Annotated in this window: 43 protein-coding genes (2 of these 43 only partly in view); 26 read left to right on the top strand and 17 right to left on the bottom strand. The window is 68.2% G+C overall.

Annotation, left to right across the window (positions count from 1 at the left end; translation table 11 throughout):
* Positions 1–745, top strand: the 3' portion of a protein-coding gene (locus ACQPYM_RS04065) for an ROK family protein (RefSeq protein ID WP_433014972.1). The gene continues 407 nt to the left of window position 1, outside the view; only the last 745 of its 1152 coding nucleotides appear in the window; the start codon falls outside the window, past its left edge; the stop codon is at positions 743–745.
* A 32-nt stretch (positions 746–777) separates the two neighbouring features.
* Positions 778–1422: a GNAT family N-acetyltransferase gene (locus tag ACQPYM_RS04060; protein WP_433014969.1), complete on the top strand. Its 645-nt coding sequence runs from the start codon at positions 778–780 to the stop codon at positions 1420–1422.
* Here ACQPYM_RS04060 and ACQPYM_RS04055 read toward each other — a convergent pair.
* A complete protein-coding gene (locus ACQPYM_RS04055) occupies positions 1410–1883 on the bottom strand; it encodes a carboxymuconolactone decarboxylase family protein (protein WP_433014966.1) in 474 nt (157 codons plus the stop codon). The two genes, ACQPYM_RS04060 and ACQPYM_RS04055, sit on opposite strands and share 13 nt — an antisense overlap.
* Before the next feature lie 94 nt (positions 1884–1977).
* Positions 1978–2532, bottom strand: a complete 555-nt coding sequence (locus ACQPYM_RS04050) for a CGNR zinc finger domain-containing protein (RefSeq protein WP_433014963.1) — start codon at positions 2530–2532, stop codon at positions 1978–1980.
* Between the two features lie 64 nt (positions 2533–2596).
* Here ACQPYM_RS04050 and ACQPYM_RS04045 point away from each other — a divergent pair, with 64 nt between their 5' ends.
* From ACQPYM_RS04045 to fdhD, 7 genes are all read left to right on the top strand, one after another.
* Complete coding sequence (locus ACQPYM_RS04045; protein WP_433014960.1) at positions 2597–3352, top strand: class I SAM-dependent methyltransferase; 756 nt, start codon at positions 2597–2599, stop codon at positions 3350–3352.
* Positions 3353–4011: 659 nt separating this feature from the next.
* A complete protein-coding gene (locus ACQPYM_RS04040; protein WP_433014957.1) occupies positions 4012–4539 on the top strand; it encodes an NAD(P)H-dependent oxidoreductase subunit E in 528 nt (175 codons plus the stop codon).
* The gene (locus ACQPYM_RS04035; protein WP_433014954.1) at positions 4536–6086 is read left to right on the top strand and encodes a formate dehydrogenase beta subunit; all 1551 of its coding nucleotides are present in this window, start codon (positions 4536–4538) and stop codon (positions 6084–6086) included. Before ACQPYM_RS04040 ends, ACQPYM_RS04035 begins: the two co-directional genes overlap by 4 nt.
* Positions 6083–8896: a formate dehydrogenase subunit alpha gene (gene fdhF, locus ACQPYM_RS04030; protein WP_433014951.1), complete on the top strand. Its 2814-nt coding sequence runs from the start codon at positions 6083–6085 to the stop codon at positions 8894–8896. The genes ACQPYM_RS04035 and fdhF overlap by 4 nt, the downstream gene beginning before the upstream one ends.
* Positions 8893–9120, top strand: coding sequence for a formate dehydrogenase subunit delta (locus tag ACQPYM_RS04025; RefSeq protein ID WP_433014947.1), 228 nt, complete (start codon positions 8893–8895; stop codon positions 9118–9120). Before fdhF ends, ACQPYM_RS04025 begins: the two co-directional genes overlap by 4 nt.
* Positions 9117–10334 carry a molybdopterin molybdotransferase MoeA gene (locus ACQPYM_RS04020; RefSeq protein WP_433014944.1) on the top strand — a complete coding sequence of 406 codons (1218 nt, stop codon included), beginning with the start codon at positions 9117–9119 and terminating at the stop codon, positions 10332–10334. The genes ACQPYM_RS04025 and ACQPYM_RS04020 overlap by 4 nt, the downstream gene beginning before the upstream one ends.
* On the top strand, positions 10322–11203 hold the full coding sequence (gene fdhD / locus ACQPYM_RS04015) for a formate dehydrogenase accessory sulfurtransferase FdhD (RefSeq protein ID WP_433014941.1): 882 nt from the start codon (positions 10322–10324) through the stop codon (positions 11201–11203). Before ACQPYM_RS04020 ends, fdhD begins: the two co-directional genes overlap by 13 nt.
* On the opposite strand, the gene ACQPYM_RS04010 is transcribed toward fdhD, so the two are convergent.
* Positions 11148–12044 carry a tachylectin-related carbohydrate-binding protein gene (locus tag ACQPYM_RS04010; protein WP_433014938.1) on the bottom strand — a complete coding sequence of 299 codons (897 nt, stop codon included), beginning with the start codon at positions 12042–12044 and terminating at the stop codon, positions 11148–11150. The two genes, fdhD and ACQPYM_RS04010, sit on opposite strands and share 56 nt — an antisense overlap.
* A gap of 30 nt (positions 12045–12074) precedes the next feature.
* On the bottom strand, positions 12075–12839 hold the full coding sequence (locus ACQPYM_RS04005) for a hypothetical protein (protein ID WP_433014935.1): 765 nt from the start codon (positions 12837–12839) through the stop codon (positions 12075–12077).
* A 134-nt stretch (positions 12840–12973) separates the two neighbouring features.
* Between ACQPYM_RS04005 and ACQPYM_RS04000 the strand changes: the two genes are divergently transcribed.
* Positions 12974–16219, top strand: coding sequence for a BTAD domain-containing putative transcriptional regulator (locus ACQPYM_RS04000; RefSeq protein ID WP_433014932.1), 3246 nt, complete (start codon positions 12974–12976; stop codon positions 16217–16219).
* An 18-nt stretch (positions 16220–16237) separates the two neighbouring features.
* Here ACQPYM_RS04000 and ACQPYM_RS03995 read toward each other — a convergent pair whose 3' ends face one another.
* Positions 16238–16666, bottom strand: a complete 429-nt coding sequence (locus ACQPYM_RS03995; protein WP_433014929.1) for a MerR family transcriptional regulator — start codon at positions 16664–16666, stop codon at positions 16238–16240.
* A gap of 32 nt (positions 16667–16698) precedes the next feature.
* Positions 16699–17751 (bottom strand): aminotransferase class V-fold PLP-dependent enzyme, encoded by a 1053-nt coding sequence (locus ACQPYM_RS03990; RefSeq protein ID WP_433014926.1) that lies wholly within the window; start codon positions 17749–17751, stop codon positions 16699–16701.
* A gap of 119 nt (positions 17752–17870) precedes the next feature.
* Here ACQPYM_RS03990 and ACQPYM_RS03985 point away from each other — a divergent pair, with 119 nt between their 5' ends.
* From ACQPYM_RS03985 to ACQPYM_RS03955, 7 genes are all read left to right on the top strand, one after another.
* Positions 17871–18920: an aldo/keto reductase gene (locus ACQPYM_RS03985; protein WP_433014923.1), complete on the top strand. Its 1050-nt coding sequence runs from the start codon at positions 17871–17873 to the stop codon at positions 18918–18920.
* A gap of 228 nt (positions 18921–19148) precedes the next feature.
* The gene (locus ACQPYM_RS03980) at positions 19149–20147 is read left to right on the top strand and encodes a LacI family DNA-binding transcriptional regulator (RefSeq protein ID WP_433023181.1); all 999 of its coding nucleotides are present in this window, start codon (positions 19149–19151) and stop codon (positions 20145–20147) included.
* 193 nt (positions 20148–20340) lie between these two features.
* Positions 20341–21642, top strand: coding sequence for an extracellular solute-binding protein (locus ACQPYM_RS03975; protein ID WP_433014920.1), 1302 nt, complete (start codon positions 20341–20343; stop codon positions 21640–21642).
* Positions 21643–21659: 17 nt separating this feature from the next.
* Positions 21660–22610 (top strand): carbohydrate ABC transporter permease, encoded by a 951-nt coding sequence (locus ACQPYM_RS03970; protein WP_433014916.1) that lies wholly within the window; start codon positions 21660–21662, stop codon positions 22608–22610.
* Positions 22607–23500: a carbohydrate ABC transporter permease gene (locus ACQPYM_RS03965; protein ID WP_433014913.1), complete on the top strand. Its 894-nt coding sequence runs from the start codon at positions 22607–22609 to the stop codon at positions 23498–23500. The genes ACQPYM_RS03970 and ACQPYM_RS03965 overlap by 4 nt, the downstream gene beginning before the upstream one ends.
* Positions 23497–24504, top strand: a complete 1008-nt coding sequence (locus ACQPYM_RS03960) for an arabinan endo-1,5-alpha-L-arabinosidase (RefSeq protein WP_433014910.1) — start codon at positions 23497–23499, stop codon at positions 24502–24504. Before ACQPYM_RS03965 ends, ACQPYM_RS03960 begins: the two co-directional genes overlap by 4 nt.
* Before the next feature lie 45 nt (positions 24505–24549).
* A complete protein-coding gene (locus tag ACQPYM_RS03955; RefSeq protein WP_433014907.1) occupies positions 24550–26055 on the top strand; it encodes an alpha-N-arabinofuranosidase in 1506 nt (501 codons plus the stop codon).
* On the opposite strand, the gene ACQPYM_RS03950 is transcribed toward ACQPYM_RS03955, so the two are convergent.
* Positions 26036–26491: a GNAT family N-acetyltransferase gene (locus tag ACQPYM_RS03950; protein ID WP_433014904.1), complete on the bottom strand. Its 456-nt coding sequence runs from the start codon at positions 26489–26491 to the stop codon at positions 26036–26038. The two genes, ACQPYM_RS03955 and ACQPYM_RS03950, sit on opposite strands and share 20 nt — an antisense overlap.
* A 114-nt stretch (positions 26492–26605) precedes the next feature.
* Between ACQPYM_RS03950 and ACQPYM_RS03945 the strand changes: the two genes are divergently transcribed.
* Positions 26606–28639 carry a penicillin acylase family protein gene (locus ACQPYM_RS03945; protein ID WP_433014902.1) on the top strand — a complete coding sequence of 678 codons (2034 nt, stop codon included), beginning with the start codon at positions 26606–26608 and terminating at the stop codon, positions 28637–28639.
* A gap of 99 nt (positions 28640–28738) precedes the next feature.
* Here the strand turns inward: ACQPYM_RS03945 and ACQPYM_RS03940 are convergent, their stop codons facing one another.
* The 5 genes from ACQPYM_RS03940 to ACQPYM_RS03920 form a co-directional block, all read right to left on the bottom strand.
* Positions 28739–29188 (bottom strand): Hsp20/alpha crystallin family protein, encoded by a 450-nt coding sequence (locus ACQPYM_RS03940; RefSeq protein ID WP_433014899.1) that lies wholly within the window; start codon positions 29186–29188, stop codon positions 28739–28741.
* Between the two features lie 614 nt (positions 29189–29802).
* The gene (gene treZ, locus ACQPYM_RS03935) at positions 29803–31524 is read right to left on the bottom strand and encodes a malto-oligosyltrehalose trehalohydrolase (protein WP_433014896.1); all 1722 of its coding nucleotides are present in this window, start codon (positions 31522–31524) and stop codon (positions 29803–29805) included.
* A 3-nt stretch (positions 31525–31527) separates the two neighbouring features.
* Entirely contained in the window at positions 31528–33897 is a 2370-nt protein-coding gene (treY, locus tag ACQPYM_RS03930) for a malto-oligosyltrehalose synthase (protein WP_433014893.1), read from the bottom strand.
* Between the two features lie 32 nt (positions 33898–33929).
* A complete protein-coding gene (gene glgX / locus ACQPYM_RS03925) occupies positions 33930–36047 on the bottom strand; it encodes a glycogen debranching protein GlgX (protein ID WP_433014890.1) in 2118 nt (705 codons plus the stop codon).
* A 100-nt stretch (positions 36048–36147) separates the two neighbouring features.
* Positions 36148–46578 (bottom strand): calcium-binding protein, encoded by a 10431-nt coding sequence (locus tag ACQPYM_RS03920; protein WP_433014887.1) that lies wholly within the window; start codon positions 46576–46578, stop codon positions 36148–36150.
* Between the two features lie 375 nt (positions 46579–46953).
* Between ACQPYM_RS03920 and ACQPYM_RS03915 the strand changes: the two genes are divergently transcribed.
* Positions 46954–47139: a hypothetical protein gene (locus ACQPYM_RS03915; RefSeq protein WP_433014884.1), complete on the top strand. Its 186-nt coding sequence runs from the start codon at positions 46954–46956 to the stop codon at positions 47137–47139.
* Between the two features lie 8 nt (positions 47140–47147).
* Here the strand turns inward: ACQPYM_RS03915 and ACQPYM_RS03910 are convergent, their stop codons facing one another.
* The 4 genes from ACQPYM_RS03910 to ACQPYM_RS03895 form a co-directional block, all read right to left on the bottom strand.
* On the bottom strand, positions 47148–47531 hold the full coding sequence (locus tag ACQPYM_RS03910) for a hypothetical protein (RefSeq protein ID WP_433014881.1): 384 nt from the start codon (positions 47529–47531) through the stop codon (positions 47148–47150).
* 136 nt (positions 47532–47667) lie between these two features.
* Entirely contained in the window at positions 47668–48141 is a 474-nt protein-coding gene (locus ACQPYM_RS03905) for a hypothetical protein (RefSeq protein WP_433014878.1), read from the bottom strand.
* 11 nt (positions 48142–48152) lie between these two features.
* Positions 48153–48635 (bottom strand): YcxB family protein, encoded by a 483-nt coding sequence (locus ACQPYM_RS03900; RefSeq protein ID WP_433014875.1) that lies wholly within the window; start codon positions 48633–48635, stop codon positions 48153–48155.
* Between the two features lie 188 nt (positions 48636–48823).
* The gene (locus tag ACQPYM_RS03895; protein WP_433014872.1) at positions 48824–49141 is read right to left on the bottom strand and encodes a hypothetical protein; all 318 of its coding nucleotides are present in this window, start codon (positions 49139–49141) and stop codon (positions 48824–48826) included.
* Between the two features lie 499 nt (positions 49142–49640).
* Here ACQPYM_RS03895 and ACQPYM_RS03890 point away from each other — a divergent pair, with 499 nt between their 5' ends.
* The 3 genes from ACQPYM_RS03890 (at position 49641) to ACQPYM_RS03880 (ending at position 53326) form a co-directional block, all read left to right on the top strand.
* Positions 49641–50054: a hypothetical protein gene (locus ACQPYM_RS03890; protein WP_433014869.1), complete on the top strand. Its 414-nt coding sequence runs from the start codon at positions 49641–49643 to the stop codon at positions 50052–50054.
* Positions 50051–52180 carry a bifunctional polysaccharide deacetylase/glycosyltransferase family 2 protein gene (locus ACQPYM_RS03885; RefSeq protein ID WP_433014866.1) on the top strand — a complete coding sequence of 710 codons (2130 nt, stop codon included), beginning with the start codon at positions 50051–50053 and terminating at the stop codon, positions 52178–52180. Before ACQPYM_RS03890 ends, ACQPYM_RS03885 begins: the two co-directional genes overlap by 4 nt.
* Positions 52181–52378: 198 nt before the next feature.
* Entirely contained in the window at positions 52379–53326 is a 948-nt protein-coding gene (locus ACQPYM_RS03880; RefSeq protein WP_433014863.1) for a zinc metalloprotease, read from the top strand.
* Positions 53327–53413: 87 nt separating this feature from the next.
* Here ACQPYM_RS03880 and ACQPYM_RS03875 read toward each other — a convergent pair whose 3' ends face one another.
* Positions 53414–54124 (bottom strand): GAF and ANTAR domain-containing protein, encoded by a 711-nt coding sequence (locus ACQPYM_RS03875; protein WP_433014860.1) that lies wholly within the window; start codon positions 54122–54124, stop codon positions 53414–53416.
* 264 nt (positions 54125–54388) lie between these two features.
* On the opposite strand from ACQPYM_RS03875, the gene ACQPYM_RS03870 reads away from it, so the two are divergent.
* The 4 genes from ACQPYM_RS03870 to ACQPYM_RS03855 form a co-directional block, all read left to right on the top strand.
* Positions 54389–55174, top strand: a complete 786-nt coding sequence (locus ACQPYM_RS03870; RefSeq protein WP_433014857.1) for a S1 family peptidase — start codon at positions 54389–54391, stop codon at positions 55172–55174.
* 115 nt (positions 55175–55289) lie between these two features.
* Complete coding sequence (locus tag ACQPYM_RS03865; RefSeq protein ID WP_433014854.1) at positions 55290–56867, top strand: flavin monoamine oxidase family protein; 1578 nt, start codon at positions 55290–55292, stop codon at positions 56865–56867.
* Entirely contained in the window at positions 56864–57517 is a 654-nt protein-coding gene (locus tag ACQPYM_RS03860; RefSeq protein WP_433014851.1) for a Rid family hydrolase, read from the top strand. The genes ACQPYM_RS03865 and ACQPYM_RS03860 overlap by 4 nt, the downstream gene beginning before the upstream one ends.
* A 101-nt stretch (positions 57518–57618) precedes the next feature.
* Positions 57619–57671, top strand: the 5' portion of a protein-coding gene (locus ACQPYM_RS03855; RefSeq protein ID WP_433014848.1) for a MerR family transcriptional regulator. Its footprint extends 802 nt past the window's final position; 53 of the gene's 855 nt are visible here — the first part of the coding sequence; the start codon lies at positions 57619–57621; its stop codon lies off the right edge, out of view.

Raw genomic sequence — 57671 nt, 5'->3', positions numbered from 1 at the left:
CCCGATCACCGGGCTCGGCATCAGTCTGGGCGGCCACGTCGACGACTCCGGCGACGTACCGCGGGGCGACTTCCTCGACTGGCGCGACGTACCGTTCGGCCGGCTGGTCGCCGAGCGGACCGATGCCCAGGTCGTCGTCGCGAACGACGTCATCGCGGTGACCGAGGCGATCCACTGGTTCGGGGCGGGTCGCGGGATCAGCCGGTTCGTCCTGCTGACCATCGGAGCGGGCGTTGGCTACGGCCTCGTCGTTCACGACAAGCTGGTCGACACCGGCGAGGCCGGGCTCGGCCTGGTCGGTCACTACCAAGTCGATCCCGCGGGCCCGGTGTGCGACCGCGGCCATCACGGCTGCGCGAGCGTCATGCTCACCACCGACGCCATCACCGGTCAGCTCAGCGCGGCCCTCGGCCGGCAGATCGGGTACGACGAATGTCTCGCCCTGGCCGAGAACGGTGATCCCGACGCCCGTCGCGTGGTCGGCAGGGCGGGACGTGCGCTGGGCAGGTTGATCGCGGCGGCGAGCAACTTCACCATGCCCGAGGCCGTCGTGCTCGGCGGCGAGGGAGTCCAGCTCGCGACCGTGGCCCAGGACGAACTGCAGGCCGGGCTCCAGGCCGACCGGCACCCGTCAGCCGCCCCGCCGCCGATCATCCTGGAAGACCCGTCCTTCACCCAGTGGGCCCGCGGCGCCGCCGTGATCGCCATCCAGACCTTCGTCCTCGGCCGCGACTCTCGTAACTGACTATCTCGCTATAAACAGTTACACTGGTCGGCATGGATGAGCTGGTACGCCGCTGGCAGCACGGCTGGGGACTGTGTCGAGGACTGCCCGCGGCCGAGGAGCGCGATGGCGTCCTGGACGTGAAGCTGGGACTCCCGGGGCGCGACCACGAACTCTTCACGCTGACCGACCGGACCGATCTGGTCAGCGCGCACGCCGCCGAGGTCGCACGCGCAACCGAGCCGACGTGGTTGACCGTGACGACGCACCGGCGGGACGCGACGGCCGCAGTACTGGAGGGCGCCGGGCTGAGACTGTTCGCCGAGCCGAGTCTGCTGATGTCGACCGACCTGGAGAAGCATCCCCTCGCGGCCGCGCCAGCGGAGTACAGCGTGCAGGTTTGGAGCGACGGACCTTTGGAATACGTCAGGTTGATTGATGCCGAGGGCAACGTTACGGCGCAAGGGATGGTGGCGGTCGCCGGCGGGGATGCGGTGATGCATGACATCCACACCGACCCGGCTCACCGCCGCAGAGGGTTGGGCAGTGTCGTAATGGCGGAACTCAGTCGGCGTGCCGTCGACCGCGGTGCCGCCGCCGGGTTGCTGATGGCAACGACCGACGGCGGACACCTTTACACGAAGCTCGGCTGGTCGACAGAAGCGCCGATGCTGACGGCAACGAGTCAGCCGAACTGACCGGCCACGTAGTCACCGGCCGGCTGGCGGGTGATGACGTTCAGCCGGTTGAAGCTGTTGATCAACGCGATCTGCGAGACGAGCGCGAACAGCTGCTCCTCGTCGTAGTGCTTGGCGGCGTTCGCCCAGACCTCGTCCGAGACGCCTCCGCCGGCATCCGCGATGCGGGTGCCCTCTTCCGCCAGCTCCAGCGCGGCCCTCTCGGCCTCGGTGAAGCAGGTGGCCTCACGCCACGCGGCGACCATGTTGAGCCGCTGCTGCGACTCCCCCGCCGCGAGAGCGTCCTTGATGTGCATATCGGTGCAGAAACCGCAGCCGTTGATCTGGCTGGCCCGCAGGTTCACCAGCTCGAGCGTCGCGCCGGGTACCGACGAAGAGTGGACCACGCGGACCGCGGAGACGAGGTGCTTGACGAGCTTGTCTGCGATCGGGCTGCCGAACATGGCCAAACGGGCATCCATGGCTGGACTCCTCTGTCGTGGTGTGTTGTTGTCTACATCCCTTACGACAAAGCAGCCCCGCGAACTGTGACGTCCGTGGAAGTGACGTACGTCTCTACCCGCGTGAGCGGAACGCGGCGACCTTCGTCCGGTTCTGGCAGGCGGTCGAGCAGAACCGCTGCGTGTGGTTCCGGGTCGCGTCCAGGAACAGGTTGTCGCACCGCTCGGCTCCGCACCGGCGCAGCAGCTCCAGCTCCGAGCTGCCCAGCAACATCGCCGCCGCCGTCGCGAACTCGGCCAGCCATCTCGTCGCGAGCGACACCTCCGGCCTGGCGAAATGCAGATGCCACGGTTTTCCCTCGTACTGCGTAAGGCGCGGTGCCGCCCGAGTCGCCTCCAGCAGCTCATTGAGCTCACGAGCGCTGGCGTCCACCGAGCCATCGGCGAGCAACCCCAACGCGGAGTACAAGTGCGCACCGCCGGCCGCGAACTCGGTCAACGCCGACTCGTCCACCGGCGGCTCGAGATTGGTGGTCAGCCGCAGTACGGCCTGTACTGCGTCCGTGTCGCCGGGAGCCTGCAACCGTCCGCGACTCCACTCGGCGCCGAAGCGATTGGCGAGCGCGATCGCCGCAACGAGCGAGTCCTTCAGATGACTGGTCGCGTCCACCGGCCTGAGCCTAGTGCTCGGAAACCCGCGGGACACCGGGGCGGTGTCGTGTCAGGATGCCGGTATGTCGCGCGCCCTGAGCTTCGGAGTTGTGGCGGAAGCCTACGAGCGGTTCCGCCCGGGGTACTCCGAGGAGCTTCTCGACGTGGTGATGACGTACGCCGGTCGGCCGGTCCGGACCGCGCTCGAGATCGGCGCCGGGACCGGCAAGGCGACCCGCCTGTTCGCTCAGCGGGTGGACAGCGTGACCGCGACCGAGCCTGACGCCGGCATGCTCGCCGAGTTGCGCAAGCACGTGCCGGCCAACGTGCAGAGCAGGCAGGCCGCGTTCGAAGACCTGGACTTTGGCGAGAAGTACGGGCTGGTCTATGCGGCGGCGGCCCTGCACTGGACGAACCCTGATGGCCGGTGGTCGCGGATGGCCGCGCTGCTGGAGTCCGGTGGAGTGTTCGCCTCTTTCGGCGGGCCGTTCCACCTGGCCGACCCGGCCGTGGCGGAAGCTGCTCACGCGGCCAGGGCGCCGTTCCTGGACAGCGACGACATTCCCTCGCCGGATGGAACGCCTCCGGATCAGGCGATGCAGTGGCCGGGGACGGAGCTTGAACAGTCCGAGTGGTTCACCGACGTCCGGCAGGTGGAGATCGAGCGGCGCCTGACGATGAGTGCGGACGACTATGTCGGTCACCTCACGACGGTCTCGGCCTACCTGGTGCTGCCGTGGTCGGAGCAGGAGCAGGTGTTCAGCCAGATCAGGCGGGTGCTGCCCGAGACTGTCGACCTGATCGCCGACCTCACCGTGCATCTCGCCCGTCGTCGCTAGTGTTGCGTCTAGCAACGTTTTGCGGGTGGGTACGACAGCAGCTGGATCCGCAGCCAGGGCCCCCGACCCGGCCAGGCGCGCTGCCGGGCCCGCGAGCAGCGAGCCGGTCAACCGGCGACGACGCCGTCGTGAACCGGCCGCGGCCCCCGAAACCCACGGATCCCCACCGCATCAATCCCGCCCTGGACGACCCACCGCTGAACGTGGCGAGTCTCGCGAGCGATCCAGATTGATGGACTGAAGCTCCGTTCTACCCACGCCCCCCGGGGCGGGCCTGCCGGCGACCTTGTGCGTGACCTGAGCGTTCCACCGTGCTCCGGACGCTCAGCCCGTGCACAAAGCCGGCTTAGGGCCGGACCCGGCCGGGCCCGACCCTCCCCGAACCGTCGACTGCCCGCTTCCACCGATCCGGGGAGAATCTTCTCCCCACACCGGTAGCACGATCCACCCCAAGTCCGGCGAAAATCCTCCCCGAACCAGTCCAGGCGATCTGCCACCCTCCACCCAACCGCAGAACCTGACCTCCAGCAGACACCAGCCAACCTGATTACCTCCCCAATGTTGCTAGACGAGGCGCTAGGTCGTTGATAGAAGCGGGCTATCACGTCATAGGCAGGTTTGCTTTGACCCCCGACTAATACGCCGGGACAGTCGTGAGTATGACGACTGAGTTCAATACCTTCCCCGCCCCACCACCCCAGTCGGTCATGCCACCCGCCCCCGTCCCGGTTCCCGGGCGTGCCGACCGTGTGCGTGCGATCGCGACCGAGTTGCGCGGTCTGCGCGGCGCCTTGATGCCGATCGTCCATGCGGTGCAGGAAGAACTCGGTCACGTCGATCAGACCGACATCCCGGTGATCGCCGACGTCCTCAACCTGTCGGTCGCCGAGGTCCACGGCGTCGTCACCTTCTACCGTGACTTCCGGCGCGAACCGGCGGGGCGCACCACCGTCCGGATCTGCCAGGCCGAAGCTTGTCGCTCGGTCGGCGCAGTGGAGCTCGCCGCCCATGCGAAGCGGCGTACCGGGGTGGGGTTCGGGGAGACCACGTACGACGGGAGGCTGACCGTCGACGAGGTGTTCTGTCTCGGCAACTGCGCGCTCGGCCCGGCGGTCCAGGTCGGCGACAAGCTGCACGGCCGGGTCACGCCGGCCCGGCTCGATGCGCTCCTCGGGGAGGCACGATGAGGGTCTTCGTACCCCGCGACGCCGCGGCGCGGTCGGTGGGCGCGGACGAGGTCGCCGAGCGGATCGCCGCGGCGGCTGCCGCCGCTGGCCGCGAGATCGAGGTGGTCCGCAATGGGTCTCGCGGGATGCTTTGGCTGGAGCCACTCGTCGAGGTGGAGACCCCCGAAGGGCGGGTCGGCTACGGACCGGTCGCTCCGGAAGACGTCGATGGCCTGATTGCAGCGGGCATGCTCGACGGTTCCGCGCCAGAAATTGCTGTGGTGCCGGCCGGCGGTGCGGCGCTTGGGCTGGTGGAAGAGCTGCCCTGGATGAAGCGCCAGCAGCGGCTGACCTTCGCCCGGGTCGGTGTCATCGATCCTCGCTCGGCTGACGAGCACGCGGAACACCAAGGAAACAAGGGGCTTCAGGCCGCGCTGGCCATGTCACCGGCGGATGTGGTCGAGGAAGTGGTCAACTCGGGTCTGCGTGGTCGCGGGGGTGCCGGCTTCCCGACCGGGATCAAGTGGCGCACCGTGCTCGGTGCCGAGTCCGACCTTAAGTTCGTCTGCTGCAACGCCGACGAGGGCGACTCGGGCACGTTCGCCGACCGGATGCTGATCGAGGGTGACCCGTTCACGCTGATCGAGGGCATGACGATCGCGGCGTACGCGGTCGGCGCCACCGAAGGCTACGTGTACCTGCGGTCGGAGTACCCGGACGCGATCGAAACCCTGAACGCGGCGATCCGGACGGCCCGCGACCGCGGCTGGCTCGGCGCGAACATCCTCGGCTCGGGTCTCAACTTCGACTTGCACGTCCGAGTTGGCGCGGGTGCTTACATCTGCGGCGAAGAGACTTCAATGCTGGAAAGCCTCGAAGGCAAGCGCGGGATGGTCCGGGCGAAGCCGCCGATCCCTGCGCTGGAAGGGCTTTTCGGCCGCCCGACAGTCGTCAACAATGTGTTGTCGTTGGCAACGATCCCGACCATCCTGGCGAACGGTGCGACGACCTACGCGGCGTACGGGACCGGCCGGTCGCTGGGGACGAACGTCTTCCAGCTCGGCGGCAAAGTGGCCCGCGGCGGCATCGTGGAGACCGCGTTCGGCATCACCCTCGGCGAGCTCGTCAACGATCTCGGTGGTGGTACCGCATCGCGGCTGCCGGTGCGCGCAGTCCAGGTCGGTGGACCGCTGGGCGCTTATCTGCCGGTCGAGCAGTTCGACCTGCCGATGGACTACGAGGCCTTCGCGGCCGCCGGGGCGATGGTCGGGCACGGCGGCATCGTGGTGTTCGACGAGACCGTCGACATGTCCGCGATGGCCCGGTTCGCCTTCGAGTTCTGCGCGGAGGAGTCCTGCGGCAAGTGCACGCCGTGCCGGGTCGGCGCGGTCCGCGGGGTCGAGACGATCGACCGGATCCGGCGCGGTGAGGACCGCCGGCAGAACCTCGTCCTGCTCGACGACCTGTGCGACCTGATGACCGACGGCTCGCTCTGCGCGATGGGCGGGCTCACCCCGCTGCCCGTCCGCAGCGCGGTACGCCACTTCGGAGAGGACTTCACCGCATGACCCTGCTCAAGGAACCTGACTTCGGTACGCCGGCCCGCGAGGGCGCGGCCACTGTCGAGCTGACCATCGACGGGGTGAACGTCGCCGTCCCACCCGGTACTTCGGTGATGCGCGCGGCCAAGCAGGCCGGCCTGGAGATCCCCAAGCTCTGCGCGACGGACAGTCTGGAAGCGTTCGGCTCGTGCCGGCTCTGCATCGTCGAGATCGACGGCGCCCGCGGTACGCCGGCCTCCTGTACGACGCCCGTCGCGCCCGGCATGGTCGTGCGCACCCAGAACGAGAAGCTGGGCAAGCTGCGCCGCGGCGTGATGGAGCTCTACATCTCCGATCACCCGCTCGACTGCCTGACCTGCTCGGCCAACGGCGACTGCGAGTTGCAGGACATGGCCGGGGTGACCGGACTGCGCGAAGTACGGTACGGCTCGGGTGTGGACGCCGGCGCCAATCACCTCGACGCCCCGACCGACACCTCCAACCCGTACTTCGACTTCGACGCCTCCAAGTGCATCGCGTGCTCCCGGTGCGTCCGCGCGTGCGACGAAGTACAGGGCACGCTGGCGCTCACGATCGAAGGCCGCGGTTTCGACTCCAAGGTCGCTGCGGGCGCGGGTGTCTCCTTCATGGAATCGGACTGCGTCTCGTGCGGCGCCTGTGTGCAGGCCTGCCCGACCGCAACCCTGCAAGAGAAGTCCGTCATCGAACTCGGCATGCCGACCCGCTCCGTCATCACCACCTGCGCGTACTGCGGGGTCGGGTGCTCCTTCAAGGCGGAGCTGCGCGGCGACGAGCTGGTCCGGATGGTGCCGTACAAGGACGGTGGCGCGAACGAGGGCCACTCGTGCGTGAAGGGCCGGTTCGCGTTCGGCTACGCGAGTCATCCGGATCGGGTGCTGGAGCCGATGGTGCGGGACGCGATCACGGATCCGTGGCGAAAGGTCTCCTGGGACGAAGCGATCGGCTTCACGGCGCGGCGGTTGCGCGAGATCCAGGCTGCTTATGGTCAGGGATCGATCGGTGCGATCACTTCGTCGCGGACGACGAACGAAGAGGTGTACGCGGTACAGAAGATGGTCCGGGCGGTGTTCGGCAACAACAACGTCGACACCTGTGCGCGGGTCTGCCACTCGCCCACCGGGTACGGGCTGAAGCAGACCTTCGGCGAGTCGGCCGGCACCCAGGACTTCAAGTCGGTCGAGAAGGCGGACGTCATCCTGGTGATCGGTGCCAACCCGACCGACGGGCACCCGGTGTTCGCATCGCGGATGAAGAAGCGGTTGCGGCAGGGCGCCAAGTTGATCGTGGTCGACCCGCGCCGGATCGACCTGGTCCGCTCGCCGCACATCGAGGCTGCCCACCACCTGCAGCTGGCGCCCGGTACGAATGTTGCCGTGATCAACGCGATCTCCCATGTCGTCGTCACCGAAGGGCTGGTCGACCGGGCCTTCGTCGCGGAGCGGTGCGAGGACTTCGAGCAGTGGGAGACGTTCATCGCGCAGCCGGAGCACAGCCCGGAAGCCGTTGCCTCGATCACCGGTGTCGACCCGGACGAGTTGCGCGCGGCGGCCCGGTTGTACGCCACCGGCGGCAACGGCGCGATCTACTACGGTCTCGGCGTCACCGAGCACAGCCAGGGCTCGACCACCGTGATGGGGATGGCGAACCTCGCGATGGCGACCGGCAACATCGGCCGCCGCGGCGTCGGGGTGAACCCGCTGCGTGGACAGAACAACGTGCAGGGTTCGTGCGACATGGGTTCCTTCCCGCACGAGCTTCCGGGGTACCGGCATGTGTCGGACGACGGTGCTCGCGACGTCTACGAGCAGCTCTGGGGTACGCCGATCCTGAACGAGCCGGGGCTGCGCATCCCCAACATGTTCGACTCCGCGATCGACGGGTCGTTCAAGGCGCTGTTCGTGCAGGGTGAGGACATCGCGCAGTCCGACCCGAACACCGCGCATGTGTTCGCCGCACTTGGCGCGCTCGACCTGCTCGTCGTACAGGACCTGTTCGAGAACGAGACGGCCAAGTGGGCGCACGTGTTGCTGCCCGGCACGTCGTTCCTGGAGAAGGACGGCACGTTCACCAACGCGGAGCGGCGGATCAACCGGGTCCGGCCGGTGATGGCGCCGCAGACCGGAAAGCAGGAGTGGCAGATCGTCTGCGAGATCGCGCAGGCGATGGGCTACCCGATGCACTACGACTCGGCCTCGCAGATCATGGACGAGATCGCGCTGACCACGCCGACCTTCATGGGGGTGTCGTTCAAGAAGCTCGACGAGGTCGGCTCGCTGCAGTGGCCGTGCAACCTGGAGAACCCGGACGGCACGCCGATCATGCACGAGGCCGAGTTCACCCGGGGCAAGGGACGGTTCATGGAGACCGTCTACGTCCCGACCACCGAGCGGTCGACGCGCAAGTACCCGCTGATTCTGACGACCGGGCGCATCCTTTCGCAGTACAACGTCGGGGCACAGACCCGGCGTACTGCGAACGTGGCGTGGCATCCCGAGGACATCCTCGAGTTGCATCCGCACGACGCGGAGGTGCGTGGCATCGAGGACGGCTCGATGGTCGCGCTGTCGAGCCGGGTCGGACGGACGACGCTGCGCGCGAAACTGGCGGACCGGATGCCGGTCGGGGTCTGCTACACGACGTTCCACCACCCGGTGACGGGCGCGAACGTGATCACCACCGAGAACTCGGACTGGGCCACCAACTGCCCGGAGTACAAGGTCACCGCAGTACAGGTCGACCTCCTGGTGGAACCGGTCAGCAGCACTGCCGAGCGCGAGACGGTGCCGGCATCGTGAGCGCTACGATGGTCCCACCGCATGTGCGGTTGGCGAACGAGATCGCGCGGCAGTTCGAGCACAAGGCACCGGCTGACGCGGCGACGGCGATCGCGAACCACATCAAGGCCGTCTGGGATCCGCGGATGAAGCGGGCCCTGGTCGCCGCCGTGGACGCGGGGGCTGACGAGCTCGATCCGGTGGCTGTCCTGGCCGCGAACCAAGTTCGAGCGACATTGACGTGACACAGGTAGAAGACGAGGTAGTCCTGGCTGTCCGACGGCATGCTGCGGCGGAGGTGCCGTGGGATGCTGCCCGGGAGCGGGCCTACGCGGCGGCTACACCGCTGCCGCCGCGACGGCTTCCGCTGGCCGACTCGATCGGTTGCGTGCTGGCGACAGCACTCGTCTCACCTGTTGCTGTGCCGCCTGTGGATCGCTCTGCCATGGACGGGTACGCCGTGCGCGGGGCCGGCCCGTGGGTTGTGGTCGGGGCCGTGCTGGCTGGGTCCGGACTTGCTGAACCGCTGCGTGACGGGCAGGCGTACGCGATCGTCACGGGTGCGGCCGTTCCTGCCGGTACTACGGCCGTACTCCCCGACGAGCACGCCACTCGTGCCGGCGAGAAGGTCGGCGGCTCGATCGAGGTCGGTCGTCACATCAGACGAGCAGGCGAGGAATGCGCCGCCGGTGAACTCCTCTTACCTGCAGGCACTCTCATCACCCCCCAGCTCATCGGCCTGGCCGCCACCCTCGGCCTGAACCGCCTGGCAGTGACCCCCAAACCCCGCGTCCTGGCCCTGATCACCGGCGACGAACTAACCCACCACGGCCCCTCGTCCCCCGGCCGAACCCGAGACGCCATCGGCCCGATGCTCCCCACCCTGATCACCAGCTCCGGGGCAGTCGAGGCGGCCGTTCAGCAGTTGCCGGATTCACGGGAGGCTTTGGTCGGCGCTCTGGTGAGTGCTGACGCCGAGGTGATTCTGGTGTCCGGGTCGTCTGCCTCGGGACCTGCTGACCATCTCCGGAGTGTGCTGGCGGAGCTGGGGGCTGAGTTGATAGTTGATGGCGTTGCCTGTCGGCCCGGGCATCCGCAGGCTCTGGCGCGGTTCCCCGACGGGCGGCTCGTGGTTGGTTTGCCGGGCAATCCGCTGGCTGCGTTGACGGCCGTCCTGACGCTCGGCGTCGCGGTCATTCGCCGGCTGCGGGGTGAGCGGCTCGACGTACTCCCAGTGGCGCCAGTGCCCGGCGGGCTGGCGTGCCACCCGCGGAGTACCCGGCTCGTACCGGTCCGGGTCGGCCCGCACGGCGCAGTACCGGTCGGGCATGGGGGCTCGGCGATGTTGCGGGGTGCTGCCGAGGCGGATGCGTTCGCCGTGCTGGATCCCGGTCCGGCAGAAGCCATCGCGGCCAGGTTGTTGCCACTCGATCCGGGGGTGCGGCCGTGGGGCGTCTGATCGCGCGCAAGAAGGTGATCCGCCTCAGCCCTGATGGCGAGCGGACCCGCCCGGACTCCATCGCCGTCGAGGAACCACTGGAGCTCCGCGTCGACGGCAAGCCGCTCGCCGTCACCATGCGGACTCCCGGTCACGACGTGGAGCTCGCCCATGGCTTCCTGCACACAGAAGGCGTCATCGGCTCGCCCGACGACGTCCGCGACGCCCGGTACTGCGATTCCCGCGACGACGAGGGCAGGAACACCTACAACGTGCTCGACCTCGGCCTGGCTCCCGGCGTACCGGCGCCGGAGGTAGGTGTCGAGCGCAACTTCTACACCACCTCGTCCTGCGGGGTGTGCGGCAAGGCGTCGCTGGACGCAGTACGGCTGAAGTCGCGACACTCACCCGCGGGCGACCCGATGCAGGTGTCGCTCGAAGTACTCGCCGGCCTGCCCGATGCGCTGCGCGAGCAGCAGGAGGTCTTCGACCGTACGGGCGGTCTGCACGCAGCCGGGCTGTTCACCGCCACCGGCGAACTGCTGGTGGTGCGGGAAGACGTCGGCCGGCACAACGCCGTCGACAAGGTGATCGGCTGGGCCTTGCTCGGCGGCTTGATCCCTGCGCGAGGCTGCATCCTTGTCGTCTCCGGCCGAACGTCGTTCGAGCTGGCCCAGAAGGCAGTAATGGCCGGCATTCCCGTACTGGGCGCCGTCTCCGCCCCTTCATCGCTGGCCGTCGAACTAGCCGACGAGTGTGGCCTCACCCTCGCCGGCTTCATCCGCAACGGCTCCCTGAACGTCTACGCCCACCCCCACCGCATCACCGTCTCCGCTACTGGCCGTAAGCCTTCGCAGTCCAGCCAAGCGAGCCCAGTGAGCCGCCCTTGATGTCCGTGCCGACGCCGTCCGTCTTCAGTGCGTCGAAGTACACGGAGGCCTTGCCCGTGGCGGTGATGGCGAGCAGCGGGCGGCCGTTGGGGTGCGCGTCGCAGTAGCCGGTGCTGAGACTGGTGAACCCGGCCCAGCCGCTCGCCCGTAGTACCTTCGAGCTGATTCTTGTCGGGGTGGCCCGGTTGATCCGCCACTCCTTCAGCTCCCCGTTGGCCTTGGTACCGATCAGCACGTCCACGGCGGCAGTGCCCGTTCCGCCGCTGCGCTCGTAGACCAGGGTCTTGACCCCGTCCCAGCCGGACCCGGCAAGCTTCACGGGCCGCGAAAGCGTGAACACGCCGTTCACGTAGGACTCTGTGGAGCGGTAAAGCGAAGTGCCGGCCACGTGGTACAGGTACGGCGAGGCCGTCGCCAGGATGCGAGCACCGGCGTACCCGACCCCGATGTGGCTGGCACTCATCGACTTGATGCGCCAGGTGCCGTCGACCAGCTCGCCCACCCGGCTCACCTTGAAGAGGCGATCGTGGCCCGCGCGAGCGGCGTACTCGGTGCTCCGGAAAGTGGTGTCGTCACCGGAGCCACCAATCTGCTGATGTGCCGTCGGCACCCAGCCGAGGTTGTCGTTGGCATAGGCGTTGGTGCTGGTCTTCCCGGCGGAGTACACGTAGGTGAGTCGTTGTCCGTCGGAGCGGTAGGCCGCGGTGGAGACCCGGCAGTCCGCAGGAACGTCGCTGAGCGCCGCGGCCGACGGCCGGGCGGTCACGAGGACTCCTGTCACGACAAGACCGGTCGCGACAACGCTCAGCGCCGCCGCGGTCGCCACTATGGATTTACGCATGATCGGGTACCTCCAGGAAATTGCGGTGGGTTACTTCTCGAAGAGTCGGGCCGCGAACCAGTCGAGGCGTGGGCGCCAGCCGTGGTTGCGTAAGACGGTGAACACCGGGACCTTGGCGTCGGCAGGCTTGATCGTGACGGCCCCTTCCCACGACGTACGGGTTCCGCCCTGGCCGGTCACCCGGACCTGCCCGTCGGCTCCTTCGACGAAAGTCGCCGACCTCGAACCGGACGTCTTGCCCTTCCGCCAGGTCCAGTCGCTATCGGCCATCGCCCCCAGCGGTCCGGCCGCTCCGCGGAAGGATGCCTGGCCGGAGTACTCGACGAACCTGTACTGCGCCGTGGCCGGATCGAGGTCGACCTCCATGCGCCAGGCGTAAGCCTTCGAACCACGGACGAAGAGCATCTGCCAGCGCATCTCCGCAATCCGCCACCGCACGTCGACACGAACGCCATCGGCGGTCCGCGTGGCCGCGATCCGGTAGGGCAGGCCGTCGCTGTTCATCCCGACCAGCGCGCCGACCACCTCGTCTACCGACGCCGGAGCATCGGTGCCGCGCACCGGGCCGTCCGGTACGTCGGCCCGCTCCCGTCCGGCCAGGGCTCGCTGCCCACGCAGCACTGTCATGAGACCACGCGCCATGACGGCGAGGCCGGCCACAACGACGAGTGCGATCCCCAGCGCCACCCGGCCGGTGAGAAACGCAAGCACTCCGCCGACGAACAGCACGCTGCCCAGAACAAAGACGACCCGGCGGCTGATCACCGCCACCCGCCGATACGCAACTTCGTTCATGATCAACCGTTCCTTCAGAATCCGGCCGCGACGAGGACCGGGACCGGGGGTGAGTATTACGACTCGCCACCAACGCGGCTCTGCCCGTACTCCGCCCGTACCTGGTGCTACTCCGAGTCCGTAAGCTGCTGGCCGTGCCCGGACAGGAGCAGGAGGACGCGTCCGGCACCGGGCGTTCCCAGCAGCCCGGCCACTTCGGTGAGGTGCTGCGGACGCTTCGCCAGGACGCCGGAGTGACGCAGCGGGAGCTCGCGGGCCGGGCCGGTCTCAGTGCGGGGGCGATCCGGGACCTGGAGCAGGGCAGGACCAGAAGCCCGAAGCGGGACTCGATCGAGGCCATCGCCGCCGCCTTGAAGCTGAGTAGTCAAGCTTCCGGGACACTGCACGCCGCGGCCAAGGCCCAGCGGTCCGCCACCGCTTCGAGCTCGGTAGCAGCCGAAGCCCTGCACATCGGAGTCCTCGGCCCGCTCGAGGTCCGGTACGGCGACGTCGAGGTGCCCGTCAACTCGGGTCCGCAACGCACCTTGCTGGCCCGGCTCGCCTTTGCTGCGGGTACGACGGTCAGCCAGGACGAACTCATCGATCTCCTCTGGCCGCGCGGCGCACCCCGAAACGTGGTGAATCTGCTGCACACCCGGGTCGCCAGGCTGCGACGACTGCTGGAGGCCGGCAGTCCGGCCAGCCCGGTGGTCGTCGGCGGGGGCACCGGCTACCGGCTGGTGGTGGGCTCGGGCAACCTCGACCTCCTGAAGTTCCGCGATCTGACGGCCCGAGCCACGCGCGCCGACCCGGAGGTCGCATTGGCCGAGCTCTCGGAGGCCGTGGCGCTGTGGCGCGGCGACACAGATGTGGAGTCGATGTCCGCCAACCCGCTGTATATAGCGGTCTCCAACGAGTACACGGCCGCCGTCCGGGCCTTCGCCAGGCTGGCGCGTGACCTCGGCGAGCCCGGACAGGCTTTGAAAGCCTTGCGGAACCTCACCACGCGGTACGAACTGGACGAGCCGCTGCATGTCGAGCTGATCCAGACCCTGGCTGCGGCCGACCGGCAGGCCGAGGCCCTCGCGGCGTACGACCGGATCCGGTCCGCGCTCGCCGACCAGCTCGGCATCGACCCTGGCGACCGGCTCCGTGCGGTTCACCTCGAGGTACTCCGCCGGCAGAGCGGGTCGCCAGGGCAGCCGACGGAGCGAGTGCTCGTCCAGCAAGCTCCGTCCGCACCGCCGGACTTCGTCGGCCGCGCGGACGAGCTGACCATGATCAGCGCGACGCTCGGCCGGCCAGGCGCGCTTTCCTCCCGGGTCGTCCTGATCAACGGCATCGCGGGGGTCGGCAAGACCGCCTTGGCCCTGACCGCCGCGCACCACCTCCGCGCCGAGTATCCGGACGGACAGCTCTACGCCGACCTGCGGGGCAGCGACGCCACGACACCTGCACCGATCCAGGTGCTCGGCCGCTTTCTCCGAGCGCTCGGAGTACCTGGCCAGCGAATCGGCACCGACGAGACCGAGGCCGCCGCCCTGCTCCGCAGCGAGCTCGCCGACCGACGGATGCTGGTAGTACTCGACAACGCACAGGACACGGCCCAGGTAGGACCGCTACTGCCGGGAGCCGGCCGCAGCGACGTGATCGTGACCAGCCGACGCCGACTGCCGGACCTGGCCGCCGCCGGCGTCGTGAACCTCGAGCCTCTCCCCTCCGACGACGCGATCCTGCTGATCGCCTCCACCGCGAGAACGCATCGGCTCGACGCCGACCCCGCAGCGGTGAGCGCGCTCGCCGAGGCGTGCGCCCGGCTCCCGCTCGCACTGCGCATCGCCGGCGCACGGCTCGCCACTCGGCGGGAGTGGACAGTCGCCGACCTGGCCCGCCGGCTGGAAGACGGCAACCGGCGGCTCACCGAGCTGAGCCTTGGCGAGTCCAGCGTGCTGAACAGCTTCGAACTCAGCTACGCCGATCTGAGCGCCGACGCCCAGCGCGCCTTCCGGCTGTGCAGCCTGCACCCCGGCGACGACTTCAGTGCCGACAGCACAGGGATTCTGCTCGGGATGCCGACGGCCGCGGCCGATCGAGTCCTGGAAGACCTCCTCGAGGCGAACATGCTGCTGCAGCACACCAAGAACCGCTACCGGTTCCACGATCTGCTCGGCCTCTACTCCCGTCGACTTCTCGCGGAAGACTCCGACGGTGACGCCGCCCGGACCCGGCTCTACTCCTGGTACGCCGAGGCGGTGACGGCCGCGATGAACTGGGCCGGTCCACACCTCGTACGGCTCGGCTCCCATCCCGAACCGGCCAGATTCTTCGGCTCGGAGACCGACGCTCTCGACTGGCTTGACGACCAACTCCCCGCTTTGCTGGCGGTCGTGCGGGAAACGGCGCAGGCCGGCGACCGGTCGTTGGCCTGGCGAATCGCCGACCAACTCCGGGGATACTTCCTTGTTCGCAGGGATGCCGACGGTTGGCTGCCGGCGGCACAGGCCGGGCTGGCCGCTGCCACCGCGGCCGGTGACGACACCGCGCGGGCCGCGATGCTGATCAACCGCAGCCAGGCATTGGGAGCGGTCGGCCAGGAAGAAGATGCACTGTCCGACGGTCTCGCCGGCCATGCTCTCGCGATGGCCATCGGCTGGACCACAGCAGCTGCCTACCTGGCTCACATGGTCGGATGGCTTCAGCTGGAGCGTGGCAGCCTCAGCGACGCTGAGCTGTGGATGCGCCGCGTCCTGCAGCTCACCGAAGACGATCAGCACGGCCATGTTCGGTCGCTCGCGCTCAACAGTCTCGGGATGACGCGCCTGTACCAGGGTGAGCTGCGGGAGGCTGCCGACCTGTTCGAGTCAGCGCTGCGGATCAACGAGACCGGCCAGGACGCACCGGCGCTCGCCACCCGCGGCAACCTGGCGAGTGCCCTGCGGCAGTTGGGCGCGGCCGACCAGGCGGCCGACTTGCTGAGCGACGTACTGGCTGGCTACCAGCGCCGCTCGCACCTTCGCGGCGAAGTGTCCACGCTGGACGAGTGGTCCCGGTTGTACAGCCAGCGCGGAGACGGGGCGGCCGCGCTGGCGTCAGCGCTGCGGGCTCACCAGCTCGCGGTCGTCGTCCGCGACCGAAAGGCCCTGGCCCAGACCGCGGCGACCGTGGCAGCGGCACACCTCACGCTTGGCGATGCCGCCGCTGCGATCGGATGGATCGAGGACTGCCTCACGATCGCCCGTGGCGCTTACCCGTACATCGAGGCCGAGGCGCTGATCGCCTTGGCGACCGCGCGACGCGCTACCGGCGACACGACGGCCGCGGCCAACGCTGCCGAGCGGGCTGCGTCCATCGCCCGGTCCTGCGGATTCCGCCTCCTCGAGGCCCAGGCCACCGCCCGGTAAAACTCCGCACGCCGACTGTCAGACCGCCTCGTCCTGCGAGACCGTGGACGGCGTGACCCACAGGCAGTCGGCGGTGCCGCGTTCGAGGTGTTCGGTGTAGATGTCAACCTTGTAGGTGATCACCCGGAGGCACTCGGTGAGTTCCGCGAGCTGTGCGACCACGGCCTCCTGGTGGCTCTTCAGCAACGCGAGTCGCTCCTGCTCGTTGCCCGCGCCCTGCTTCACCAGATCCGTGTACCGGCGGATGGTGTCCAGCGGCATCCCCGACGAGCGGAACTTGATGCACATGTCCAGCCAGTCGACGTCGTCCTCGCTGTACACGCGGCGCCCGTTGGACTCCCGGCGTACCGGGTCGGCGAGGATGCCCTCGCGCTCGTAGAAACGCAGCGCGTGCACGCTCAACCCGGTCCGCTCGGCAACCTGCCCGATGCTCAATCCCTCAGCCATGCCGCCACCCTAACCAGCGACTAGAGTCAACTCTAGGTTTTTACCAGCCCGTCCAGGGCCTCCAGCGCGAGCTGTACGTCGGCCCGCGTCGAGTACACGTGGAACGAAACCCGCAGATTCCCACCCCGTACCGCGGCCCGGATCCCCGCCGCCGCGAAGGCCTCGTCCGCACCGGGGATCGCCGCACTGACGATCGCCGAGTTGCCGGCGGGAAGCCCGATCCCGGCGCGGAACTCGTTGGCCAGCGCGAGGTTGTGCCGGTGGATCGTCTCGACGCCGATCTGCTCGATCAGCTCCAGCGCCGGCGCAGCACCGACGTAGCAGAACCAGGCCGGCGACTGGTCGAACCGGCGGGCGTCGTCGGCCAGCTGCATCTTCGGTGCGTAGTACGAGCCGCCGACGTCGCGACCCGCGTACCAGCCCGCGTGAAGTGGCCGGCAGCGCTCCTGCAGCCGGGGCGAGAGGTAGCCGAACGTCGCGCCCCGCGGCGACATCATCCACTTGTACCCGTGCGCGACCAGCGCGTCGACCCAGGACACGTCGAGCGGCAACCACCCGACCGCCTGGCTGGCGTCGATCACCAGCAGCGCATCGATCTCCTTGCAGGCGGCAACAACCTGGGCCAGGTCGAGCACGGTGCCGGTCAAGGACTGGACCGCACTGACGGCCACCAGATCGATGCCAGGCCGGATCGCGTCCAGAAACTGATCGGTGCTGACGGCAACCACTTCGACTCCGCGATCGGCGTGCACCGCCCAGGGATAGACGTTCGAGGTGAACTCGATGTCGTCCACCAGCACCCGCGCACCGTCGGGCAACGAAGCAGCGATCGGCGCGACGGCCGCCGACACCGTGCTGCCGACGAACACATCGGCAGAGTCAGCACCGACCAGCCGTGCAAACGACTCCCGCGCCCGAGTGGTCGACCTGTCCCACGGCTCCCAACTGGTCGCACCCACCTGCCAGTCACGCAACGCCGCCTGCAACGCCTCCCACCCAGGCCGCGGCGGCAACCCGTACGACGCCGTGTTCAGCCACCCCGGCCGCGGATCCCACAGGTCCGAGAAATCTGCCACAGCCGTCATCCGCGCACTCCTCGCCTCGGTAGCGTCGGACCAGGGTAGTTCGCGGGCGGGCTTGACCTAGACAGCGCTCTAGCTCCTAGGTTCAGGCGCACCACGACCTGAATCTAGGAGCAAACCCCATGCGCTACCGCACACTCGGTGGGACCGGTATCGAGGTGAGCGTGCACTGCCTCGGCACGATGATGTTCGGCGCGGTCGGCAATCCCGATCACGCCGACTGCGCCCGGATCCTGCAGGCCGCCCTGGACGCCGGGATCAACTTCGTCGACACCGCCGACATGTACTCCCGGGGCGAGTCCGAGGAGATCGTCGGCAAGGCGCTCCAGGGACGCCGCGAGGACGTCGTACTGGCGACCAAGGTGCACTTCCCGATGGGTGAAGGGCCCAACCGCGGTGGCAACTCGCGGCGGTGGATCACCCATGAGGTCGAGCAGAGCCTGCGGCGGCTCGGTACCGACTGGATCGACCTGTACCAGGTGCACCGGCCGGACCCGTCCACCGACATCGAGGAGACCCTGTCGGTGCTGACCGACCTGGTCAGCCAGGGCAAGATCCGCGCCTTCGGCTGCTCGACCTTCCCGGCCGAGGAGATCGTCGAGGCGTACCACGTCGCCGAGCGCCGCGGCTACGGCAAGTTCCGCACCGAGCAGCCGCCGTACTCGTTGCTTGCCCGCGGCATCGAGCGGTCGTTGCTGCCGACAACTCAGCGGCTCAACATGGGTGTACTGACCTGGAGCCCGCTCGCGTCCGGCTTCCTGTCCGGCAAGGTACGACGCGACCAACCGGTCGACCTCACCACCGGCCGGGCGGCCCTGACGCCGTTCCGGTTCGACCCGGCGATCCCTTCCAACGCGGCGAAGTTCGACGCGCTGGAAGCGCTGATCGAGGTTGCCGAGAGCATCGGTTGCTCCCTGCCCGAACTGGCCCTCGCGTTCGTGGTCTCGCACCCGGCGGTTACCTCCGTCATCAGCGGACCGCGCACGATGGACCACCTGGAGGGCCTGCTGAAGGGCGCCGCCCTCGTCCTCGACGACGAGACCCTCGACCGCATCGACGCGATCGTCCCGCCCGGCACCGACCTCTACCAGGCCGACGGCGCCTGGCAACCCGTCTCCCTCACCAACCCCGCCACCCGCCGCCGTCCCCTCACCGACCGCGCAGCCGCGTAGCCCTTCTCGCGCCCCTCCCCGTCCCCATTTCGGCGGTCAACGCCCCGCCTTGTGGGTTGCCACCCCGTACTCCGGGGTGGCAACCCACCATCTCGGCGGCCGACCGCCGAAATGGGTCGCGTTGGCGAACGAGGTCGCCGGACCTGGAACGGCAGTGAGATCTTGACTGGGTGCAGTGGTCTACCGTGAGGGTCGGAAATCCGGCGAGAGGGGTGACGCGGGTTGGCTGTGACGATGCGGGATGTCGCCCGGCACGCCGGCGTGTCACCGAAGACGGTTTCGAACGTGCTGAGCGGCTACCCCTACATCCGGGAGTCCACCCGGCTGCGGGTGCTCGCCTCGGTCGATGCCCTCGGCTACCAGCTGAACCTGTCCGCCCGGAACCTCAAGTCGGGTCGCACCGGCATCATCGGCCTGGCCGTCCCGGGACTCAGGATCACGTACTTCGCCGAGCTCGCCGACGCCGTCATCCAGGCCGCCGACCAGCACGGCCTGACGGTGATGATCGAGCAGACCGGCGCCGTCCGGGAGCGCGAACTCGCCGCGCTCGCCCGCCCCCGCGGCCACCTCGTCGACGGCCTGCTGTTCAGCCCGCTCGGGCTCGGCCACACCGACGCCGAGCAACTCCGCATCTCGACCCCGATGGTGCTGCTCGGCGAGCGGATCTTCCACGGCCCGGTGGACCACGTGATGATCGACAACGTCGCGGGCACCCGGGCGGCCGCGCAGCACCTGCTCGAGCTCGGCCGTCGGCGGATCGCGGTCCTCGGCACGCATCCCGGCGAACTGGTCGGCACGGCGGCGATCCGGCACGGCGCCTTCGCCGACGCCCTCGAGGAAGCCGGCGTGCAACCCATCCCGGAGCTGGCCATGCCGGCCGATCCGTGGCACCGGGCCAACGGCGCCGAGGCGATGGAGCAACTGCTCGCCTCGGGACAGAAGTTCGATGCCGTCCTCGGCCTGAACGACACACTCGCCCTGGGCGCGATCCGGGTGCTGACCAAGCACGGGATCCGGATCCCCGACGACGTCGCGGTGGCCGGTTTCGACGACATCGACGAGGCCAGCTTCAGCAGCCCCACCCTGACCACGGTCGACCCCGGCCGGAGCCAGATCGCCCGCACCGCCGTCGACCTGCTGGTCGCCCGGATGAACGGCGACACCTCCGCCCATCAGGAAATCACCTCCCCGTTCGAGCTCCACCCGCGCGAGTCCACCCTCGGCTGAGCACCCGGTCAGCGGGTTCCGGCGATTTTTTGTTAGCGCTATCAGCCGAAGTCTTGACGGTCCGGAAGGTGCCGGGCATCATCCTTCTACACCGATGTAGAAACCTGCACCGGAGCTCCTGACCAGGGAGCCGGTGCGGCATTTCAGCCTGCCCCCGCACCCGTGCTCCACCCCCGCCAGGAGGACACGCGAGATGACTCCCCCCACCCCCAGCCGGCGCTCCCTGCTGACCGGCGCGCTCGGCCTCGCCGGCGGCCTCGCGCTGTCCGGCACGCTCTCCGGTTGCGGCGCTCTCACCCCCGACGAGGCCAGGGTCCGCCAGTGGAACCTGTTCGGCGGCGGCGACGGCGCCCGGCTGCTCCAGATCCACGAGAAGTTCGCCGCCGAGCACCCCGCGATCGCGTTCGAGGCCCACACCCTGGCCTGGGGCGCGCCGTTCTACACCAAGCTCGCGATGTCCGCCGCCGGCGGCCGGGCTCCCGAGATCGCGACCCTGCACCTGTCCCGGCTGAAGGGATTCAGCCCGACGACGATGCTCGACCCGATCCCGCTCGACCTGCTGAACAAGGCCGGGATCACCGAGCAGGACTTCCTGCCCGAGACCTGGCAGCGCTGCATCGTGGACGGCCGCCTGTACGCCGTACCGCTGGATCTGCATCCCTTCGTCATGTACTACAACACCGAGATCTGCCAGAAAGCCGGGTTGCTCGGGCCGGACGGCAAGATCAAACAGATCAAGGGCGTCGACGGATTCGTCGAGGCGCTCAAGGCCGTGAAGGACACCACCGGCAAGCTGGGCGCGTCCGTCGACACGGTCGGACCGTGGCGGTTGTGGTGGACCCTGTACGGCCAGCTCGACGGCCCGTTCCTGGACGAGTCCGGGACGAAACTGGTGATCGACGACGCCAAGGCCCTGGAAGCCCTTCAGTACCTGGCGAAACTGGCCGCGGACGGCCTGATTCCCAAGTCCGCGAACTACCCCGCCTCGGTCGCCCTGTTCAGCAGCGGGGACGCGGGGCTGGCCTTCAACGGCGAGTGGGAGGTGACCACCTTCCAGACCGCCAAGCTGCCGTTCAGCATGGCGCCGTTCCCGCTCGTGTACGACAAGCCCGCCGCGGCCGGTGACGCGCACACGTTCGTCCTGCCGCACCAGACCGGCCGGCGCGCGGCCGACACCGAGGCCACGATCGAGTACATCGCCTGGATGCTGAAGAACAGCGCCGACTGGGCCGCCGGCGGGCACATTCCCGCCTACCAGCCGGTGGTGAGCAGCCCGGAGTACCTGAACCTCAAACCGCAGGCGGAGTACCGGTCGGTCGCGCCGGACGTGTTCTTCGACCCGGACGCCTGGTTCGCCGGCTCCGGCGCGCAACTGCAGAGCGAAGCCGCCGCCGCTTTCGCCGGCATCTTCAACGGACGGTCGGCGCCGCGGCAGGCGCTCGACCAGTTCAAGACAGCCGTCCAGAAGCTTCTCGACACCCCCTCCCCCGTCTAGGCCTCCGGGAGCCCGCCATGGCAGTGAACACTCCCACCCGCCGTGACCCGGTCACGCCGGCCACCCCACCACCGCCCGACCCGCGACCCGGTCCACCGCTGTCCGAACGCTGGGGCGGTCTGCTCTTCGTCGCGCCGTTCATGGTGCTGTTCGCGTTCTTCCTCCTCTGGCCGACCTTCTCCGGTCTGTGGAACAGCTTCTTCAACACCAGCCTGGCCGGGGTGCAGAGCGAGTTCCTCGGTCTGCAGAACTGGCGGGAGATGTTCGGCGATCCCGCGGTCTGGGACTCGCTGGGCAACACGCTGATCTTCACTGCGATGAGTACGCCGCCGCTGGTCCTGATCGCCCTGGTGATGGCGTTGCTGGCCAACCGCAGCGGCCTGCTCGGCTGGATCCTGCGGTTCTCGTACTTCGCTCCGTTCGTGCTGCCGGCCACCGTCGTCACGCTGATCTGGGTGTGGATCTACCAGCCCGGCTTCGGCCTGGTGAACGGGCTGCTGACCGCCGGCGGTTTCGCCGAGATCGACTGGCTGAACTCGGAGAACCGGGCGATGCTGGCGGTGGTGATCACCACGGTCTGGTGGACCGTGGGGTTCAACTTCCTGCTCTACCTGGCCGCCCTGCAAGGGATTCCGAACCAGGTCTACGAGGCGGCCGCGATCGACGGGGCGAACGGCCGGCAGAAGCTGTTCCGGATCACGCTGCCGCTGCTGAACCGGACCACCGGGCTGATCGTGGTCCTCCAGCTGGTCGCGTCGCTGAAGATCTTCGACCAGATCTACCTGATGACGACCGGCGGACCGAACTTCTCCACCCGGCCGATCATCCAGTACATCTACGAGAGCGGGTTCACCAGTTACCGGATCGGCTACGCCTCCGCCGTCTCGTACATGTTCTTCGTGGTGATCGTGCTGGTCTCGGTCGCCCAGTTCAAGTTGTTCTCCGGACGAAAAGAGGTCGGCCAGTGAGTACCGTCGCCGGCACCGCCCCGCGTTCCACCCGGACGATGTCCAGCACCCCGAGCGGCCCTGTCCAGCCGCGCTTCACCTTCGCCAAAGTGGCCATCGTCGTCGGCGGCGTCCTGCTGGCGATCGTCTGGCTCGTCCCGCTGATCTGGGCCATCGACACCTCGCTGAAACCCGAGGCGGAGACCACCCGGATCCCGATCACCTGGTGGCCGACCGACTCGACCACCGACGCCTACCGCAGCGTTCTCGACCAGGGGTCGATCCTGCGCTGGTTCCTGAACAGCACCATCGTGGCGGTGCTGGTGACCGCGTTGACGCTGATCGTCTCGGTCCTGGCCGCCTACGGCTTCTCCCGTACTACGTTCCCGGGCCGCCGCGTGCTCTTCGGCCTGCTGATCGCCGGCATCCTGGTGCCGCCGCAGGTGCTGATCGTGCCGCTGTTCCAGGAGATGACCGCCCTCGGTCTGGTCGACACCTACTGGGGCGTGGTGCTGCCACAGGTGGTGGCGCCGGTGATGGTGTTCGTCCTGAAGAAGTTCTTCGACGGCGTCTCCCGCGACTACGAGGACGCCGCCCGGGTCGACGGCGCCAGCCGGTGGCGGATCGTCTGGTCGGTGATGGTGCCGATGTCCCGCCCGATCATGGTTGCCGTCGGCATCTTCACGTTCATCGGCGCCTGGAACAACTTCCTCTGGCCGTTCATCGTCACCACCGACCCGTCGATGATGACGATCCCGGTCGGCCTCGCCAACGTCCAGGGCTCCTACGGCCTGCGCTACGCCCAGATCATGGCCTCCGCCGTCCTCGGCGGACTCCCGCTGCTGGTCGTCTACGCCCTCTTCCAGCGCCACGTCATCCGCGGCGTCGGCGACGCAGGGATCAAGGGATGAGGCGCCTCGCGGCACTGGCCGCCGCCACCCTGCTCCTGCTGACCGGTACGGCGTACGCCGGACCGTCCCGCGTACCGGCGCCGGTTCGCGCCGATCCCGGCGCACCGGTGTTGAGTGGTGACCTTCGGACGCATGATCCGGCGTTGATCCGGGACGGTCGCGACTGGTACGTGTTCTCTACCGGTGACCCCGCCGTCGCGGGTGGCGCGGTGCAGGTGCGCCGCTCCACGGACGGCAAGCACTGGACCTCCGCGGGGACCGTCTTCAACTCCATCCCGGCCTGGTTGCGCACCGAAGTACCGGGAGTCTCGAACCTGTGGGCTCCCGAAATCATCAAGCACGCCGGCACCTTCTATCTCTACTACTCCGCGTCGACCTTCGGCTCCAACCGGTCGGCGATCGCGCTGGCGACCAACACGACGCTCAACCCCAGCGACCCGGCGTACCGGTGGGTCGATCGAGGGCTGGTACACCGATCGGTGTCCACTGACGACTACAACGCGATCGATCCCGGTGTCGTGACGGATCACAAAGGCGTGCCCTGGATGTCGCTCGGCTCGTTCTGGAGCGGGATCAGGATGATCCGGTTGCAGTGGCCGTCCGGGCTGGCCGCGCCCGGCCAAGGCGCGCCGTTGCGACTGGCCGGCGGCCGGCCCTCCCCGAACGCGATCGAGGCGCCGTACGTCGTTCGCCGCGGCTCCTGGTACTACCTGTTCGTCTCGTTCGACTTCTGCTGCCGTGGATCCGACAGCACCTACAAGATCGCGGTCGGCCGCTCCCGCTCCGTTTCCGGCCCGTACGTCGACCGGCTCGGTAAGCCGATGCTGCAAGGCGGCGGCACCGTGATCCTGTCCGGCTCCGGCTCGATGGCCGGTCCTGGTGGCCAGTCGGTGTACGGCGACTGGCTGGCTCACCACTACTACGACACCCAGGCCGGCGGTGACTTCAGACTCGGCCTCCGCCGGATCACCTGGGGTGCCGACGGCTGGCCACGCGTCACCTGATCCGCCCTGCTTTTCCATGCCCAAACCCATGACAGGAGCCACCTCGTGCCCGCTGCCTCACTAGTCCTCGATCCCGCCTTCGTCGTTGCCCCGGTCAACCGCCGGACGTTCGGCAGCTTCGTCGAGCACATGGGCCGTTGCGTCTACACCGGGATCTACGAGCCCGACCACGCGACCGCCGACGAGGACGGATTCCGTAAGGACGTCCTGGAGCTGACCCGGGAGCTGGGCGTCTCGCTGGTCCGCTACCCCGGCGGCAACTTCGTCTCCGGCTACCGGTGGGAGGACGGCGTCGGCCCGCGCGACCAGCGGCCCCGCCGGCTGGACCTCGCCTGGCACAGCATCGAGACCAACCAGTTCGGCCTGGACGAGTTCATGCACTGGTGCGCGAAGGCCGGGGTCGAACCGATGATGGCGGTCAACCTCGGCAGTCGCGGCGTCCAGGAAGCGCTGGACCTGCAGGAGTACGCGAACCACCCCGGCGGCACCGCGTTGTCCGATCTCCGGGTGCAGCACGGCGCCAGTACGCCGTACGGGCTGAAACTGTGGTGCCTGGGCAACGAGATGGACGGGCCCTGGCAGATCGGGCACAAGACCGCTGCGGAGTACGGGCGGATCGCGGCCGAGACGGCGCGGGCGATGCGGATGATCGAGCCGGACCTTGAGCTGGTCGCCTGCGGGTCGTCCAACTCCGGGATGCCGACGTTCGGGAGCTGGGAGCGCGACGTACTGCGCGAGTGCTACGACCTGGTCGACCACATCTCCTGCCACGCGTACTACGGCGATGATGCGGGTGACCCGGCCTCGTTCCTGGCCTCGGCCGTCGACATGGACCGCTTCATCGACTCGGTGGTCGCCACCGCGGACCACGTCGGCGCGGAGCTGAAGAGCCGCAAGCGGATCGACATCTCCTTCGACGAGTGGAACGTCTGGTACGGCGACCGGTCCCGGCGGACCGACGGCCCGGGCGACCAGTGGGAGGTCGCGCCGCGCCGGATCGAGGACGAGTACAACGTCACCGATGCCGTTGTCGTCGGCAACTTGCTGATCTCGTTGCTCCGGCACAGCGACCGGGTGGCGGTTGCTTGCCTGGCGCAACTGGCGAACGTGATCGCGCCGATCATGACCGAGCCCGGTGGCCCGGCCTGGCGGCAGCCGATCTTCCACCCCTTCGCGATCACCTCGCGGCTGGCGGCCGGCGCCGTACTGCGGGTCGAGACGTCCTCACCGACGGTCGGCACGGAGAAGTTCGGCGACGTGCCCGCGGTCGACGCCGTCGCCACGTACGACGAGGGCAGGCTGGCCGTCTTCCTGGTCAACCGGTCGCTCAACGAGTCGATCGAGGTCACCGTGGACGTCAGCCGGACGCCCGTCACCGGCGTACTGGAAGCTCTCAGCGTGTACGACGACGACCGGCTCGCGGTGAACACCGCCAACCAGCCCGACCGGGTGGTCCCGCGGCAGAACGAGTCGGTCCGGCTGGAGAATGGCCTGCTGACGGTCACCCTGCCGCCCGTCTCCTGGACCGCTCTCAGCGCGGGCCGCGACTGAACTGAGTGATGGTGATACCGGGTGCGATCTCTACCTGTCCCGTCGCCGTGTAACCGCGGGACAGGTAGAGGGTGGTCGCCGGAGTGTTGGCAGTGCCGGTGGAAACGAGGCTGACCGGTCGCGGTACGAGCTCGTCCAGGTGATCCAGGAGAGCTCGACCGTGACCGCGCCGGGCGTGGGCCGGATCGACGACCAGCCGGCTGATCTCGATCGTCTCGGAATCGGGCAGCTCATAGGCGACCGCCGCGACCAACTCTGCGTCGACGTACCGGCCGAGCCAGTACTCCTCGCTCGCCATCAGCGCGTCGAGGCCTTCCCGCAGCGGCGGGATGCCGTCGAAGCCGATCAACTCCGCCTCCACCGCATAGGCCAGCCGCTGCACCTGGAGAACCCGCTCAGCCGTCGCGGCATCGGTCAGGTCGAGAGCTCGGATCACGGCGTCACCCTAGCCTCGGGTCGCTCGGACGTCGCTTGTTTTTCTGCGATGCGGCGTCTGCCCGGCGGCCTGTAAGTTGGCGGAGCCGAGACTCCAGCGACGTGAGGATGCCGAGTGAACGCGACGGTCGACCGGGATGCCTGGGGTGTGCCGCACTTGAGTGCGGGCGACCCGCTCGAGCTCGCCTACCTTCAGGGTCAGAACGCGGCGACCGATCGCGCCTGGCAGATCGAGTTGCAGCATCGGCGTTCGCTCGGGAGCAGCGCTGCGTTCCTCGGCCGGGAGGCACTGAGCTGGGACATCTTCGCGCGCCAAGCGCGACTCGACGACACCGCCCAACGCTGCTGGGAGAACCTCGACGCCGGCACCCGCGAGTGGGTCTCGGCGTACGTGGCCGGTGTCAACGAAGCCCTGCCCGGCGCTGCCGGTGGAGCTCCTGAGTTCGTCCAGACCGGTCTCGTCCCGCAGGAGTGGCAGCCCTGGACGCCGCTCGCCAACTGGATCGCGATCCACATCCTGTTCGCCGGCTTCCCGACGAAACTCTGGCGCGAGCACGTCGCCCAGCACCTCGGCGACGCCTCCCTCGACCTCTTCAACTCCGAAGGACCCAGTACTGCGGGGAGCAACGGCTGGCTCATCCCGGGCCACCGGACGGCAACGGGTCAGCCGATCATCGCGGGCGACCCGCATCGCTACATCGAGAGCCCTGGCGTCTACCAGCAGATCAGGCTCACCTGCCCGTCGTACGACGTGATCGGATTGGCCGTGCCCGGTATTCCCGGCATCGCTCACTTCGGTCACACCGGCGAGGTCGCCTGGGCGATCACCAACGCGATGGCCGACTACCAGGACCTGTACTCCGAACAGCTCCGTCGCACCGGCTCCGGGGTGGAGGCGCTCGGCCCGGACGGTTGGGAGCCGGCCGAGGTGCACACGGAACTGGTCGAGGTCGCCGGCGGGGAGACCGTGGAGATCGAGGTGATCGAGACTGCTCGGGGCCCGGTGATCATCGGCGGCCTCGACGAAAATCGCGCTCTCAGCTTGCGGTATCCGCCGCGGGTCTCGCACCGGATCGGTTTCGAGTCGCTGCAGAAGTTGCTCCAGGCAACCACGGTCAAGGACGTCGACGATGCCTTCGACCCGTGGGTGGAGCCGGTCAACGTGGTGATGGCCGCCGACACCGCAGGCGGTCTGCTGTATCGGACGGCGGGTCTGGTTCCGACTCGGCACAACGACAACCGCCTGCGCGTAGTACCGGCCTGGGAAGCAGAGCACCAGTGGCAGGGGTGGCACTCACCGATGCCGCGGGCAACGGTCGACGATGTCGCCGTGATGGCGAACAGCCGTGAGCTGGCCGAACCGCTGGGCGTCGACTTCGCCGCCCCGCACCGGTTCCGCAGGATCCGGGAGCTGCTGGTCGAGCGCGACGACTGGACCGTCGAGACGATGCCGCTGATCCACACCGACACCCTGATCGGCTCGGCCGATTCGTTGCTCGATCTCCTCGCCGATCTGCAGAACTTGTCGCCTGAGGCAACCACTCTGCGCGGGCAACTCTTCGCCTGGGACCGCCGGATGGAGGCGACCAGCACGGCCGCCTCCAGCTACGCGGCCGTCCGCAAGGCGCTGGTACGCCGGATCGCCGAGCACCCGGCGCTCGCAGTACTGGAGCAGGACGCCGGCGTACCGGAGCTGTTCGTGCCTTATGTGGACATGCTCTCGCACGTGTATTTCGCGTTGGAGAACCTGATCGCCACCGATCTGTTGCCCGACGTGAACATCAAGTGGCTGGCACAGGAAGCCCTGGAAGAGGTCGCCCACCGCAAGCCGCGCGGCCCGTGGGGCGAGACTCACCATCTGACGCCGCTGCACGCGCTCCGCGGGCCGATCTTCGCGCCCGGTGAGGAGCACTACGACCTGACACTTTCCGGTGACCACCACTGCGTGATGTCCACCTCGAGCCTGCCAGGTCTGACCGACACCTGCATCCGGGCGTCCGCGGCCCGCTATGCCTGGGATGTTGCCGACCGCAACAACTCGGCCTGGATCGTGCCCCTTGGCGCCTCCGGCATCCTGGGCGACCCGCACCACCACGATCAACTTCCGCTGTGGCTCCGCGGCGAGCTCGCCCCGGTGGATGCGCCTTAGCGTCAGGGGCGCGGTCGTCCGGTCCGGCCCATTCGTCTGGGGAAGACTGCGGTGTCACCGCACCGCCACCGCCAGGACCGGACGACCGGGTCGAACGGCTCAGGTGAGCTGCTTCTGGCCGTTGTCCGTCGTGGTGATCGCGATCTTGCGCGGCTTGGCCTGCTCGGCGATCGGGATGCGCAGCGTCAGGACGCCGGCGTCGTACACGGCCTCGATCCGCTCGGCGTCGAGGGAGTCGCCCAGGAACAGCTGCCGGGAGAAGGCCCCGAGCGGACGCTCGGCCACCTGCATCTCGACGCCCTCGGGCAGTTCGGCCGGCCGGCGCTCGGCCTTGACGGTCAGGACGTTGCGCTCCACATCCAGCTCGATCGCGTCCTGCGGTACGCCCGGCAGGTCGAAGGCGACCACATAGTCGTCACCCGCGCGATAGGCGTCCATCGGCATCGGGTTCGGCCGGGACCACGTACCCGCCGCGGCGGAACCACCGAGCAGCTGCTGGGTCCACCGGTCGAGCTCACGGAACGGGTCGGTGCGCATCAACATCGTCATCCACCTCCTGATTCACCAGTTCATCGGTGTCAACACGCACTTTTGTTATACCTCGTCATCCAAACGATGACAAGTCCCCACGTCGTCGTTCCGATGACAACCGGGATTGCATGAGATCAGGGCAGGCGGGAGCGCGGCAAAACCGCCGCGGAGGGAGACATCAACCGCCGGGCGCGGGATGGAAGTGGCGTGGGGGTTTCGGCGTGACCCCCAGCGCCCCTGCCACAGAAGAGTCAGCTACGGACTTTGTCGTCCTGGTGATCCCGGCTGATGGGCCGGCGGTCGGTCGATGGATGGTCGGCAGCGCGGGGGGCGGGGCAGACCGGGCCGCGGCGGATCGGGCCGCCTCCCAGTCTCCTGCTCTTCCACTGCTTCTCTTCGTAGTCGTAGTAGGTGTCAACGCCTCCGACGGTCATAGGTGTCCTCCCGGTCATCCCCCCGGCTACGTGGCCCCTGCTTGGCCTCCTCCACAGTCCGTCACCTTGCCCCTGGAATACAAGCAATTCTTGAACTACCTTCGACATGCGGACAGAAACCGGCCATGTCCAGACTTATCAACGAGCAAAGGCGTTACGGCCAGATTTCGTCGGGACTTTTCGGTTCGGAGGAAAATTTCAGCCCGCGAAGAGCGCCACGCCGTGACCCGCCAGCCGAACACCCTCCGTCACCACGGCGGCGTCCCCGAACGCCATCACCTGGTACGCCGGTGCGGCTGCCAACGGCACCACCGTCTCGGTGTCGTCGAGGTTGACGATCACCCGCAGAGCCCCGCGGCGTACGACGAACCACGAGTCGGCATACGTCACGTCGACCGAGGACAGCCGGTCGTTGCGCAGGTCCTCGTCGCGCGCTCGCAGCGCGATCAGATCCCGGTACCAGCGCAGCAACTCCGCGTGCGGCGACTCGTCCAGCTCGGTCCAGTCGAGCACCGACGATCGCCACGTCTCCGGGTCCTGAGGGTCAGGAATCTCCTCCGCGTCCCACCCGTGCGCCGAGAACTCCCGCCGCCGCCCCTCCCGAACCGCCTGAGCCAGCTCCGGCTCGGTGTGATCGGTGAAGTATCGCCACGGCGTGGACGCGCCCCACTCCTCACCCATGAACAGCATCGGCGTGTACGGCGAAGTGAGGACCAAGGCCGCTCCGATCGCCAGTTGCCCCGGCGTCAGCGCCGGCCGGTCGCCGAGCGCGCGGTTGCCGACCTGGTCATGGTTCGACGTGTAGGCGAGGAACTCCCAGCCGCTGTGCCGCTCGGGATCCACCGGCCGGCCCCAGTCCTGCCCACGGAAGGTCGAGTACGACCCGTCGTGCAGGAACACCTGAGTCAGCGTCTTGGCAAAGACGCCCGGATCGCCGAAGTCCACGTAGTACCCGGCTCGCTCACCGGTCAGCAGCGTGTGCAGCGCGTGGTGGAAGTCGTCACTCCACTGCGCCGTCATCCCCAGCCCACCAGAGCTCACCGGCTCCACCATGCGCGGGTCGTTCAGGTCGGACTCGGCCACCAAGCCCAGTGGCCGTCCCAGCGATGCGGACAACTCAGCAGTCTCCGAGGACAGCTGGGCCAGCAGGTGCTGCGGGCTGTCGTCGGCCAGAGCGTGTACTGCGTCCAGCCGCAGCGCGTCGATGTGGAACTCCCGGAACCACCGCAACGCGTTGTCACAGATCCACCGCCGCACCTCGGAGCAGCCGTCGTCGTCCAGGTTGACCGCCGGACCCCACGGCGTCGTGTGCTTGTCGGTGAAGTACGGCCCGAACGCATCCAGGTAGTTCCCGCTGGGCCCGAGGTGGTTGTAGACCACGTCCAGACACACAGCCAGCCCGACCGCATGACACCGGTCCACAAACCGCTGCAACTCGAGCGGCCCGCCATAGGGCTCGTGTACTGCGTAGAGGTCGACCCCGTCGTACCCCCACCCGTGCCGACCGGGGAAGGCCGCGACCGGCATCAGCGAGACAACCTCAACCCCCAATGCCACAAGGTAATCCAGGTGCTCTGCAGCCGCCTTGAGCGTCCCCTCAGGCGTGAAGGTCCCCAGGTGCAACTCATAGAACACAGCACCCCGCACATCCCGCCCAGCCCATCCTGCATCCGCCCACTCATACAGCGAGGAGTCGAACACCCGACTGAACCCATGCACCCCATCAGGCTGCCAAGGACTCCGCGGATCCGGCATCGGCTCACTGCCGTCGACAGAGAACGCATAGGAAGTCCCATGCCCCGCCTCAGCAACTTCCAGCTCCCACCACCCACCATCACCCCGCGGCACCTCGAAAGAGCCGCTCTCCAGCACCAGCGAGACAGCGGACGCGGCAGGAGCCCAGACAGTGAAGGTGTGCACGTATCAGCTCCTAGCGAGTAGTGCTACGGGCAGGTCGGCCAGCAGGTCGTGGATTCGAGCCGCTCCACTACCCATAGAGCGGCCGGTCAACACGTCCTTCCAGTCACCTTCAGGCAGTACTACGGTGCTGTCGCCCCAGCCGCCCAGCCGGTGCAGAGCGACCGGCAGCCGCGTTGCGATCGTCAGGACGGCATCCCCACGGCTGAAGGCAACTGCATGTCCGTTGGAGGTCGGCAGCGGCGTGTAGCTGCCTGCAAAGGCTTCCGGGCTCTGCCGCCGCAGCCGCAGCGCCCGGGAGGTGACCAGCAGCTTCTCCTCGGCCAGCCCGCGCGGATGAGCGCCACTGTCCAGCCTGGCCAGCTGCTCGATCCGCTGCCCGTAGTCGACCGGGCGACGGTTGTCCGGGTCGACCAGTGAGAGGTCCACGAGCTCAGTGCCCTGGTAGACGTCGGGCACACCCGGCATGGTCAGCTGCACCAGCTTCTGCCCGAGTGTCGCCGCCCGGATGTACTCCCGCTGCCCATCGGCGAACCGCCCGATCGCCGCGAGCACAGCCTGGTCGCCCAGCACCCCGGTGATGAACGACGCGACATGGCCCTCGTACTCCTCGTCCGCCGACGTCCAGCTCGTGTGCCGCTTCGCCTCCCGCACCGCCTTCAGCACATAGGCCTGCAGCCGGTCCTCCGCGATCGGCCCGTCGTCCCAGGTCCCGAAGAGCGTCTGCCAGATCAGGTACTCCGTGCTGCCGTCCAGCTCCGAGTCGCGATGCATCTCAGCCATGGAGCGCCACGAGCGGACAGCCTCGGTCCAGGCGGCCGGCTGCTCCGACAGCACGCCCAGCCGCGCCCGGACGTCCTCGGACCGCTTGGTGTCGTGTGTGGACAGTGTGGTCATCGTCCGCGGCCAGCGATCGTTCAGCCGGGCGGCGAAGGCGTGGAACTCCTCCGGTGACACTCCGAAGTGCTCCGGGTCGCCACCGACCTCGTTCAGCGACGTGAGCCGGAACCAGCGGTAGAAGGCGGTGTCCTCGATCCCCTTCGCCATCACCGGTCCGCACGTCTGCTGGAACCGCACGATCAGCTCGTGCCGCGCGTCCTCGTCGATACGGCTCGCAGTACCGGCCTCGCGGCCCAGCAGCAGGTCGCGGACGAGTTCCAGCGTCTCCTGCTGGTCCTCGTCCAGGTTGCGCCGGGCCCGCTCGGTCGCCTGCTCCAACGCTCGGACAGCGGTCGGATCAGGCTGCTCACCCGGTACGACGTACGCCCGGTACCGGTCGAAGTTCACCAGCAGCTCTACCACCACCAGGTGGAAGGCCCGGCGCGTGTGGTCGCGCAGCCGCACGTCGTCCTGGCAGATGCGAGCCAGGAGCTCCACGAGCCGGTGCACCTCGGCGTACTGGCCGTGTTTCACCACCTCGCGCTTGGCCTGCTCCACGACCGGCGCGAAGTCGGCGGGCTCGCCCGTGAGCTCCGAGTGGAAGGCAGACAGCGGTGCGGCGCCGGCGGGGTCGACGAAGAGGCCGCCGACGCGCAGGAGGGCGTCGTACCCGGTGGTGCCCGCGCACGGCCAGTCCCCCGGCAGCTCCTCGTCACCCTCGAGGATCTTCTCGACTACAACCCAGGCACCGCCCGTGCGCTCGGCCAGGCGACGCAGGTAGCCGCGGGGGTCGGCCAGGCCGTCCGGGTGGTCGATACGGAAGCCGTTGAGCTTGCCCTCGTGCACCAAGGAGAACAGCAGCTCGTGGGTGGCCTCGAAGACCGCCTGGTTCTCCACTCGGACAGCAGCCAAGGTGTCGACATCGAAGAAGCGCCGGTAGTTCAGCTCCTCGTCCGCGACCTTCCAGTGCGCCAGGCGGTACCACTGCTCGGTCACCAGCTCGGCGATCGGCAGGTTCTCCGTCCCTGGGCGCAGCGGGAACTCGTGGTCGTAGTACCGGAGTACGTCGCCTTCCACGGACAGCTCGCCGTCGGCCAGCACCTTCCCGATCCGCTGGCCGAGCACTGCCATCAACAGGGGCTGGTTGCCCGCTCCCCAGTCGACGTCGAACCACTCGGCATACGGCGAGCTCGGGCCGTCCCGTAGTACCGACCACAGGGCCGTGTTGAGCCGAGCAGGAGTCGGCACGGCCACATGGTTCGGTACTACGTCCGCGATCGCCCCCATCCGGTGGTCCGCCAGGCTGGTGGCGAGCCGGTCGAAGGCAGGGCGCCCACCGGCTGGCTCAGACAGCCTGCTGTGGTCCACGACGTCGTACCCGTGCGTGGAGCCGGGCGCGGCCTGCAGGATCGGGGACAGGTAGACGTGCGAGACCCCGAGGTCGTGCAGGTAGGGAACGACCTCGGCAGCGGCATCGAAGCCGAAGTCGGCACGCACCTGAAATCGGTAGGTGGCCTGCGGGACCGCCGTCACTGCGACGCCTGTCGGGGCCGGGTCAGGACCAGGGTGCCGCGGGCCTCGATCCGGATCGTGCTGCCCGCTGCATGCTCCTCGTCGCCCGTGACCCCGGTCGGAGTCGTGGTGTCAACCACTACCGTCCAGGACTCGCCGTACTCCTTCGACGGCAGCAGGAAGTCCAGCGGCTCGTGGTTGCTGTTCAGCAGGATCAGGAACGAGTCGTCCACCACCGGCTGACCCCGCGGGTCCGGCTCGGAGATCGCGTCGCCGTTGAGGAACACGGCCACCGCCCGGGCGTCGTCCCGGCTCCAGTCGCCGTCCTGCATCTCCTTGCCGTTCGGGCTGAACCAGACCAGGTCACCGAGTCCGTCGACGCCGGTGTCGCCGTGGAAGAAGCGGCGGCGGCGTAGTACCGGGTGTTCGTGGCGGAGCCGGACCAGGCGGCGGGTGAAGGTCAGCAGGTCCTTCTGCGACTGCGTGAGGTCCCAGTCCACCCAGGCGAGCTCGTTGTCCTGGCAGTAGACGTTGTTGTTGCCGCTCTGCGTCCGGCCCAGTTCGTCGCCGTGCGCAATCATCGGCACGCCCTGCGAGATCAGCAACGTGGTCAGGAAGTTCCGCTGCTGGCGCCCGCGCAGTTCCAGGATGGCATGGTCGTCGGTCGAGCCTTCGGCGCCACAGTTCCAGGACCGGTTGTGGCTCTCGCCGTCCTTGCCGCCCTCACCGTTGGCCTCGTTGTGCTTGTCGTTGTACGAGACCAGGTCGCGCAGGGTGAACCCGTCGTGCGCGGTGATGAAGTTGATGCTCGCGATCGGGCGCCGGCCGTCGTCCTGGTACAGGTCGGACGAGCCGGTCAGCCGGGAGGCGAACTCGGCCAGCGTGTACTTCTCGCCGCGCCAGAAATCCCGCACGGTATCGCGGTATTTGCCGTTCCACTCGGTCCACAGCGGCGGGAAGTTGCCGACCTGGTAGCCGCCGTCGCCGACGTCCCACGGCTCGGCGATCAGCTTCACCTGGCTCACTACCGGGTCCTGCTGGACCAGGTCGAAGAACGCCGACAGCCGATCCACTTCGTGGAACTGGCGGGCCAGCGTGGCGGCCAGGTCGAACCGGAAGCCGTCCACGTGCATCTCGGTCACCCAGTACCGGAGCGAGTCCATGATCAGCTGCAGCACGTGCGGGTGCCGCATCAACAGGCTGTTACCGGTGCCGGTGGTGTCGTAGTAGTGCGACTTGTTCGAGTCCACCAGCCGGTAGTACGCCGCGTTGTCGATCCCCTTGAACGACAGCGTCGGGCCCATCTCGTTGCCCTCGGCGGTGTGGTTGTAGACCACGTCGAGGATCACCTCGATATCGGCCTCGTGCAACGCCTGCACCATCGTCTTGAACTCGGTCACCTGCTGGCCACGCGTCCCGATCGACGAGTACGCGTTGTGCGGCGCGAAGAAACCGATCGTGTTGTAACCCCAGTAGTTCGACAGTCCACGCTCCTGCAGGTGCCCGTCCTGGGCGAACTGATGCACCGGCATCAGTTCCACCGCGGTCACCCCGAGCTCCTTGAGGTGCTCGATGATCGCCGGGTGCGCCATCCCGGCGTAGGTGCCGCGGATCTCCTCCGGCAGCGCCGGGTGCGTCTCGGTCAGGCCCTTGACGTGCGCCTCGTAGATCACCGTCTCGTGGTAGGCGTGCCCCGGCGGCCGGTCGTTGCCCCAGTCGAAGAACGGGTTCGTCACCACCGACAACATCGTGTGCTCACGGTTGTCCATCGTGTTCAGCTCACCCGGCTCACCGAACCGGTAGCTGAACAGTGACTCGTCAGCGTCCACCTGCCCGTCGATCGCCTTCGCGTACGGATCGAGCAGCAACTTCGACGGGTTGCACCGATGCCCGTTGGCCGGGTCGTACGGGCCGTGCACCCGGTACCCGTACCGCTGACCGGGCTGGACCGCCGGCAGGTACGCGTGCCAGACGAAACCGTCGACCTCGGTCAGCTGGACCAGCTGCTCCGTCCCGTCGTCGTCGATCAGTGCCAGGTCAACTTGTTCGGCAACCTCCGAGAACAGCGCGAAGTTCGTACCGGAGCCGTCGTACGTGGCTCCGAGGGGATAGGGACGACCAGGCCATTTCTGCACCCGACGACAGTAGCCACCCCGGGCCGTTGGTGCCGAACGGTGGTGCGTTTCGCCGGGCCGGGCCGAGCCGGGCCGCCCGCTAGGACGGCCCGGCAACAGCTCAGTCCGAGCAGGCCACCGGCTGGTCGAAGTGACCCGGAGTGGTCGGGTACGCCGGTCCGACCGCGTGGCCGTTGTAGTCCGGGTGGTACGCGTAGGCCAGCTCCCGGTACGCCGAAGTACCGGCTGTGGTGACGTCCGCGGCTGCCCGGCCGGCCCCCGAGCCCCAGGCCACGGCGGTCAGGAAGCCGTGCATCGCCGGGGAGTGCTGGCGGATGTCGTTGAACCCGCCGTACGCCGCGTTGCAGTGCGTGTAGAGGTTGTAGGCGCCGTTCCAGTCGATCAGCCGGTCACCTGGGTTCGGGCCGTTCTGCGCGACGTCGGCCTGCATCACGTCGCGGTCCCAGCCGCCGTAGATCCAGTCTGTGCCCTGGTGGTGCTGGTTGTTGGCCAGGGTCTCCGGCGCGGCCGTGTCGTCGTCCTTGCCGGTCAGCTGGAACCACTCGCACGGGTCGACGGTGACCCCGGCCGTGGTGACCGGCCAGTCACCCGGTGCACAGTTGCCCGGGAAGGCGCCCCGCGGGTTGAAGTCGAGCAGGTCCGAGCCGGCCACGTCCTGCTTCGCCGGGTCGGACTCGCCGACGCCACCGAAGACGTGGTCCAGGAACCGGTCGTTCGTCCCGCGCGAGTCCGGGTTGAAGACGCCGTTGGTGAGACAGTCCGGCGTGGCGGCGTCCAGGGCCGGGTCACAGCCCTTGCCACCCCACAGCACGTCCTCCCCGTCGCCGCCGAACACCTGGTCGCCGCCGCTGTCGCCGTTGGCCAGGTCGTCCCCGAAGCCGGCGTGGACGTTGTCGGCGCCCGCACCGCCCCGCAGCCGGTCCCGGCCCCCCACGGCGATCCCGTCGTGCGGCATCTCGGGCGAGGTCGACGTACCGATCCACTGGTCGCCGTCCACGTCGTGCTCGAGGTCCACCCGCCGGTCGTAGAGCCCGCGCCGGAGGCCGACGTAGGTCTCGGCCGGTGGCGAGTTCAGCGAGCTGGTGAACTGCGCCGGTGCGTCACCGGTGTCGAGGTACTGGTTCACCACGCCACCGCGGTCGCCGAGGATCGCGTCCTCGCCTGCCTCACCGAACACGGTGTCGTCACCGAGCTCGCCGTACAGGTCGTCGTCGTCCAGGCCGCCGTAGATGGTGTCGTCACCGTCCTGGCCCCAGACTCCGTCGTCACCGGCCTCGCCGTACAGGGTGTCGTTGCCGAAGGCTCCGGCGACCTCACAGGTGGCCTGTGCCTCGGTGCAGAACCGGGTGCTCGGGTCACCGAGGTCCGGGTCGTGGGTGCGTGCCACCGTGGCTCCGGCCGGCGGTGTGCCGTTCGGGTACCGGTCGGCGTAGACCCGCTCGGTCTGGCCGGTGATGGTCCGCATGAGCGAGCCGTTGTCACCCAGTACGACGTCGTCGGCGCCGTCGGCCTCGACCGTGTCCCCGGTGTCCCGGAAGCCCTTGGCCGAGCTGCCACCGATCAGGTCGTCCTGACCGTCCGGTGCGGTTGCACCTTCCAGTACTGCGGCCGCACTCGGCGTACCCGGCCAACCCGGGTCAGCCAGTGGGGCCACGGTCGTGAACGGCGACTCCTCGGCCAGCGACAGGTCACCGCGCAGTACGTCGGCACCGCCGTTGCCCTCGGCGTAGTCGGCGTGGGCGCCGCCGGAGACGAAGTCCCCGCCGTCCTGACCCCAGAGCGTGTCCACGCCCTCGCCACCGGACAGCCGGTCCGCGCCGAACCTGTCGGCCGGTGCTGGGAGCAGCTTGTTGGCGCCGAGGTCGTACAGCTGGACGATCCGCCCTGCCATCGGAGTACCGGCCGCCTTGGTGCCTAGCCGGACTGTCGCCCGGGTCGGAGTCTGGCCGGCGGCGGGCCGCAGGAGCTGACCGTTGTCACCGGTGACCACGTCGTCACCAGGACCACCGAAGATCGCATCGGCCGTATCCGGCTGACCGGCACCGGCCGCCAGCGTTGTCGAGCTACCACCGACCAGGTCGTCGTCGGCCAAGTCACCCTCGACCCAGTCGCTCGCCTGCCCGCCCTCGACGTAGTCGTCGTCGCCGTCACCCTTGGCGCGGTCCTCGCCGCCCTGGCCGTACAGCACGTCCTGCCCGTCTCCACCGGACATCTGGTCGTTGCCGGACGTGTTGGCGGCCGGTGTGAGGCCCAGGTCGAGCAGCGTGACCGTGTGCCCGGAGGCGAAGCCGCGCTGCCTGGTCACCGGAGTCGTAGCGGCCGCATCGCTGGTCAGGGCGAGGACCGCGTTGTCGCCAGTCATCAGGTCCGGACCCGCGTCACCGAACAGCACGTCACCCGTGTCCGGACGCCCCACCCCGGCTTCCGCCTGCTCGAACGAGCCACCCGCGATGGCATCCTCACCATCGTTGCCGTGGACAACATCCGACCCGTTGTTGCCTTCCAGGTGGTCGTTGTCTCCGTTGCCGTTCACCTGGTCAGCACCCAGGCCGCCGTACGCCGTGTCGTCGCCGTCACCGCCGTTGATCCGGTCACCCGCTCCGGCCGTTGCGGGCGTCCCGTCGAGGTCGAGCGGGATCGCCTGTGGGTCGGCTGGATTCGCCGGGTCGTCCACGGTGCCGTTGTCGCCGATCAGCCGGTCGTTCCCGGTGTCGCCGTACAGGTCGTCGTCACCGTTGTCGGTCCGCCCGGCAGCGCGGCTACCGCCGTACACGAGGTCGTTGTCGGCTCCACCGGTCGCCCAGTCCTTGCCGTTGTTGCCCTCGATGACGTCGGCCTCGGTGCCGCCGTAGGCGACGTCGTCACCAGTGTTGCCGAAGGCCTGGTCGAGCCCGGCGTCGCCGTACAGGACGTCGTTCTCCGCGCCGCCCCAGAGCCGGTCGGCGTCGCCGCCGCCGCGCAGGACGTCCTTGCCTTGCTGGCCACAGGCAAGATCGTTGCCTCCAGCAAGCTCAGCGAGGTCGTTCGCGCCACCGGCCGACACTGTGTCGATCCCAGCCCCGCCGAGGATCCGGTCGTTGCCGTCGCCGGTGCCGGCGCTGGTGCTCTCCTCCACCGGGTCGGAGGTCACCGAGGCTCCCGGCTTGCAGAGCTCGTCGTCGATCCGCTTGTCACCGAACATCTTCGCGGGTCCGTCGCCGCCGACCAGGTGGTCGTTGCCCAGGCCACCGACCAGCGTCTTCGCGTTGGACGGTACGCCGGCCGGCAGCGGCAGCTTCGTCACGTTCCTGGTCGCGCCGAACCCGTCGTTGGGTCCGTCGGTGGCGCTGACCTCGGCCGGTTCGGCGATGACGTAGTCGTCACCCGGACCGCCGTACACCTCGTCGGTTCCGTACCCACCGAGCAGGATGTCCCGGCTGCCGCCACCGATCAGCTTCGCGGTCTGGTCACCCTGTGAGTGGCTGGTGATGTTCTCGAAGCCCTGGCTGCCCCAGACCTTGTCGCTACCGGTGCCGGTGTCGACGGTGTTCGTCGCCGGGTCGGTGCCGACCTTGTCCTCCGGACCCGCCTCGTCGACGCCGAACTCCTCCTCGGCCGCGGTGAAGATCCGGTCCGCGTTCGAGCCACCGGTGATCCGGTCGTTGCCCTGGTTGCCGACGATCGTGTTGACGCCGGCCTTCAGTGCGCCGTCCGGCTGGTCGGCCGCGACCCCGATCTTGTCGGCACCGCTGTTGCCGACGGCCTTGTTGGTCCCGAGGCCGAGCCCGATCGTGTCGTCACCCGGGTCGGCACCCTCGGTCTGCGTGGTCGGGTTCGCGATCGACTCCCAGTCGAACACCTGAGAGAGATTGGAGTTGCCGCCGCCGTCCTGGGCGTTGTGGACCACCTTGCGGTCCTTGCGGGCCGAGCCCAGCGACGCGTCGCCGGCCACCAGGTTGTCGCCGTTGCCCACGGTGATGGTGTCCTTGCCCGGACCACCGGCCACCGAGGCCTTGGAGGTCGCGCCACCGGTGTCACCGGTGACGATGATGTCGTCGCCACCGCGACCGTCGACGTACGAGAGACCGCGTCCGGTGGTGATCACGTCGGCCCCGTTGCCGCCGATCACGACCGCGTCCTTGTCGTAGACAGCCGGCGTCTTGCCCGCGGTGTCGCCGGTCTCCTTCTTGCCGTCGCCGATGAAGGTGATGTTCATCGGCTTGCCGTAACCCTCACCGTCGACCACCACGCGCTTGAGGTTCGGGTCGAGGTACTCGCGGCGCTCGCCGAGCATCTCCACCGAGAAGCCGTCGAAGTCGCCGTTCGCGCCGGTGGCGTCACCGGGCTTCTGGGCGTAGTGCAAGGAGACGACCTTGACGGTGTCCTTCTCCACCGCCGCGGCCTCGTTGCCCCAGGGAGCACCGCGTTGCGCGTTCTTGCCGAACTGACCGGCGAAGACCACCACGGTGTCGCCGACCGCGCCGCCGAGTTTCGGCGGTGGCGGTTCACAGTCCGGTGTCACCGAGAAGTCGAGCAGCGTCACATCGGCCAGCGTGAAGCTGAACGAAACCGAGAAGATGCTGACGCCGATGGTGATGTAGACCCGCAGGAACAACGACAACCGGCCGCTCATCGTGAACAGGCACATCGGGTTGTTCAGCGCCGCGTGCAGGAACTCGCTCACTCTGAACTTGCCGTCGTCGTTCGGGTCGTTCCAGGAGAACCCGATGGTCAGTCGCAGACCGCCCTCGATCCCGACCGTGATGATCACCGCGCTGACCGCGGCGCCGGCGGCGATCTCGCCGGTCAGCTGGACCACCGGGATCGGCGTACCGGCGTCGTCGACGGTCTTGAAGAACAGGCCGTCCATCACGTCGACCGCGTCCACCGGCGCGCCGTTCTGGGCCGCCTCGACCGCCTTGCGGATGCCGTAGGTGTCCAGGCCGGCCACGATCCGCAGGCTGACGCTCGCCGATCCGGCCAGCGTGACGAACACCGGCGGCGGTGCGTAGACCGGCCCGAAGGCCTGCCGCCAGCTGAAGCCGAGGGTCAGCGGGCCGGAGTCGAACTCGACCAGCGTGACGTCGCCACCCATCAGCAGGTTGAACGCCTTGGCGGGCTGCTCGAGGATCGGGAAGGTGAAGCCGGACTTCTCGGCGTCACCCTTGTCCTCGGCCAGGCCGGTACCGCCGAAGATCGGCTTGCCCGCCGCCTCCGGGTTGTCGTTCTTGCTGTTCAGGTCACTCTTCACCTCGTTGGCGGACTTGGCGTTGACGTTCTTGTACATCTTGTCCGCCGTGGTCGGCGAGTTGCTGGTGTCGAGGGCCTTGTCACCGGCGATCTCGAAGTCGCCGAGCGGGACATAGCAGTCGTGTGGATCGGCCGCCGAGCAACTGGGCAATCGGTTGATGAACTCGATCACCGACTTGATCGTGTCGACGAAGTCGAGTTTCGGGCCGCCGGCCAGCGTGCTGAACGACTTGGCCAGCGTCATCAACGTGACGTCGTCACCGCCGGCCATCCGGCTCAGGTCGGACAGCACCGGGATCGGTGCGTACAGCGTGTCCATCACCGGCTGCAGCGGCCCGGTGACCCGCTTCATCTCCTTGACCACGTCGCCGAGCAGCCCCTCGAAGAAGCTGCCGGCACTGATCCCGACGTCCTTGAAGGCGATGTACGGCGCACCCGAGTCCTGCGGCGCCTTGTTGTCGAAGGCCCAGGTGAGCTGGAAGTTCGCTCTGACGCCCGGGAACGCGGAGTCCACCTGCGCCTCGACGATCCAGTCGATCGTGAACCCACCGGCCAGCGAGACGCCGAACAGCTCGCCACCCTTGCCGAGATCGGTGAACTTGATCTTCGCCGTCTCGTCCGCGGTACAGGCGGCCTCGTCGCCCTTGAAGCAGCTGTCCTCGCCAGGTGCCTTCAGGTCGATCTGGAACGCACCGGCGAACAGCGGCTTGGTCGCGTCGTGTCCGGCACCGGTCGCCTTGTCGACGTTGATCTTGATGAACGCGAGCTCGGCGACCATCGTGTCCGGCAGGTCGAACGCGAGGCCGACCTGCAGCTCGGGCAGCGCCTTGTTCTCCGAGCCCCAGCCGTCGTGGGTGTTGATGAAGAAGCCGTCGGCCTTGGTCAGTCCGAGCTTGAAGTGCAGCGCGAAACCGGCGTCGACAGTGATGCCCTCGGTGCCTTCCTTGCCCTGGCGCAAGGCCAGGCCCGGGATGCCAATGTCCAGCGGCAACGAGGTGTGGAAGCACGGCTTCGGCGCGCCGGTGTTCTCGCAGCCCTTGCCCGGGCTCACCTTGCCGCGCTGGGCGGTGAACTCCAGGAACACCCCGGCGATGTCGCTGATCCCGCACACCTCGAGATCCGGTGCCTGGGTCACAGCGGTGTAGTCGGTCGCGGCGTCGGCACCCTTGTCGTCGTACACCAGGGCGTTGCCGACCTTCTTGACCAGCTTGAACGCCGAGTCGCCGGGCGCCTTCCGCAGTACCTTGTAGCCGGTTGCGTTGGGCACCGAGGCCCAGGTGACGTGGTTGAAGTTGGTGGCGTCGAGCGTCGCGGCGCCCTTGGCCGTCTGGCCCGGATCACTGGGGATCGTGTCCCCGGCCGTGCCGTCGCCGGTCCCCTGATAGGCGACCACCTTGTACTCGTACGTCGCAGTACCGACGTCTGCCGGGTTCTCCTTCACCGTCGGCGCAGCGGCCTGAGCCAGCGTCGCGGTGCAGTCGAAGTCGACGGTCACCTCAGTAGCGGCGATCTGTACTTCGGCGAGCGCTGCCGCGAGCTTGGTGTTGATGAAGTCCTTGAACTCCTTGGAGTTCGCGGGCCGGCCGCCACCGGGCAGCTCGTTCCAGATCGAGCTGCGCAGCTTGGTTCGCAGGTCACCGATGAAGTCGGCCCCCTGTTGCAGGTCCTCACCGATCAGCGGCAGCTTGCCCTGGAAGCTGGCGGTCCGGAAGGCCTGCTCGATCGCGGCGAGGTAGCCCTCCAGCCCGTCGCCGAAGTTCTTGAAGTCGAGCAACGCGTCGGCCAGCCGCTGACCGAGGTCTGCGGGCAGCTCCAGTTCCTTCTTGGCCGAGTCCGCGCCCGGCAGGTTGTCGTCGAGATCGACCAGGTCGGCCGGGTTCGTCGAGTCGGGAACGCGCAGGGCGATCTGGCCGATCGGTACCCAGCCGTTGTCCGCGCCGGAGTTGTTGAGGTAGATCGGCAGGCTGCCGCAGACCATCAGCGGCGTTTCCAGGGTCTCGCCACAGCTGACGGTTCCGTTGGTGGCGTTGAAGTTCACGCCGACCGCGCCGATGAAGTCGCTGAACGAGACCGGAGTGTCCGCGGTCGCGCCGGACTTGGCCAAGGCGATGCTGAGGTCGGCCCTGGCCTGTGCCTTCTCGGCGTCCGGCGCGCCCGCGGTCGGGTTGCCGAGGGCAATGGACAGCGGACCGACGACGCCCCGGACGATGCCGTTCTTCAGCTCGGCCTTGGCGCCGACGTTGATCGAGGAGTCCTCCAGCACCGTCAGCGCCGTGCTGTCCGCCGGACCTTCGCCGGCCGCGAGCGGGATGACCAGGCCGACCTTTACCCGGCCGTCCACGCTCACCTGCGCCATCCCGGTGGCCTGCGCTCCGGCGAAGGTCTGGTCACCGCCATTGAGGTTGCCCAGGGCAAGCTTGATCGGTGAGGCCGCGCGGTACCCACGCTTCCAGTCGACGTCGAGCACCAGGTTCGGCTTGCCGTCCTTCTCCAGATAGCGGAACTTCACGCTGTCGGTGCCGAGCCCCTTGTTCAGCAACTTGACGGCGTCCTGGATGTTGTCCGGGGTGTTCGCCAGCAACTGGTCGGTGACGTCGTCGAGCGCCGAACGCATCATGTACGGCGTACCGGCGGCTGGTGCCGACTCCCATGCTTTGGTCAGCGTGAGCGTCTTTCCGTCCGGCGACACGGCCTGGATGATGCCGATCTGGGTGCCGACCACGATCGAGCGGCCGACCAGCGCGGCGGTGAACAGGTTGCCTGTGGTCCTGGTTGTGTCGACTACCGTGTTCGTGCCGTAGCTGACGCCGTCTCCCGCGTTCGACTCGTCGCTGACCAGCAGGTCCCGCAGCGACTTGCCGAGGCCGGGGATGTCCTTGTCGAAAACACCGCCGCCGGCTGATGGGTTGGACTCGGCGAGTTGCTTCGAGAGCGTCTGCAGCGTCTTGATCAGCGCGGTGAACAACGCCTTCGGGTCGTCCTTGTCGAAGTCCAGCTTGAAGATCTCGGCCAGGTCGGAGGTGTCGAGCTCGACCGACGTCGGGTCGGTCAGGTCGCCCCACTTCGCGGTCAGTTTGGTGGTCGCACCGGCCGGCAGGAACTGCGCCGCCTCGGGGACGGCCACCGTCAGATCGCCGTACGCGCGGACGTTCGTGTCGATGTCGAGCAGGTTCTGCGGTCCAGAGACGAGTTGCTTGAACAGCTCGGACAGCCGCAGGTCGTGTTGCGCGTCGCCCTGTTGTTTCAGGCCGACGGAGAGCATGTGGCTGGACGGCGTACCGGCTGGGCAGGTGTCGCCGAGGTCGGAGTTGCAGACCTTCAGCTGGCCGGTCAGGTGCACCTTGAAGAAGCCCGCGTTCGCGGTCAGGTCGACGGCCGTGTCGATCGGGAAGTCCGCGCTGAACAGCGAACCACCGGTCCGGATCATCACCCGGTCGGTGTTGAGCGGCAGGGCCGGGACGACGATGTCGAGCGGGCCATCGCTCTGGGTGAACGGGCAGGCTTTGGTGCTGCCGAGGAAGCCGTTGCAGTCGGCACCGGTCTTCGGGTCCTGCAGGTCCAGCACCAGGGTGACCGACGCTGCGAACGACGGCTTGACCTTCGCGAACGTCTGCTCGGCGTTGGCGTTGACGATCCCGTGGCCGCCGGAGTCGATCTTGTTCGCGAACGTCACGGCACCGACATGCGGCTCCGCCCCGGCGATCACGTACGGCGAGTTGACGCCCGGCTGACCACCGGCCCAGTCGGCCTTGAGAGTGATCGTGCTGGCGTCGTTGCTCGCCACCTCACCGGCGGAGGTGCCCGCCACCACCCGGCGCCCGACCCACTGGTTCACGGCCCAGCCGGCGCCCGCAACGGTCAACGTCTTCGGCCCGTACGACGCGGTCTTGCCGGACGCCTCGATGCTCACTGGGTCGAGCTCGACCGGGGTGCCGGGCGCGGTCTTAGTCATGCCCAGGGTGAGAGCCAACTTGCTGGTGGCAACGTCCCAGACCAGGTTGCTCAGCGAGATGTCCGAGGCGTCGTCGAGCTTCTTGAGCAGGTCCTGCAACGAGGTGAAGGTCGGCTTGCCCGCCTGCGCCGGATCCTGGCCGGCGTAGTTGGGATCGGTCGGGCCGGGCACGGTGTTCTTGGCCAGGAAGTCCTTCAGCACCGCGTTGATTTGGATCGCGTCGGCCAGCGTGCCCTTCATGAACGGCAGGTCCAGGTCGCCGATCGTCGGCAACGGGCCTTCCTTGTCCGGGTCGTACTTCGCCTTCTGGATCGCGGTCAGGGTGGCGACTACCTGGGCCAGCCCTTCGGCGAGATCCTGCAGGCTCATGTTCTGGAACCGGCCGACGGTGCTGGCGAGATCGGGAGCGGTGACCACCGGCGTACCGGTGCCGATGTCGTTCCAGTCGACCTTGACCGTCGCGCTGATGTCGCTCGGCAACGCGGCCGGGATGCCCGCGGCGGCAGCGCCGAGCTGGAAGGTCGCGTGCACGGAACCGCGCGAGCCGGCGTCGGAGGCGTCGATCGGCTGCGATCCCTCGGGGTCGAGACCGACGGTGACCAGTCCGTCGAGCGAACCGGCCTGGGCCAGCTCGCCGTTCCCGCTGAAGAAGAGCTTGCCGTCGTTGTCGGGGTCGCTGACCGTACCGACGAAGTGCGCGTCGAGGTCGAGCGAAGAACCGGTCAGGGAGACGCCGAGGATGCCGATCGCGGCCTTCGCACTCGCGTTCTCGATGCCGGCGTGGACGTCCACGTCGAGTCTCGGCGTACTGGCCGAGCGGACCAGGTAGACCTTGTCGTCACCGGTGCCGGTCCAGACCACGCTGAGCGCGAACCGCGACTTCAGGCTGACCGTGACGCCGTCGGAGACCGACAACTCCACCTTCGGCGAGGCGTTGCTCAGCCGCAGATCCTGCCCGGTGGCGGTCTTGTCGACGGTGGCAACAATGTCCAGCTTCTTGCCGCTCCCGAGATCGCTCACCGACGTCTTCAGGTGCCCGGCTCGCCCGCCGTCGATGGTGATGTCCTTGTCGACCTCGAGATCCCCGAAGTCCGTTGCCGCCTGCAACTCGTCGGTGATCGCCTTGGCGAACAGGTCGTTGACCCCGAGCAACCCACCCGGACTCGCCCCGACCAGCGGCAACGGTTCCTTCAACTTGTCAACAGCCGCCAGCCCCGAGGTCCACGCCGCAAGACTGTCCGGCGCCCCTCCGACCCCCAGCATCCCGAGCAGATCAGCTACCCCGTCATCGGCCGCACGGGCCTTCGGAGCGGTGTAGACCAGCATCCCCACCATCAAACTGATGGCCACAGCAACCGAAACAAGACGCGATGAAGCAACGCGCAGCAACCCCATAAGACACCCCCGCGGCCCAGGGCCCGCGCTCCCCCCACGGTAGCGCGATGGGCGACCCCCCAGCCGCCCTAGCAAGGTAGGCCACTCTAAGTAGCCCCGCAATACCTCACGTCACTTCAACGTGTATTCACCCCTCCACAGCCGCTCCGGCGTACGCTCCGCCGTGGGTTGCTGGGGCTATCTCTAACTCCTCGCGACAGCCACCAGGACACCCCGTACTTGCCGCCTTCGGACTCGACAGCGACCGCGGCCCCATCGCCGCCGCCACCCCCCGCCGGCGACACCCGGTCAGGACCCTTCGCCAAGTCCACCGCCATCGACTCCTACGAAATGCCCGACGACGTCATCACCCCCGAGACCGCCACCAGCGCCTTCTGCCAATGGGCCGAAGCCGCAGCCCTCCCGACCGACCCGGCCCTAGCCGCCCAGGCCCTGGCTCCAGAGGCCAAGGACCCCGAGCGCCTGTTCCTCGTGTTACTCCAGGCAACCGGCATAACCACTCCTGGTCAGTCCTGAACGACCGGCTAGGGCAACTGTGGATACACCGTCAGCCACTCCCCAACCTCATCGACAAGGCGATCTTCTGTGAGGTACGGCAGAAGGTGCCGGAGCGGAGTCAGAAGGTTCTTCACCCGACGCAGTTCGCGCATTTCCCCCACAGCCAGCGGTCGATCCTGGCCGATCACCAGCTCTTCGCGCACCACCTGAGCGCCTAGAACATCAAGGCACCGCCGCGCCGCAACATCGGGACGCAACTCCGCCGGCTCTTTCAGAGCCCGCCCCGCACCCGCGATCAGTCCCGCCAGGTTCGCGAACCGAACCGCGCGGTCCGCATGACCAACCGTCCCGACCTCTGTGGCGATGTTGATCGCCTCCACCGCAGTCCCGAGCGCAGCGTCGTCGGGCACGTCTCCTCGTACGACGACCGACTGGATGCTCCCCGTCGCAACCAGCGCAACCGCAAGCCACCAGTTGGCAGCCTCCTCACCTTCTGCCTGCTCAGCCCCAAGCCACTCCCGAAGCTCACCCCGGTGAGCCAGCAGCTCATCCCACTCCATACGCATCACCGAGACTCACAAACTCCGGCTGCAGCCAGTACCAGTGCATGCCACGCGACTCCAGCAGCCGCTCGAACAATTCAAGGAAAGTGTTGGCTGTGACCGTGCTCGACCCCACGACACCATGAATGTCGTGAAAGCTGTCGTAACACCTGCCGTTCCGCTGGGACGAGAGGTCGATACTCAGGTACTCACGGTCGACAGTCCTGGCAATGACGAACCAAGCCGACGAAGGATCATCGTCGACCTGCTCGCCGAGCACGACCACGTTCGCAGGCAGGAACTCGGCAGGCGGCACGATCGATAGACCGTAATCAGCATCGATATACAGATCCACGCCACCGCAGAGCTCATAGAACGCCGACACATCTCCAGGCAGCTCCAGCCCCGGCGGAACCACCGGCAGACCGACTGGAGAATGAACCAGACACCGCTCAGACCGATTGGCCATCTCGATCAACGCAGAGACACTCACAATTCACGCAGCAGTCCCGCGTCGACGAGATGGGCGCGAAAGCGGCTCTCCTCGTCAGGCGAGAACTCCGAGAGCGGCAGGACGACCAGGGTGCGGCCGGCTCGGAGGATCCAGTACCTGCGAGTGCGGCGGACCCGCGAAAAGCTCGCCCACGGGTAGAACCAGGAGTTGTTCACCTCGGTCCGCCGAGCGATCCCGGCGGCATCGATCACGTTCACGAACCGTCGGCCGACACGGCGCGACATCCACCAGCTCACAGCGGCTGTCCATTCCGGCAGGGAAAGCAACACCAGACCTTCGAGAACGCCGACGATCATCGGCCCAGGGCCGCTCGCCGCACCAACCACCCAGATCGTGAACAACAGGCCCGCAACCCGCACTATCCACGCCCGCCACCCGAGCCAGGCCAGAAGCGCTTCCGTACCGGCCCGGCAGGTCCCTTCCCACCTAACCTCAACCGGCGACGCCTGCGCACTCATCTACTCTCCCGTCCTGCCCGCCACAGCGCCGTGCTACATCGACCCCGGTCCGGCCTCTGAGCCAACTCAGTCGCCGGCCTACCTCATCGAAGCTGAATACTGTGGCTGGCTCCGCGCAAGAAGTGTCGCAGGCTCTCGGTTCTATCAGCTCTCCGCTGACCGTGGCCAGAGTCTTCAGGAAGTGAACGTCAGCGTCCGTCAGCCGCCAACTCAGCGAGTTCCGCGAGATAGGCAAGAACCGCATCGCGCTCGGCCAGACCGATCGGGAGGCGGGCGTCGGCGTCCGCAACCAACAGGTCCGCAAGCCAGGAGCGGACCATCGAGCGATCCGCCGGCCCCAGTTCCTCTAGCGAAAACCACCCCAGGTTCTCCTCGACAATCTCCCTCAATGTCGACTGGAGTTGCTGCTCCAGGCCCGCATCATCCGCGAGCCGCGTCAGCACCCACCGAAACAACCATGACGACGCCGACCAGCCTTCGTCGCCTACCTCGATCAGGCCAGCCATTCATCCTCCCTCAACTCTCGAGATCAGATCGGGCCCGGCCCCGCCCGGGGTGCCTCACGGTGAGTTACCGAACCCCGGATGTCAGGCGGTTGCGCCCGGTGTGGGCGGGCCGGGGGAGAGTCCCTGATGGAGCGCGGGGATTCCAGTGCTACTCAACGGTCATGTCACTACCTGCAGATCTGTAACGTACGGGCCGGGTTTCCGATCGCGCGCGACGGGGGCGCGCGACGATGGCGGGGAGGGCGGATATTTCCTGTGCTGGTGGGGATTTGGGGTACTGCGGGTGCGGGCTGGGTTACTCGGGGTGAAGAGGGGAGCGGGGGTGCGGAAAGGCGAGTAGGATGCCGCGACTGTGAGGTCGGAGCCGGTTCAAACGCCTGTTTTTGTTGATCATTCCGGGGATCGTCAGCGCCGGATTCGTCGGGTTGGGGCCGGGCTTGCCGTGCCCGTGGTGGGGTATGTGGTGTTGCTGGTCAGTAGCGTGCTCGGGGGGCCTCGGGTGGATACGCCGTTGATCCCCATGCCGGAGGCGGGCAAGAAGCCGCCGGTGCCTCGGGTGACGCCGGGGCCGGGGCAGGTGACGGAGACCCCCCGGCCGGGTGAGTCCGAGAAGCCGAGTGAGTCCGGGAAGACGGATGAGAGCACTGTGCGGCCGGTTGCTCAGACGAGCGCGCCGGAGACGGAGACGACTCCCACGCCGGGCGAGCGACCAGCACCGTCGAGCACGCCGACCGTGACGCCGTCGGGCCCCGCAGTCTCTCCGACCATCACCCCGACCGGCCCCCCGACTGGCACTCCTACCGGCACGCCGACGACAGGGCCGACCACAGGGCCGCCGACCAAGACGCCGGGGCACGGTAAGCCGACCACTCCGCCTGGACGCGGCAGCACCAAGACGCCGTCCAAGCCGTGAGCCGGGCCCGTCGGGCGCGTCAGGTTCCGCTGCGGACCCACTGGATCGTCCTGACGCTCCTGCTGGTTTGCCTGTCCGGTTCGCTGCTGCTGCACGGCTACACGCATCACATGTTCGGCACCGAGCCGGATGGCGCGGTCATCGCGACCGGCCCGCACAACGCAGTACCGGCTGCGGTTGCCAAGGGTGGTCCGCTCATCGACGCGACCGGTACGGCGCCGCGGTCGGCGCGGCCCAAGCCGAAGACGATCGCGATCACCTTCGACGACGGGCCCGATCCGGAGTGGACTCCGAAGGTGCTCGACCTGCTCAAGGCGCAGGGGGTCAAGGCGACCTTCTTCGTGGTCGGCACCGAGGTGGTCGCGCATCCCGAGCTGACCCGCCGTATTGTTGCCGAAGGCCACCAAATCGGCGTGCATACCTTCACCCACGCGAATCTGTCCTCCGCATCGGGCTGGCGACGGTCGCTCGAACTACGGCAGAGCCAGCTGATCCTGGCAGGCGCGACAGGAGTCAGTACGCCGCTGCTGCGGCCGCCGTACTCGTCCGAGCCTGAAGCACTCACCAACGCCGACTGGAACGCGATCAAGCATGCCCGGGATGACGGCTACCTGACCGTCCTGACCACCCAGGACAGTGAGGACTGGCGCCGGCCGGGGACCGAGCAGGTGATCGCGAACTCGATGCCGAAGAGCACCGCCGGGCAGATCCTGCTGATGCACGACGCCGGCGGCGACCGAACCCAAACCCTGGACGCGCTGCAACGGCTGATCCCCGCCCTGAAGGCGCGCAACTTCCGCTTCGCCACCGTCAGCGACACCGTCGGCATCGCGCAGCCGGTCCACCCGGCGAGTGCGGTGGAGCGCGGCCGCGGCCTGGCCGTGATCTGGGCGATGCGACTGAGTGACGGCGCCCTCACCATCCTCACCTGGCTCCTGTACGCCGCCGGCGCGCTGAGCGTCCTGCGCGCCATCACCACGGTCGTAGCGGCCAAGCGGCACGCCCGCGAACGGTACTGGTCATGGGGTGAGCCGGTCACCGAGCCGGTCTCGGTGATCGTGCCGGCCTACAACGAGTCGGCGGGGATCGAGGCGGCGGTCAGGTCGCTGGCGGCCTCGGACCATCCGGTCGAGGTGATCGTCGTCGACGACGGCTCCTCCGACGGCACCGCCGACCTGGTGGAGTCGCTGGGCATCCCCGGCGTCCGGGTGATCCGGCAGGCGAACGCGGGGAAACCTGCCGCCTTGAACACCGGGTTGCAGGCCGCGTCGTACGAGCTCGTGGTGATGGTCGACGGTGACACCGTGTTCGAGCCGGATGCCGTTCGCATGCTGGTGCAGCCGTTCGCCGATCCGTCGGTCGGCGCGGTGTCCGGCAACGCGAAGGTCGCCAACCGCAAGGGTCTGCTCGGCCGGTGGCAACACATCGAGTACGTCGTCGGCTTCAACCTGGACCGCCGGCTGTTCGACCTCGCCGAGTGCATGCCCACCGTTCCGGGTGCGGTCGGTGGATTCCGGCGGAGCGCTCTCGAGCGCATCGGCGGGCTGAGCGACGTCACGCTGGCGGAGGACACCGACCTGACGATGGCGCTCTGCAGGGACGGCTGGCGGGTCGTGTACGAGGAACGCGCCGTCGCCTGGACCGAGGCACCGGCGAGCCTGGGCGCCCTGTGGCGGCAGCGCTACCGCTGGTGTTACGGAACGCTGCAGGCGATGTGGAAGCACCGCGGCGCCTGGGTGCAGGGCGGCCAGTCCGGCAAGCTCGGACGCCGGGGACTGACCTACCTGCTGTTCTTCCAGGTACTACTGCCGCTGCTGGCTCCTGCTGTCGACGTGTTCGCGCTGTACGGCTTCGCGTTCCTGAACCCGGTCCGGGTCGGACTGGTCTGGGCCGGATTCCTCGCGTTGCAACTAGGAATGGGCTTCTACGCGTTCCGGCTGGACGGCGAGAAGGCAGGCCCACTGTGGAGCCTGCCCCTGCAGCAGTTCGTCTACCGCCAGTTGATGTATCTGGTGGTCATCCAGTCGGTCTTCACGGCCCTGGCCGGCTCCCGCCTGCGCTGGCAGCGAATGGAACGCTACGGCACCCTCAACGTCCCACCAGCCACCGCTGACGTCGCTCGCTGACCGGCCTGCGACCGGAAGACGGAGGCAAGTTACGGGGAGGGCGTCCGGTCAGCGGAGTGCACGCTCCGCGACCGAAGGATTTCCCTAGGTTTCCGCAATTTTCCGGTCGATCGCTTCCGTGGCAGGCAATCGGCTCGCATCATTCCGGTCAACCGGCCGCCCGCCCAAAGCGGCCCGATCCGGAGGAGCGCGTCCCGCATGCGACCTTTCATCTCCCGTCCCCGCGCACTGGCCGTCCTGCTGGCCGGTACCGCGCTCGCCTTCAGCCCGATCGGCGGCCAGGCCAATGCCAAACTCCCGGCCGACCTGCCGGTCAACTCGGCCGACTGCATCGTGCCGTCGGCCGATGCCGCCGCCAAGGGCGGCCGTGGCGCGGACCACCGTGAGGTCAGCCCGGCCGAGCAGAAGGCGATCGAGGCCCGCACGGCCCAGCTGCTGAAGGCCAAGGCCGCACGTGGCATCGCCGTACCGCGAGGCGCGCTGGCGGCGGCCAACGTGCCGGTCTACGTCCACGTGATGCGGAGCAGCAGCGGCGCCGGCGATGTCACCAACACCCAGATCGCTGACCAGATCGCCGTTCTGAACAAGACGTTCGGCGGCCAGGAGTCGTCCGCCGCGGCCAACACCGGCTTCACCTTCTCGCTGGCCGGCACCTTCCGGTACAACAACAACAACTGGCACCGGGACAAGCAGAGCGCCACCTACCGCAAGCAGACCCGCAAGGGCGGCGCCAACGCACTGAACATCTGGCTGGTGAACTTCTCCTACCTCGGCATCGCGACCTTCCCGTGGGACTACTCCCGCAACCCGGGCGTCGACGGCATCCGGGTGCAGTACACCTCGCTGCCCGGCGGTACGGCGACCAACTACGACCTCGGCGAGACCGCGACGCACGAGGCCGGCCACTGGCTCGGGCTCTACCACACCTTCCAGGGCGGCTGCACGGCCACGAACGACGAGGTCGCCGACACTCCCGCGCAGAGCAGCTCGACCAACGGTTGCCCGGTCGGCCGGGACTCCTGCTCGCTGCCGGGTCTGGACCCGATCCACAACTACATGGACTACTCGTACGACTCCTGCTACAACCAGTTCACCCCGGACCAGAGCACCCGGATCAGCAACATGTGGACGGCGTACCGCGCCTGACGCCTGAGGCCTGACCCTCGACGCTCGTCCCGAACGGCCGCGTGCCCCCTGTGACTCCGGGGTGCGCGGCCGTCGGCGTACGGGCAGCTACTGCTGGTGCTTGGACGCCTCGTTGGCCTGCTCGACCAGGGCGGCGGCGATCACGTTGAGTTTGGTGTTGCTGGTCTGGGACAGCCGGGTCAGGAACGAGAAGGCGCGATCGGAGTCGAGCTGGTAGCGCTCCATCACGATGCCGACCGCCTGGCCGATCGTGTTGCGGGTGGCCAGCGCCTCGGTCAGCGTCCGGTCCTGCCGGGCCCAGCCCATCGCGACCGCGATCTGGCCGGCGAACATGCTGCCGAGATGGATCGAGTCCTGGTCGATCGAGTCCGGCTCCTGCGCGTACAGGTTGAGCGCACCCCGCACGTGCGGTGCGGCCCGGAACTGGAACGCGACCTGCGAACCGAAACCCAGCGCGGCGGCCTTCGGACCGAAATCCGGCCAGCGCGGGTCGTTGGCCAGATCGTTGACCGCGACCACCGGCTCCTCGAGCGCGGCGTCCAGGCACGGCCCCTCACCCAGCTCGTACTGCAGGTGGTCGGCTCGGGTCACCCGCGGCCCGGTCGGCGCCAGCGTCTCGATCCGGCCTTCCTTGGTGGTGATCGAGATACTCGCCTCCACAATGCCCGGGATCGTCTCGGCCGCGACCCGGGTGATCACCGTCAGCGTCTCCTCGAGCTCCATCGGCGCCTGCAGCGAAGCAGCCACCTCGGCCATCGCCCCGGCGATCTCGAGATGCAGGTCGGCTTGTTCGGTCATCAGGCAACTCCTCGGCAAGAACGCCGATCCCCCGGGAGTCGGCATGTCGTGGTCCCAGTGTGCGCCACGACAGCCCGGACAAGACGACTCCGGCGCTGCTTTTCTCAACGCCGGAGCCTGGAGTTTGCGGGACCTCGAGTTCCGGCAAGCTCCTCCCGGGTCTGTGCCCCACCACGGCCGACCTATGCACGAATGAGACGGTCAACTCGGGCCGACCACGATCACCTAACGCATCCGTCCGAGCACATGGAGTAGGTTCTCGGCATGCTGAAGCGCGCTGTTGTCATTGCCGGAGCCGTCCTGCTCGCCACCGCCGGCGCCGCGACCGCCTCGGTCGGCCGCCAGGACCACAAACTGATCGTCGGCGGCACGCTCGCCAGTACGACGGAAGCGCCGTGGGCGATCGCGTTGACGAACACGGCGTCCGCTCGGTCGACCGGGCGCTGGTGTGGTGCAGCGCTGGTCAGGGCGGACAAGATCATCACGGCCGCTCACTGCATGATCAAACCGGCGTCGACCTACACCGCGGTCCAGGGCCGGCGCGACCTGACCGACACGAGCACCGGCCGAGCCTCCGGGATCAAGTCGATCTGGATCCACCCCGGCTACAACACCACCGACAACCGGTACGACTTCGCCGTCCTCACGCTCAGCCGCCCGATGACCGGCGTACCGATCCTGCCGTTGGAGACGAATCCGAAGGCCGACCGCAAGGGCGCGATACCGACGGTCTACGGCTGGGGCGAGACGCAGGGCACCGGCCCGTCGGACACGTTGGGCAAGCTCGCCGTACCGATCCTCGGCGACACGACCTGCCTGGCCAACGATGAGTACACCGGCAACGGGTACGCCGCGGCCACCAACATCTGCGCCGGGTACGTCGACGGAGGGCGCGACGCCTGCCAGGGCGACTCGGGCGGCCCGCTCGTCCTCAACGGCCGACTCCTGGGAACCGTCTCCTGGGGCAAGGGCTGCGCCGAGTCCGGTTACCCCGGCGTCTACGCGCAGGTCGCCGTTGCGGGGAAAATCCTGCAGGCACAGGTTCGTTAATATGTAACATTCCTGTACAGAACAGCGCGAGATCCTCACCGCGGGGACACGGGCCGGAAATAGTTTGTCCTTACCTTTCTAGGCAGCCGCCCCACCCGCCTAGTGAGGAGTTGGCATGGCCCAGACCCGACGGCAGTTCCTGCAACAGGTCGGCATCACCGGCGGTGCCGGTGTTCTGTACTCCACGATGGGCGCGCTCGGCCTGACCGCCGCCGCCCAGACCCCCGCGTTCGCCGCGCCCACCCGCAATGACCTGAACGGGCGCGGCCGGAAACACATCGTCATCCTCGGCGCCGGGATCGCCGGCCTGACCTCGGCGTACGAGCTGGGCAAGGCCGGCTACAAGGTGACCCTGCTGGAGGCCCGGCAGCGGCCGGGCGGCCGGAACTGGACCGTCCGCGGCGGCACCGAGGAGAAGGACCTGCACGGCCACACGCAGCGGGCCCGGTTCTCCAAGGGCCAGTACATGAACGCCGGTCCGGGCCGGATCCCGCAGCACCACGTGACGCTGGACTACTGCCGCGAGCTCGGCGTCGCGATCGAGCCGTTCGTGAACCAGAACGCCGACGCCTATCTGTACCGCGAAGGCAGCACAGCCCTTTCCAACAAGCCGATCCGGCACCGTACGGCGAAGGCCGACGTCTACGGCTACGTCTCCGAACTGCTGGCCAAAGCCACCGACCAGGGCGCGCTCGACAGCCTGCTGACGCCGACCGACAAGGAGGCGCTGATCGGCTTCCTTGGCAACTTCGGTGCCATCAGCAACAGAGCGGGCGGGTTCGCCTACACAGGCAATGGCCGGCGCGGGTACGAGGTCGAGCCGGGCGCCGGACTCGAAGGCGGGCAGACCGGTACGCCGTACGCGCTCAGCGATGTCTTCGCGAGTGGGGTCGGCAACTACTTCTCGTTCGAGTTCGGCTGGGACCAGGCGATGATGATGTTCCAGCCGGTCGGCGGGATGGACCGGATCCCGTACGCCTTCGAGCGTGCGATCGGCCGGGAGAAGTTCGTCTACGGCGCCACAGTGCTTGCCTTGCGCAACACTTCGGCGGGCGTCTCGGTGGTCTACAGCGCCGGCGGCCGGCCGCGGGAACTCAACGCCGACTACGCGATCAACACGTTGCCGCCGCACATCGCGGCGACCGTCCCGTCGAACCTGCCGAGCGACATCGTTGCCGCCCTCAAGTACGCGCGACCGACGAACGCGGGCAAGATCGGCATCGAGTACGGCCGGCGCTGGTGGGAGCTCGACCACCGGATCTACGGCGGCATCACGAACAGCAATCTCGACCTGGTCAACATGTGGTACCCATCCACCGGGTTCCACGGCGAACGCGGCACGATGATCGGCTACTACAACACCGGCGCCAACGCGACGGCGTACGGCGCCCTGAGCCCGGCCGCGCGACTCGACCGTGCCGTTGCCCAGGGCATCAAAATCCACGGCGATGCCTATGGCAAGGAGGTGAAGGCGTCCTTCTCGGTCGACTGGGCCGGGACGGAGCACTCGCGGGGCGCATGGGTGGGCTGGCCGTCGCAGACCGACGGCGTCTACGCCAAACTGCTCGATCCCACCGGCAACATCTACTTCGCCGGTGACCACCTCAGTCATGCCATCGCCTGGCAGCACGGTGCGATGGTCTCCGCCCGGGCGGCCGTGACCGCCCTGCACAGCAAGGTGATGAGTCGATGAAGCGCAAACTTTTGGCCGGACTCGCGGTTGTGGCAATCTCGTTCACCGCCGGTACTGCGACTGCCGTCGGCTGGTGGGACAAGCCGAGGCCGCCGCGCCCCGGCACCGTCGTACCGGCTCTTCCCGCGGGGCAGGCGAATCCGATGATCGCTGGTGGGGTGGGGATCGGGGCGAACACTCCCATTTACAAGACGAGTGGGCTCGGGCCGAGCGCCTTGAACACGGGCGCGCCGGCGGGGAGCGAAGCGGCGTACGTCGACACCGTGGTCTTTCCGGGTGGGGCGCTGCCGGCGGGCGTCACGATCACGGAGGCGCAGGGGATCAACGTGCTGCGGCGGATCGGTGAGAACCTCAAGGCGGCCGGGTTGTCGTACTCCGACGTCTACACGATGCGGGTGTTCCTGCAGAACCCGGCGGGCGCCGCGGCGGCCGACTTCGCGGGGTGGAACCGGGCCTATCGGCAGTACTTCGCCAACACGGATCTCACGACGGGTCAATACGTGCCGGTCCCCCTCGGTACGGCGGCACCGGCCAAGCCGTTTGTGGTCAACAAGGCGCGACCTTCGCGGTTCGCCCTGGAGATCGAGAACCTGCCGGTGGCGGGCTGGCTGGTCGAGGTGGAGGTCGACGCGGCGTACCCGCAGCGCTGAGCCTGCCGTTGCTGAGCCCAACCGTCCTGAGCTCTGCTGTCGCTGAGGTCCGCCGGCTCGCTGATGTTGACAGTGTCATATGACAGTGTCATGATCCACAGATGGAACTGTGGACGCTCGGCGAGCTGGCGGAACGGGTGGAGGCGGCACTGGC

This window comes from Kribbella sp. CA-294648 (assembly GCF_050943845.1).
GTDB lineage: Bacteria > Actinomycetota > Actinomycetes > Propionibacteriales > Kribbellaceae > Kribbella.
Note: the sequence above shows the minus strand (reverse complement) of the source record. Positions and strands in the feature narration are given on the sequence as shown.

Bases quoted from the DNA above. Each gene is read 5' to 3' on its own strand.
- fdhF (WP_433014951.1), top strand. From the start codon at position 6,083: ATGACCCTGCTCAAGGAACCTGACTTCGGTACGCCGGCCCGCGAGGGC.
- ACQPYM_RS03960 (WP_433014910.1), top strand. From the start codon at position 23,497: ATGAGGCGCCTCGCGGCACTGGCCGCCGCCACCCTGCTCCTGCTGACC.
- ACQPYM_RS03970 (WP_433014916.1), top strand. From the start codon at position 21,660: ATGGCAGTGAACACTCCCACCCGCCGTGACCCGGTCACGCCGGCCACC.
- ACQPYM_RS04010 (WP_433014938.1), bottom strand. From the start codon at position 12,044: ATGCGTAAATCCATAGTGGCGACCGCGGCGGCGCTGAGCGTTGTCGCG.
- ACQPYM_RS03880 (WP_433014863.1), top strand. From the start codon at position 52,379: ATGCGACCTTTCATCTCCCGTCCCCGCGCACTGGCCGTCCTGCTGGCC.
- ACQPYM_RS03860 (WP_433014851.1), top strand. From the start codon at position 56,864: ATGAAGCGCAAACTTTTGGCCGGACTCGCGGTTGTGGCAATCTCGTTC.
- ACQPYM_RS04055 (WP_433014966.1), bottom strand. From the start codon at position 1,883: ATGGATGCCCGTTTGGCCATGTTCGGCAGCCCGATCGCAGACAAGCTC.
- ACQPYM_RS03995 (WP_433014929.1), bottom strand. From the start codon at position 16,666: ATGGCTGAGGGATTGAGCATCGGGCAGGTTGCCGAGCGGACCGGGTTG.
- ACQPYM_RS03900 (WP_433014875.1), bottom strand. From the start codon at position 48,635: ATGAGTGCGCAGGCGTCGCCGGTTGAGGTTAGGTGGGAAGGGACCTGC.
- ACQPYM_RS03990 (WP_433014926.1), bottom strand. From the start codon at position 17,751: ATGACGGCTGTGGCAGATTTCTCGGACCTGTGGGATCCGCGGCCGGGG.
- ACQPYM_RS04045 (WP_433014960.1), top strand. From the start codon at position 2,597: ATGTCGCGCGCCCTGAGCTTCGGAGTTGTGGCGGAAGCCTACGAGCGG.
- ACQPYM_RS03870 (WP_433014857.1), top strand. From the start codon at position 54,389: ATGCTGAAGCGCGCTGTTGTCATTGCCGGAGCCGTCCTGCTCGCCACC.
- ACQPYM_RS03985 (WP_433014923.1), top strand. From the start codon at position 17,871: ATGCGCTACCGCACACTCGGTGGGACCGGTATCGAGGTGAGCGTGCAC.
- ACQPYM_RS03940 (WP_433014899.1), bottom strand. From the start codon at position 29,188: ATGACGATGTTGATGCGCACCGACCCGTTCCGTGAGCTCGACCGGTGG.
- ACQPYM_RS04005 (WP_433014935.1), bottom strand. From the start codon at position 12,839: ATGAACGAAGTTGCGTATCGGCGGGTGGCGGTGATCAGCCGCCGGGTC.
- ACQPYM_RS04035 (WP_433014954.1), top strand. From the start codon at position 4,536: ATGAGGGTCTTCGTACCCCGCGACGCCGCGGCGCGGTCGGTGGGCGCG.
- ACQPYM_RS03875 (WP_433014860.1), bottom strand. From the start codon at position 54,124: ATGACCGAACAAGCCGACCTGCATCTCGAGATCGCCGGGGCGATGGCC.
- ACQPYM_RS04040 (WP_433014957.1), top strand. From the start codon at position 4,012: ATGACGACTGAGTTCAATACCTTCCCCGCCCCACCACCCCAGTCGGTC.
- ACQPYM_RS03975 (WP_433014920.1), top strand. From the start codon at position 20,341: ATGACTCCCCCCACCCCCAGCCGGCGCTCCCTGCTGACCGGCGCGCTC.
- ACQPYM_RS04060 (WP_433014969.1), top strand. From the start codon at position 778: ATGGATGAGCTGGTACGCCGCTGGCAGCACGGCTGGGGACTGTGTCGA.
- ACQPYM_RS03865 (WP_433014854.1), top strand. From the start codon at position 55,290: ATGGCCCAGACCCGACGGCAGTTCCTGCAACAGGTCGGCATCACCGGC.
- ACQPYM_RS03915 (WP_433014884.1), top strand. From the start codon at position 46,954: ATGCCCGACGACGTCATCACCCCCGAGACCGCCACCAGCGCCTTCTGC.
- ACQPYM_RS03895 (WP_433014872.1), bottom strand. From the start codon at position 49,141: ATGGCTGGCCTGATCGAGGTAGGCGACGAAGGCTGGTCGGCGTCGTCA.